Here is a 40,646-nt window from a genome sequence, read left to right as displayed (position 1 = left end):
GTGACCGCCAAGGACCTGGGCACGGGCAAGGAGCAGAAGATGACCGTCACCGGCGGCTCCTCGCTGCCGAAGGACGAGGTCAACCGGATGCGTGAGGAGGCCGAGCGGTACGCGGAGGAGGACCACAAGCGCCGCGAGGCCGCCGAGACCCGCAACCAGGGCGAGCAGCTGGTCTACCAGACCGAGAAGTTCCTCAAGGACAACGAGGACAAGGTGCCCGCCGAGGTCAAGACCGAGGTCGAGTCCGCCGTCGGCGAGCTGAAGGAGAAGCTCAAGGGCGAGGACACCGCCGAGATCAAGACCGCCTCCGAGAAGGTCGCGGCCGTCTCCCAGAAGCTGGGCCAGGCCATGTACGCCGACGCCCAGGCGGCCCAGGGCGCGGCCGGTGCCGAGGGTGCCGCCGGCGGCCAGCAGGCCAAGGCCGAGGACGACGTCGTCGACGCCGAGATCGTCGACGACGAGAAGCCGAAGAAGGACGGTGCGGCGTGACGGAGGAGACCCCGGGCTTCGACGAGAAGCCCGACGTCCCTTCCGATGCCGCTTCCGAAGACGCGGCGCAGGCCGAGTCCGCCGACAAGGCGGGCTCGGCCCCGGCCGGGGACGTCCAGGACGTTGCGCTCCAGGCCCAGTTGGACCAGGTGCGCACCGCGCTCAACGAGCGCACCGCCGACCTCCAGCGGCTCCAGGCGGAGTACCAGAACTACCGCCGCCGGGTGGAGCGCGACCGGGTGACGGTCAAGGAGATCGCCGCGGCGAACCTGCTGTCCGAGGTGCTGCCGGTGCTCGACGACATCGGTCGGGCCCGGGACCACAGCGAGCTGGTCGGCGGCTTCAAGTCGGTCGCCGAGTCGCTGGAGACCGTGGTCGCCAAGCTCGGTCTGCAGCAGTTCGGCAAGGAGGGCGAGCCCTTCGACCCGACGATCCACGAAGCCCTGATGCACTCGTACGCGCCCGACGTCACGGAGACGACATGCGTCGCCATCCTGCAGCCCGGGTATCGCATCGGTGAGCGCACGATCCGCCCCGCGCGGGTCGCGGTGGCCGAGCCGCAGCCGGGCGCGCAGAACGCCAAGTCCTCCTCGGAGGAGGAGGCCAAGGGCGCCAAGGGCGGCAAGGGAGTCAAGGGTGCCAAGGGTGCCAAGGCTGCGGACAAGGAAAACGGTGGCCCGGACGAGGGCTGACGTACGGGCTGAGCAGGGATCCGCCCGGAAGGAGGGACGTCGAGGATGAGCACCAAGGACTTCGTTGAGAAGGACTACTACAAGGTCCTCGGCGTCCCCAAGGACGCCACCGAGGCGGAGATCAAGAAGGCGTACCGCAAGCTCGCCCGCGAGAACCACCCGGACGCCAACAAGGGCGACGCCAAGGCCGAGGAGCGCTTCAAGGAGATCTCCGAGGCCAACGACGTGCTCGGCGACGCCAAGCGCCGCAAGGAGTACGACGAGGCCCGGGCGCTGTTCGGCAACGGCGGCTTCCGGGCCGGCCCCGGCGGCGGAAGCTTCAACTTCGACCTCGGCGACCTCTTCGGAGGCGCCGGGGGCGCGGGCGGAACCGCCGGGGCCGGCGGCTTCGGCGGCGGGCTCGGGGACGTCTTCGGCGGCCTGTTCAACCGCGGCGGCTCCACCACCACCCGTACGCAGCCGCGCCGCGGCCAGGACATCGAGTCCGAGGTGACGCTCAGCTTCACCGAGGCGGTCGACGGGGCCACGGTCCCGCTGCGGATGTCCAGCCAGGCGCCCTGCAAGGCGTGTTCCGGCACCGGCGACAAGAACGGCACCCCCCGGGTCTGCCCGACCTGCGTCGGAACCGGCCAGGTCAGCCGGGGCGGGGGCGGTGGGTTCTCGCTCACCGACCCGTGCGCCGACTGCAAGGGCCGCGGCCTGATCGCGCAGCAGCCCTGCGAGGTCTGCAAGGGCAGCGGGCGCGCGTCCAGCGCCCGCACGATGCAGGTCCGCATCCCCGCGGGCGTCTCGGACGGGCAGCGCATCCGGCTGCGCGGCAAGGGCGCCCCGGGCGAGCACGGCGGCCCGGCCGGTGACCTCTACGTGGTCGTCCACGTCGACGCCCACCCGGTCTTCGGCCGCAAGGACGACAACCTCACCGTCACGGTGCCGGTCACCTTCCCGGAGGCCGCGCTCGGCGGCGAGATCAAGGTGCCGACGCTGGGCGGCCCGCCGGTCACGCTGAAGCTGCCGGCCGGTACTCCCAACGGGCGCACCATGCGGGCCCGCGGCAAGGGCGCGACCCGCAAGGACGGCACCCGCGGTGACCTGCTGGTCACCATAGAGGTGGTCGTTCCCAAGGACCTCGGCGACAAGGCGAAGGAAGCGCTGGAGTCCTATCGCGAGGCGACCGCGGGCCCGGACCCGCGGGCGGAGCTGTTCCAGGCCGCGAAGGGAGCATGAGATGGACAGCCGGGGCGGGCAGCGTCGTAACCCCTATGAACTGACCGACGAATCGCCGGTGTACGTCATCTCCGTCGCGGCCCAACTCTCCGGCCTGCACCCGCAGACCCTGCGGCAGTACGACCGCCTGGGTCTGGTCTCGCCCGACCGCACCGCCGGCCGGGGCCGGCGCTACTCCGCCCGCGACATCGAACTGCTGCGCACCGTCCAGCAGTTGTCGCAGGAGGAGGGCATCAACCTCGCCGGCATCAAGCGCATCATCGAGCTGGAGAACCAGGTCGCGGCCCTGCAACAGCGGGTCGTCGAGCTGCAGGGCGCCCTGGAGGGCGCGGCCAGCGCGATGCAGCAGCGGGAGGCGGCGGTGCACGCCTCCTACCGCCGCGACCTGGTGCCGTACCAGGACGTGCAGCAGACCAGCGCGTTGGTGGTCTGGCGGCCCAAGCGGCCGTCGGAGTGACGCCGTAGCGGATGCGGCGAAGGGCCGGGGTGGTGCGTCCACCCCGGCCCTTCGTGCGTCGCGGGGCCGACGGTCGCCGGTGCGCCGGGCCGTGCGGTCCCGGCGGTCAGCAGCCGTTGTAGCCGGCCGTGGGCATCGACAGTCGGCGGTGCACCTGCGACTTCATCGCGAGGGTGTAGACCGGCTCGTCCAGGTCGGCGGTCTCCAGGCGGACGCCCGCCGCCGCGCAGCGCGCGCCGAACTCGTCGGCGCCGTCGATGGCGTACTCCAGCGCCCGGCGGTTGGGCGTGACGAACACGTCGACCAGGCCCTCTTCGACGTCGTGCCACAGCGCGCTGTGGTCGGCGCGCAGCTGGTGCAGGCTGAGCTGGCAGGTCAGACGGTAGTCACGGGCCGCCGCCCACTGCTTGCACATGGCGTGCTGGCTGCGGTCATCGACCAGGAACGGATCCTCGTCCAGCTCGGACAGCGGCATCAGGCAGGCGATCGCCGTCACTCGGACCGAGTTCATCGTGCCCTCCGGGGCGTGGCGACTGTGGGGGCGACGATACCCCCGCCGAGGGCCCGGGGTGGAGGGGCTGCGCCGGGCGGCGAGGCGTATCCGCAGGCGTGGCAGATCTTCCAGCCGTCCTGGTTCACGGCCAACTGGCCGCCGCACCGGGGGCAGTTCTCGGCGGTGGGGCGGGGGCGCACCGTCCGTTTCCCCGGCGGGCGGCGCGGAGTCGTCGTCGTGTTGTCCGATGCCGACGCCATGAGGCCTCCAGCTGCCGTTTTTCCGCCCGGGACGGGCCCGATGCCGCTCGTTGATGTGCGGAGGTGTTCGGTTCCTGCCGTTCTTGAGTACCAGGTGGGTGCGGAGGGGCGGTTCCGGAGGGCGTGGTTTCGGCCAGGTCCAGACCTGTCCGAGTGGGGGGCGCCCGGCGCTCAGGCCCGGCCGAGGGCCCTGGTCACCCCGATCTCGACCATGACGCGGTCAGGGGAACGCGGCGGTGTCGAGGTCGCAGGAGAAGGGGGCGGGGAGGGGGAGGGGTTCGCCGAAGGGGACGGTGGTGTGCCCCAGGTAGTCGTCAGGTGGTCGTCGCCCTTCGGCTCGCTGAAGATCGTGACCGTGGACTTGGCGCGGTCGACGAGAAGACGGAGCGGAACGGCGCCCCGCGCGTAGGCGTGGCGCTCGGCGACACGGTCATTGCGGGGCCTGCTCGACGTCACCCCGGAACCCCTGGGGGTGTCCGGACCGAGGAAGAAGTCCAGGAGGGTTTCCTTGTCCGTGGCCGTCGGCTCGTGTGCCGAAGCCGTCATGCTGCGCCTCCTTGTGGTCGAAGGCGCGTTGCCCGTACGGACTATGCCGAAGGCATATTCGCTGACGTTTCGCTCGCACGAGTGAGCCTTGAGTGGAGTAGACTCAACTTATTGCACGTTGACCAAGGCAGGATTGGATAGGAAGCGCGCGGAGCGCCGCAACGCACGAGGAGGACCAGGCAGACGTGGACGCCGAGCTGACCAACAAGAGCCGGGAGGCGCTGAGCGCCGCCAACGAACGGGCGATCGCCGGCGGGCACGCGGACATGACGTCCGCGCACCTGCTGCTGGCGCTGCTCGCCGGGCAGGACAACGAGAACGTCATGGACCTGCTGGCGGCCGTCGAGGCGGACGCCGCCCCGCTGCGGTCCGGCGCCGAGCGCCAGCTCGCCGGGCTGCCGAGCATCCAGGGTTCGACCGTGGCCCCGCCGCAGCCCGACCGCGAGCTGCTCGCCGTCATCGCCGACGCCGCACAGCGCGCCAAGGAACTGGGCGACGCCTACATCTCCACCGAGCACCTGCTCATCGGCATCGCCGCGAAGGGCGGCCGCACCGGTGAGCTGCTGGAGCAGCAGGGCGCCACCGCCAAGAAGCTGCTGGCCGCCTTCGAGGCCAGCCGCGGCGGGCAGCGGGTGACCACCCCGGACCCGGAGGGCACGTACAAGGCGCTGGAGAAGTTCGGCACGGACTTCACCGCCGCGGCCCGGGAGGGCAAGCTCGACCCGGTCATCGGCCGGGACCAGGAGATCCGCCGGGTGGTGCAGGTGCTCTCCCGCCGGACGAAGAACAACCCGGTGCTGATCGGCGAGCCGGGCGTCGGCAAGACCGCGGTGGTCGAGGGGTTGGCCCAGCGGATCGTCAAGGGCGACGTCCCCGAGTCGCTGCGCGACAAGCGGCTGGTCTCCCTGGACCTGGGCGCGATGGTCGCGGGCGCGAAGTACCGCGGTGAGTTCGAGGAGCGGCTCAAGACCGTCCTCGCCGAGATCAAGTCCAGTGACGGGCAGATCATCACGTTCATCGACGAGCTGCACACCGTCGTCGGCGCGGGCGCCGGCGGCGACTCGGCCATGGACGCGGGCAACATGCTCAAGCCGATGCTGGCCCGCGGCGAGCTGCGGATGGTCGGCGCGACCACCCTCGACGAGTACCGCGAGCGGATCGAGAAGGACCCGGCGCTGGAGCGGCGCTTCCAGCAGGTCCTGGTCGCCGAGCCGACCGTCGAGGACACGGTGGCGATCCTGCGCGGCCTCAAGGGGCGCTACGAGGCGCACCACAAGGTCCAGATCGCCGACTCCGCGCTGGTCGCCGCGGCCACCCTCTCCGACCGCTACATCACCTCCCGCTTCCTGCCCGACAAGGCCATCGACCTGGTCGACGAGGCCGCCTCCCGGCTCCGGATGGAGATCGACTCGTCCCCGGTCGAGATCGACGAGCTCCAGCGCGCGGTGGACCGGCTGAAGATGGAGGAGCTGGCGCTGCGCAACGAGACCGACGCCGGCTCCGTGGCGCGGCTGGAGAAGCTGCGCAAGGACCTCGCCGACAAGGAGGAGGAGCTGCGCGGCCTGACCGCCCGCTGGGAGAAGGAGAAGCAGGGCCTCAACCGCGTCGGCGAGCTGAAGGAGCGCCTCGACGACCTGCGCGGCCAGGCCGAACGCGCCCAGCGCGACGGCGACTTCGACACCGCCTCCAAGCTGCTGTACGGGGAGATCCCGTCCCTGGAGCGGGAGCTGGCCGAGGCGGCGCAGGCGGAGGCCGAGCAGTCGGCGGCCAAGGACGCCGGCGGCGCCAAGGAGCCGATGGTCAAGGAGGAGGTCGGCCCGGACGACATCGCGGACGTGGTCGGCTCCTGGACGGGCATTCCGGCCGGGCGCCTGCTGGAGGGCGAGACCCAGAAGCTGCTGCGCATGGAGGAGGAGCTGGGCAAGCGGCTGATCGGTCAGGGCGAGGCGGTCCGCGCGGTCTCCGACGCGGTGCGCCGCACCCGCGCCGGGATCGCCGACCCGGACCGGCCCACCGGCTCGTTCCTCTTCCTCGGTCCGACCGGCGTCGGCAAGACCGAGCTGGCCAAGGCGCTGGCGGACTTCCTCTTCGACGACGAGCGGGCGATGGTCCGGATCGACATGTCGGAGTACGGCGAGAAGCACAGCGTGGCCCGGCTGGTGGGCGCGCCCCCCGGCTACGTCGGCTACGAGGAGGGCGGCCAGCTCACCGAGGCGGTCCGCCGCCGCCCGTACAGCGTCGTCCTGCTCGACGAGGTGGAGAAGGCGCACCACGAGGTCTTCGACATCCTGCTCCAGGTGCTCGACGACGGGCGCCTCACCGACGGCCAGGGCCGCACCGTCGACTTCCGCAACACCATCCTCATCCTCACCTCCAACCTCGGCTCCGCCTACCTGATGGACCCGTTGCTGAAGGAGGAGCAGAAGAAGGAGAGGGTGCTGGAGGCGGTCCGGTCCGCCTTCCGCCCCGAGTTCCTCAACCGCCTGGACGACCTGGTCGTCTTCCACCCGCTCGGCACGGACCAGCTTGAGCAGATCGCCCGGATCCAGCTGGACCACCTCCAGCGCCGCCTGGCCGACCGGCGGCTCACCCTGGACGTCACCGACCGGGCGCTGGCCTGGCTGGCCTGGCTCGGTCGGGAACCGGTCGCGGACGCCCCGGCGCCGGACCTCTCCTACGGGGCCCGGCCGCTGCGCCGGCTGGTCCAGACGGCCATCGGCGACCAGCTGGCGCGCGCCATCCTGGCCGGCGACGTGCTCGACGGGGACACCGTCCGGGTGGACGTGGCCGACGACGGCGAGCGGCTGTCGGTCGAGGCGGTGCGCCCCGCCGCCTGAGCGACGGGCGCCGCCGCCCCCGGCGGGCCCGCCCGCCGCCCCCGTACGCGCCGGAACGCCCCGGGCTTGCCAGGACCGGGCGCGTATGGGGGAGGATGGCAGGGACCATACGAAGGGAATTCCACGGTGAGCATCGACCCGTCCTCGATTCCGAATTTCGGGGGCCAGCCCGAACCGCAGCCGTCGGGGCCTGATGGTCCCGTCGTCCCCGACCAGGACCTGGTCAAGCAGCTCCTCGAGCAGATGGAGCTGAAGTACGTCGTCGACGAGGAGGGTGACCTCGCCGCCCCGTGGGAGCAGTTCCGCACGTACTTCATGTTCCGTGGAGAGGCGGAGCAGGAGATCTTCTCGGTCCGTACGTTCTACGACCGCGTCCACGGCATCGACGAGAAGCTGAAGCTGCTGGAGGCGATCGACGACTGGAACCGTCGGACGCTCTGGCCCAAGGTGTACACCCACACCCACGACGACGGCAGCGTCCGTCTGATCGGTGAGGCGTCGATGCTGATCGGCACCGGCGTCGCGCTCGAACACTTCGTGTCGAGCACGGTCAGCTGGGTGCGTGCCTCGATCGAATTCGACAAGTGGATCGTCGAGCAGCTCGGTCTGGAGGCCGAGATCGAAGGCGACTCCGACGAGAAGCCGGGCGACGACGAGGCCTGAGGCCCCGTCCGCGCGCCGGCTGCCCGGGCCCCGGAACCGACCTGTCGTCGGTCCGGGGCCCGTGTCGTGTCCGCCCGCGGGGGCAACGGCCCGGCCGTCTCACAACGGCATCGCCGCGAGGGTCAGCAGGTACGGCCCGTAGCCGAGGGAGAGCGCGGCCAGCCCGCCGGTGATCACGGCGGTGGTGCGCCGGCGGGCCCGGGCCAGCGCCAGCGCCGCCGGCAGCAGCAGCGGGAAGGCCGGCAGCAGGAAGCGCGGTTTCGACGCGAAGTAGCCGGTGCCGCCCAGGGCCAGCACGAGCAGCACCGTGACGTACCCGAGCACGGCGGCCGGCGGCCGGTCCGCCGCCAGCAGCACGTACAGCAGCAGCGCCACCGCGACCACGGCGAGGGCCATGAGATACGCCGGCGGGGCCCCGAGGAGCACCAGCCGCCGGACCGCCCGCAGCGCGTCCCGCCCGAAGTCGAAGCGCGAGCCCCAGCGCGCCTGCACTGCGAAGTACCCGAGCGGGCCGCGGCCGGTGCGCCGCCCGACCCACAGCACGTACCCCAGCCATCCGACCGGTGCCAGCAGCGCGGCCGCGCACAGCCGCCGGCCCGGTACGTGCCCGTCCGGTGCGCGTCCACGGGGCGCCGACCGCCGCGCCCCGCGCCGCCACTGCCGCCACTGCCGCCACGCCCGCACCGCCACCGCCGCCTGCACCGCCGCGACGATCGCCAGCGCACTGGGCCGGGCCAGCCCCGCCAGCGCGGCCAGCGCCCCGGCCCACAGGAAACGGCCGCTCAGCGCCGCGTACAGCGCCCAGGCGGACAGCGCGGTCAGCAGCGCTTCGGTGTACGCCAGCGATTCGACGACCGCGTGCGGCAGCACCGCCCACAGGACGACGAGCAGGGTCCCGGCCCGCCGCCCGTGCAGGTGCTCCCCCACCGCGAAGATCCCCCAGGCCGCCAGCAGCGCCGCGCCCCAGGCGACGATGAGTCCCGCGGTCAGCGGGTGCACGGGGAGCACCGCGCCGACGCCCCGCACCAGCCACGGGAACAGCGGGAAGAACGCCAGGTCGGCGCCCGGCACATCGGGCCAGCGCCCGTCCGGCGCGGCCATCCCGTAGCCGTGCCGCGCGATGCTCAGGTACCACTGGGAGTCCCACGACCCGCCCAGCAGGGACCGCGGGTGCCGCCCGGTGCGCCAGGCCCACGCCGCCACGCACGCCGCTCCGGCCAGCCGGATCCCGACGAACCACAGCAGCGCCGTCCGGGCCCGCCGCGCCGCGGCCCCGACGCGTCCCCACGGGGTGCCGGACGCCGCCGCCACGCCCCCGGCCCGCTCCACGGTCTCGGCGACCACCCGCCACCTCCGCTCACCCGGCTCGCCCCGCCACCGACTCTCGGCGCCGGTGCCTGGTGCCGCGAGCGGAGTGGGCGGATCGGGTGGCGGCCCGCCGGCGCCCGATCCGCGCGGCCGGGCCCCGGTCGCGCGCGGCCCGGGGCCGGAACGGGCGTGCGCCTACAGCCGCTTCAGCCGTCCCGCCGCCTCCTGGAGGACGGCGGTGCCCTTGCAGAAGGCGAACCGGACGAAGGGCGCGCCCTGGTCCTGGTGGTCGTAGAAGACGGCGTTGGGGATGGCGACGACGCCGGCGCGCTCGGGCAGGGCGCGGCAGAAGGCGAAGCCGTCCGTCTCGCCGAGCGGGCGGATGTCGGTGGTGATGAAGTAGGTGCCGGCCGGGCGGAAGACTCCGAAGCCGGCGTCGGCGAGGCCGGTGGCGAGGATGTCGCGCTTGGCGCGCAGGTCGTCGCGGAGCCCGGTGAAGTAGGCGTCGGGCAGGGCCAGCGCCTCGGCCACGGCGTACTGGAAGGGGCCCGCCGAGACGTAGGTGAGGAACTGCTTGGCGGAGCGGACCGCACTGATCAGTTCCGGGGCGGCGGTGACCCAGCCGACCTTCCAGCCGGTGAACGAGAAGGTCTTGCCGGCCGAGCCGATGGTGACGGTGCGCTCGCGCATGCCGGGGAACGAGGCGATCGGCAGGTGCTCGCCCTCGAAGACCAGGTGTTCGTAGACCTCGTCGGCGACGACCAGGAGGTCGCGCTCGACGGCCAGCGCGGCGATGGCGGCCAGTTCGTCGCGGGACAGCACGGTGCCGGTGGGGTTGTGCGGGGTGTTGAGGAGGATCAGGCGGGTGTTGTCGGTGAGGGCGTCGCGGAACTCGTCGAGGTCGAGGTGGTAGGCGCCGGTCTCCGCGGACGGGCGCAGGGTCACCGGGACGCGGCGGCCGCCGGCCATGGCGATGCCGGCGGCGTACGAGTCGTAGTACGGCTCCAGCGCGACGACCTCGTCGCCCGGTTCGAGCAGGGCCAGCAGCGACGCGGCGATCGCCTCGGTGGCGCCGGCGGTGACCAGGACCTCGGTGTCGGGGTCGTAGGAGAGCCCGAGGTGGCCGTAGAAGCGGTCTTGGTGGGCGGCGACGGCGGTGCGCAGCTCGGGGATGCCGGGGCCGGGTGGGTACTGGTTGCCGCGGCCGTCGCGCAGGGCGCGCACCGCGGCCTCCCGGACTTCCTCCGGTCCGTCGGCGTCGGGGAAGCCCTGGCCGAGGTTGATGGAGCCGGTGCGTTGGGCGAGTGCCGACATCTCGGCGAAGATCGTGGTGCCGAATGCGGCGAGGCGTCGGTTGAGCAGCGGTCGGTCCATGCGCGCCATCCTCCGCCGAACCTCTGGAGTTCCTCAACTGTGCTTTGCGCCGCTGGGGGCCCGGGCATCAGCCCCGTACCAAGGATGATGGAGGCCGCCGGCCAGGGCGGCCGCGCGGCGCAGGACGGCGCCGCGCCGGCGCACGGGGCGCCGACGGAGCGAGGCCTCGCTTCGGGGGAACGAAAGAGGAGGGTGAGGCGATGAGGTGGGGACCCGCGGTGCTCGTGGTGGTCGTGCTCTGTGCGGTGTGGGGGGTGGCCATGGCCGTGGCCGCGGCCATGCGCCGCGGCTCCCGTAAGGCGAGCCGCCCGGCCGGCAGGTACGGCGGCTACAAGAAGACGTCCCGCCGCAGCACCAGTGGCGGCGGGGGGAGTTGGTGGGTGGCCGGCGGCGGTGCCGACCTCGGCTCCTCGTCGGGCGGCGGCCACCATTCCCACCACTCCTCGTGCGGCGGGGGCGGCCATCACGGTGGCCATTCCTGTGGCGGAGGTTCTTCGTGTGGCGGTGGTGGCGGCTGTGGCGGTGGTTCCTGAGAGATGCGCCTGGGGGTGCTGAGGCGCCCCGCGAGGGCTCGCACACATGTGCCCACGACTGCGGAACGTACCCGTCCGCGGTCGTGGGCGCACCCCTTCCCGGGCCCGCCCGCCCCGTGCGCCGGGGGCCTCGCCACCCCTGCGCCGGCACACATGCGACCAGCTCATGCGCCCTTGCATATGCGCCCGGAGCATGGCGAGAAATGGCCCAACACCCATGATGCGATGGGGTGTTGAACAGGTGAGCTGCATGGCCCTCTAGGGGATGGAAACCAGGGCGAAGATGGGTAAAAACGCTGTGGGCGCCACATCATCCGTGATTCCCTCTCCTTGAGAATCCCCCAGTTCTCGGACCCCGCGTGGGCACGAGCCGGCAGGCAGTCATTGACCCCTGATCCCCATCTCGGGCGGGCCGGCCCACCATCCACTGCGTGCTTGCGGAGCCGACCCATGCTCACCACCTTGAAAACGGCGTACACCGATACCCGCGCATCCGACCTGGCCTGGGCCCTGGGCAGGGAACCCCTGCCGGCGCTGGCCGTACTGGACCTCCAACTCGATGACGCACACGTGCAGTTGAGGCTGCTGGGAGCGTCGCACCAGGTGCTGCTCGAAGAGGAGCACGGCAATTGTTCCGAGACCGTCGCCTGTATGCCGGGCAGCAGCACGCCGCTGCCGCTCGGTGTGGCCAAGCGCCTGGGCGACTGGGAGTACGAGTTCGCCGCACACGTCGAGACGCTCTCCCGCGGCTCGTTCGCCGGTCGGGCGCAGGAGTTGTTGGCCCTGGTGGCCGAGCACCCGCACGGCCTCGCCGGCACCTTCCCCGGCTCGCCGCACGCCTTCACCGCGATGTTGGCGCAGCGGCAGCAGGGGCAGGTGTGGTGGCGCACCTGGCACGCGTACCCGCAGGAAGGGCGGCTGGTGGCCACCCGTACGCGGGTCGGGGTGCGGGCGGCCGTCGCCGTCTGACGGTGCCGGCCCCGCTGTGCGGAGGGGGTGAGCGGCGCCGCCTCCGTCCCTCCCTCAACTGGTGTGCGCAGCACGCACACTGCACTCGTGTGGGTGACATAGCGCTACGAAATCGTCACGTAGCGTTCATGTCGTGATCGACCCGCCAGAGCCCCTCGTCGCCGGCGCGCTCAGGCCGCCGGAGGCCCTGACGCCGGCGCGACTGCCGGTGCCGTCCGGGCTCGGCCGGCTGCTGGTGCTCGCCGCGGTCTTCGTCTGCGCGGCCTGCGGACTGGTCTACGAGCTCGAACTGGTCGCCCTGGCGAGCTACTTGATCGGCGACTCGGTCACCCAGGCGTCGGTCGTGCTGTCCTTCATGGTCTTCGCGATGGGCGTCGGAGCGCTGCTGGCCAAACGGCTGCGCTGCCGGGCCGCGGTCGGGTTCGGCGTGGTCGAGGCGGTGCTGGCGCTGGTCGGCGGCGGCTCCGCGATGGCGCTCTACGCCTGCTTCGCGTGGTTCGGCCAGTCCCGTATCGCGCTCGTCGCCTTCTCGCTGGGCATCGGCGTGCTGATCGGCGCCGAAATACCGCTGCTGATGACGCTGATCCAGCGGGTGCGCCGGCAGGACGCGGGCGGGGCGGTGGCCGACCTGTTCGCCGCGGACTACGTCGGCGCGCTGGTCGGCGGGCTGGCCTTCCCCTTCCTGCTGCTGCCCTGCCTGGGCCAGTTGACCGGGGCGCTGGTCACCGGCGCGGTCAACCTCCTCGCCGGGGCGGCGCTGGTGCTGTGGCTCTTCGGCCGCGACCTGACCACCCGTGCCCGCTGGGCGCTGGTCGGCCTCAACGTCCTGGTGCTGGCGCTGCTGCTGGCGGGGATGGCGCTGGCCGGACCGTTCGAGCAGGCGGCTCGCCGGGCGGTGTACGGGGCCCAGGCCCGGGTCGCCGAGCAGACCGGTGTCCAGGAGGTGGTGCTGACCGGCGGCACGGGCGGTCCGCACGGCGTCGGAGCCGGCTCGGGACGCGGGAGGAAAGGTTCCGGCAGACCCCTGGAGCTCTTCCTCGACGGGCGGCTGAAGGTCAGCTCGGAGAACGAACGGGTCTACCACCAGGCGCTGGTGGGGCCCGCGATGGCGGGCGGTCCGCACGCCCGGGTCCTGGTGCTCGGCGGCGGTGACGGCCTGGCCGTGCGCGAGCTGCTGCGCTACCGCACGGTCCGGTCGGTGACGGTCGTCGAGATCGACCCCGAGGTGGTGCGGTTGGCGCGCACCGACCCGGGACTGTCCGCCCTCAACCGGCACGCGTTCGCCGATCCCCGGGTGCGGGCGGTCACCGGGGACGCCTTCGACTGGCTGCGCCGGCAGGGCCGTTCGGGCGGGCGGCGGCCGGCGCCCTACGACGTGATCGTCTCCGACCTGCCCGACCCCGGGATCACCGCCAGCACCAAGCTGTACTCCCAGGAGTTCTACGGCCTGACCGTGCGGATGCTGGCCGACGGCGGGCGGCTGGTGGTGCACGCCGGGCCGCCGCGCGCCCGCGCGTCGACGTTCTGGACGGTGTGGGCGACGTTGCGTTCGGTGGGCCTGGGCACCCTGCCGTACCGCGTCCCCGGCCGGCGGCCGGACTTCTCCGGCGGACCGGACCGCGCGATCGCGCCGGCCCCCCGGCCGGACGGGCCGGGCGGGTCGGCCGCGCTGCCGTCGGACGGCGCGGGGTACTGGGGCTTCGTGCTGGCCGCCCGGCGCCCGCCGCGCCTCGCCGTGGCCCCGGACGCCCCGTCCACCCTCGTCCCGCTGAGCGCGCTGCGGGCCGGACGGCTGCCGGAGCCGCACCGGCCCGGGCCGCCCTCGACGCTCATGCACCCCCGGTACTTGCAGTGAACGGGCGGGCGCCGCGCCGGCGGGGCGGGGCCGGTCCGCGGCCACCGGTGAAAAGTCGCGCCGCAGCGGGCACGGGTGCCGCGGGTGCTGGGTAGGCTCCCATGCCATGGAGCATGAGGTGTACGTTCCGTTTCCCGTCCGGACCGTGCGGCAGGCGCTCACCGAACCGGAGCGCGTGGCGCGCTGCGTCCCTGGAGTCCAACTCGACGCCGATGCGGCCCCCCACCGTCCCGAGGGGCGGCTGCGCTTGCGCGTCGGGAGCTCCACCATCACCTACCGCGGTGCGCTGACGGTCAGCGGCGACCCGGCCGACGGCCCCGGGGACGCCGCCCCGGCGGCCCCGGACGCGGTCGCCCCGGTGACCGTCGAGGCGAGCGGCACCGAGACCCGGGGGGACGGGACCGTGGCGCTGACGCTGACGGTCCGGTTCGCCCCCGCGTCGGAGCCGGGCCCGGGGACGACGTTGGTGTGCGCCGGTGCGGTGCGCAGCGCGGGCCGGCTGGCCGCCGCCGACGAGCAGAGCGCGGCGACCGCCGGCCGCCGGCTGCTGGACCGCTTCGCGGAGAACCTCGCGTCGGACCTCACCGACCGGCCGGTGGACGGCGGCCCGGAAGGAGAGGGCCCCGCAGCGGTGCCGCAGAGCGTCTTCGACACCGAGGTCCCGCCGCCGTCGCTCGATCCGTCGGGTGCTGCGGAGGACGACGTCAGCGTGGTGGCGGATCCCGACGAGCCGGTCGACGCGGTGGCGGACGACGTCCCCGAGGTGGCCTCCTTCGGCACCGACGCCGACGCCGACGCCGACGCCGATGCCGACGATGACGAGGCGGAGTTCGACGTCGCGCCCGTGGAGGCCGCGCACGCCCGCCGGACGATGATCGGCCGCAGCGCGGAGGAGGTCGACCACGCCCCGCCGCGCGGCCGGTACGCGCCGGTGCCCGCGCCGGAGACCGGCGGGAGCTCGGTGCCGCTGCGCTGGGCGGCGCCCGCCGCGGCGGTGGTGCTGGCCTCGGCGGTGGTGGTCGGACGGGTGTTGCGGCGGCGCCGGTGACCGGGCGGCCCGGGGGCCCTTCCGGGGCGTCGAGGCCGCGGGCGCGGGTCCGCGCCCGCCCGGGTCCCGGCGTGCGGCCGGTCGCACCGTTAGGGTCGCTTCCGTGAGCACCGAGAACACCACGCAGAGCGCGGCGCGGGAGCGCGGCGCGGACGGCGTACGGCTGTCCGCCGGGGACACCGAACTGACCGTGCACCCGGAGAACGGCTGTCGGCTGGGCAGCCTGCGGGTCGGCGGCACGGAACTGTTGCGGCAGGGCGCCAAGTACGGCTGTTTCCCGATGGTTCCGTGGTGCGGCCGGGTCGACCAGGGACGGTTCCGCAACGGCGGCGAAGTCCACCAGATGCCGGTCAACTCGCCCCCGCACGCCATCCACGGCACCGGTCGCAACCTTCACTGGCGCACCGCGCGGACCAGTGACGCCGCGGCCGCCTTCACCTACGAGCTGACCGACCCCGCGGCCCCCTGGCCCTACCCGGGGACCGTCACCCAACTCGTCGAACTGGCCGAGGACGGCGGTTCGCTCACGCTCACCATGGGCGTCGAGGCGGCCGGCGACTCCTTCCCGGCGCAGGCCGGCTGGCACCCGTGGTTCCTGCGGAACCTCGGCGCGGGCGAGGACGTCCGGATCGACTTCGCCCCCGAGTGGCAGGAGGAGCGGGGACCGGACCACCTCCCGACCGGCCGCCGGATCACCCCGCAGCCCGGGCCGTGGGACGACTGCTTCGGGATGCCGAGCGGCGTCGACGTCACGCTGACCTGGCCGGGACGGCTGAAGCTGACGGTCTCCAGCCGCGCGGAATGGGTCGTGGTCTACGACGAGCAGGAGGAGGCGGTCTGCGTCGAGCCGCAGTCCGGCCCGCCGAACGGTCTGAACACCGCCCCCCGCCTGGTCACCCCGATCGACCCGCTGGAGGTCTCGACGACCTGGAGCTGGCGCGCCCTGTAGCCGGCGGACGCCGGGCCCGGGGCCCTGTCCTAAGCTCGTGCGCATGACTGACGACGTGCGCGGCGAGCTGCTGCAGCAGATCAAGGACAAGGCCGTGGTGCACGGCAAGGTGACGCTCTCCTCCGGCAAGGAAGCCGACTACTACATCGACCTGCGCCGGATCACCCTCGACAGCCAGGCGGCGCCGCTGGTCGGTCAGCTGATGCTCGACCTCACCGCGGACCTGGACTTCGACGCGGTCGGCGGGCTGACGCTCGGCGCCGACCCGGTGGCCACGTCGATGCTGCACGCCGCCGCCGCCCGCGGCCGCAGGCTGGACGCCTTCGTCGTCCGCAAGGCGCAGAAGGCCCACGGCATGCAGCGCCGGATCGAGGGCCCGGACGTCACGGGCCGCCGCGTCCTGATCGTCGAGGACACCTCCACCACGGGTGGCTCGCCGCTGACCGCCGTCGAGGCGGCGCGGGAGGCCGGCGCCGAGGTGGTTGCGGTTGCGACGATCGTGGACCGGGGTGCGGCTTCGGCCATCGCCGGTGCGGGCCTTCCGTACCTGACCGGCTACCAGCTCGACGACCTCGGCCTGAGCTGACGACCCGATCGGGTCGTTTGTGGCTGACCTGCGTCGTTGTCCCGGGCGCGGTGTTTCACGGGAAACCTTGGGCAGGTTCTCCCCGGAAACACCGGGCCCGGTTTCACGTGAAACGGCGTCCTGGCCGCCGATGGCCGCCATCCGGGCGATGTGGAGCAATCCAGTGAGTCTGGGAAGATGTGCCACGGCGAAGTCCTCGCCCCCTGGTCAGGGCCAAGAACGCACACCCCGCACACACAAGGAGCGGACAGATGCCCATCGCAACCCCTGAGGTCTACAACGAGATGCTGGACCGGGCGAAGGCAGGCAAGTTCGCCTACCCGGCCATCAACGTGACCTCCACGCAGACGCTGCACGCGGCGCTGCGCGGTTTCGCCGAGGCTGAGAGCGACGGCATCATCCAGATCTCCACCGGTGGTGCGGAGTTCCTGGGCGGCCAGTACAACAAGGACATGGTCACCGGTGCGGTGGCGCTCGCCGAGTTCGCGCACGTGGTCGCCGAGAAGTACGACGTCAACATCGCGCTGCACACCGACCACTGCCCCAAGGACAAGCTGGACGGCTACGTCCGCCCGCTGATCGCGATCTCCGAGGAGCGCGTCAAGGCCGGCCGCAACCCGCTCTTCCAGTCGCACATGTGGGACGGCTCCGCCGAGACCCTCGCCGACAACCTGGCCCTCGCGCAGGAGCTGCTGCCCCGCGCCGCCGCCGCCAAGATCATTCTTGAGGTCGAGATCACCCCGACCGGCGGCGAGGAGGACGGCGTCACCCACGAGATCAACGACGAGCTCTACACCACGGTCGAGGACGCGCTGCGCACCGCCGAGGCGCTGGGTCTGGGCGAGAAGGGCCGCTACCTCCTCGCCGCCTCGTTCGGCAACGTCCACGGCGTCTACAAGCCGGGCAACGTCGTGCTCCGTCCCGAGCTGCTGAAGGACCTCCAGCAGGGCGTCGGCGCCAAGTACGGCAAGACCGCCCCGTTCGACTTCGTCTTCCACGGCGGCTCCGGCTCCACCGAGGAGGAGATCGCCACCGCGCTGGAGAACGGCGTGGTCAAGATGAACCTCGACACCGACACCCAGTACGCCTTCACCCGCCCGGTCGCGGACCACATGTTCCGCAACTACGACGGCGTGCTGAAGGTCGACGGCGAGGTCGGCGACAAGAAGACCTACGACCCGCGCAGCTGGGGCAAGCTGGCCGAGGCCGGCATGGCCAAGCGGGTCACCGAGGCGTGCGCCAACCTGCGCTCCACGGGCACCAAGCTGAAGTAGGCACCAGCCGCCCAGCGGTGTGAAGGGCCCCGCAGCCGTACCGGTTGCGGGGCCCTTCGCCGTCCCGGGGCGGAAGCCGGCGCAGGGGCGGGCGGCCGCGGAACGGGGCATGCTCACGGTATGGACGTACCGGCGGGGAACGAGCCGGGCGGGGTGCGGCTGGCCTCGGCGCAGGGCCGCTGGGTGCTGACGACCACCGTCCTCGGCTCCGGCATGGCGATGCTCGACAGCACGGTCGTCAACGTGGCGCTGCCCAGGATCGGCGCGGACCTCGACGCGGACCTGGCGGTGCTCCAGTGGACCGTGACCGCCTACATGCTCACCCTCTCCGCCCTGATCCTGCTGGGCGGCTCGCTCGGCGACCGGTACGGCCGGCGCCGGATCTTCGTCATCGGCGTGGTCTGGTTCGCGGCGGCCTCACTGCTGTGCGGGCTGGCACCGGGACCCACGGTGCTGATCACCGCCCGGGCGCTCCAGGGCGTCGGCGGGGCGCTGCTCACCCCCGGCTCCCTCGCCCTGATCCAGGCGGTCTTCCATCCCGACGACCGGGCCCGGGCGGTCGGCGCCTGGTCGGGTCTGGGCGGGGTGGCGGCGGCGATCGGCCCGTTCGTCGGCGGGTGGCTGGTGGACGGCGCGGGCTGGCGCTGGGTGTTCTTCCTGAACGTGCCGGTGGCGGTGGCCTGCGTGCCGATCGCGCTGCGGCACGTCCCCGAGAGCCGGGAGCGCGGGGCGGGCGAGGCGCAGGGCTTCGACGTGGCCGGTGCCGTCCTGGGCGCGCTGGCGCTGGCCGGGGTCACCTACGCGCTGATCGAGGCGCCGGGGCGGGGTGCCGCGCCCGGCGTGATCGTGCCCGCGGTGGCCGGGGTGCTGCTCGGCGCGGTCTTCCTCCGGGTCGAACGGCGGCGGCCCGATCCGATGCTGCCGCCGAAGATCTTCGCGAACCGCCAGTTCAGCGCCGTGAACGCGGTGACGGTGTGCGTCTACGCCGCGTTCGGCGGGTTCTTCTTCCTCGCCGTGCTCCAGCTCCAGGTGGTCGCCGGCTACTCGGCGCTCCAGGCGGGCACCGCGCTGCTGCCCACGACCGTGCTGATGCTGCTGCTGTCGGCCCGTTCCGGCGAGCTGGGCCAGCGGATCGGCCCGCGCATCCCGCTCACCGTCGGCCCGGTGCTCTGCGCGCTCGGGATGCTGCTGATGACCCGGGTGGGCCCCGGCGCGTCCTACGTCGTCGACGTGCTGCCGGCGCTGGTGGTGCTGGGCGCCGGCATGGTGACCCTGGTCGCCCCGCTCACCGCCACCGTGCTGGCGTCGGTGGACGTCGACCGGGCCGGCCTGGCCAGCGGCATCAACAACGCCGCGGCGCGGGCCGCCGGCCTGGTGGCGGTGGCCGCCCTGCCGCTCCTGGCAGGGATGGGCCCGGAGGCGTACCGCTCGGCCCCCGCGTTCGCCGCGGCCTTCCGCCGCGCCATGCCCCTGTGCGCCGCGGTCCTGCTGCTCGGCGCCCTGATCGCCTGGCTGACCGTCCGCGGCGACGTCCTGCGCCCCACCGCCCCCGAGAGCGCCGAACCCTGCCACGCCGAGTGCACCTACCACTGCGGCGTGACCGCCCCACCCCTGGACCCCGGCGAGGACCACCCCGAACACCCGCCCCCGTAGAGAGCCGCACCTCTGACCCCGTACCTCACCCCCGCTTCCCTTCCTCCACCCACCAGCCCCGCGCAGCGGCAAAAATCCCCACGGCGGGAAAGCCGACAACGTGGGAAGGCGCCCCAGCGCAGCGACCAGGCAGACTGGGACCATGCCCATTCACGAGAACCTCCTCGGGGGACCGCCCCCGACCCATCTGCCCGACGACCCGGAGCCTCGCGCGCTGCTGGCCTCGGGCACCGCGCCGGCCGACGTCGCCGCGAAGTACCCGGCCTCCTCCCTGGCCTGGGCGCAGCTGGCCGACGACGCCTTCGAGGCCGGCCGGGTCGTGGAGTCCTACGCCTACGCCCGCACCGGGTACCACCGCGGCCTGGACGCGCTGCGCCGGGCCGGTTGGAAGGGCCACGGCCCGGTGCCGTTCGAGCACGAGCCCAACCGCGGCTTCCTGCGCGCGCTGCACGCCCTCGCCCGCGCCGCCCAGACCATCGGCGAGCAGGAGGAGTACGAGCGGTGCTCGACCTTCCTGCGCGACTCCTCGCCGACCGCGGCCGACACGCTCGGCTGAGTCGCCGCGGGGCCGGCCGCAAGATCGCGGCCGGCCCTTGCGCGGTGGTGGTGCAGCACCGATGATTTCAGTGGGCCGGGTCATCCCGCGCCCGAGGGGACCGGGGCTCCCGAGCCGACGAGGAAGGAGCGGACCGCTACCCGGTAGTTCGCACCTGAGGAGTCCCTCATGTCGCAACCGTCTCCCACCCATCCCGCGGATCGCGCTCCGGCGCCGGACGCCGCGGTCAGTGAGGCGGACCCGCCCTTCGGCCCCGACCTGAGCATCGGCGCCGGCGCCCCCACCCCGTACGAGGACTACGTCCGCGCGAGCGTCCTCACCCATCTCCAGCAGCTCCACTCCGACGACCCGGGCGAGATGGTCTTCCTGGTCACCACCCAGGTGATGGAGCTGTGGTTCACCGTCCTCGTCCACGAGTGGCAGACCGCCGCCGAGGCGCTGCGCCGCGACGACGTGCCGGTGGCGATGGACGCGTTGCGCCGTTCCACGTGGGAGCTGGAGGCGCTGAACGCCGCGTGGAAGCCGCTCGCCCGGCTGACGCCCGCACAGTTCAACGCCTACCGCGACGCGCTCGGTGAGGGCAGCGGCTTCCAGTCCGCGATGTACCGGCGGATGGAGTTCCTGCTCGGCGAGAAGTCGGCGTCGATGCTGGTGCCGCACCGCGGCTCCCCCCAGGACCATGCCGCGCTGGAGAAGGCGCTGCACGAACCGAGCCTGTACGACGAGGTGCTGCGGTTGTTGGCCCGCCGCGGCCACCCGGTCCCGCAGGACGTCCTGCGGCGCGATCCGACCCGGCGCCACGAGGCAGATCCGGCTGTCGAGGAGGTCTGGGCCGCGGTCTTCGCCGGCCCGCAGGACTCCGAACTCGTGCGGCTCGGCGAGCTGTTGACGGACGTCGCGGAGTTGGTCTGGCGCTGGCGCAACGACCATCTGGTCGCGACCCGGCGGGCCATGGGCGCGAAGATGGGCACCGGCGGATCCGCGGGCGTCGCCTGGTTGGAGAAGCGGGCCCGCAAGAACGTCTTCCCCGAGTTGTGGACGGCGCGTAGCCATGTCTGAGAGCCCCGAGACCCCGACGAGCCCCGGTCCCGCCGCTGCCGTGGCCCGCACGCAGGCGGCCCGCGCCGCGGAGTTGGACGCCGGCGGGCCCCTGGCCGCCACCCGCGACCGGTTCGTCCTCGACGACGACACCGTCTACCTCGACGGCAATTCGCTGGGCGCGCTGCCCCGGTCGGTGCCCGGGCGGATCGCCGAGGTGATCAACCACGAGTGGGGCGAGCTGCGCATCCGGTCCTGGACCGAAGCCGGTTGGTGGACCGCGCCCGAGCGGATCGGCGAGAAGATCGCCCCGCTCATCGGGGCGGCCCCCGGCCAGGTGGTGGTCGGCGACTCCACCAGCGTCAACGTCTTCAAGGCGGTGACCGGCGGCATCCGGATGGCCGGTAAGGGCTGTACGGAGATCCTGGTCGATGCCACGACCTTCCCCACCGACGGCTACGTCGCCCGGTCCGCGGCCCGGATGGCGGGCCTGGCGGTCCGGCCGGTCGAGCCCGCGCGGATCGCCGACGAGGTCACCGAGCGGACCGCGTTGGCGCTGGTCAACCACGTCGACTACCGCACCGGCGAGCTCAACGACATGGCCGCGATCACCTCCGCGCTGCACAGCGCGGGCGCGCTGGCGGTCTGGGACCTGTGCCACAGCGCCGGGGCGCTGCCGGTGGCGCTGGATGCCTGCGGGGTGGACCTCGCGGTGGGCTGCACCTACAAGTACCTCAACGGCGGCCCGGGTTCGCCCGCGTACCTCTACCTCCGCACGGGCCTCCAGGAGCGGTTCGAGTCGCCGCTGCCCGGCTGGAACTCGCACGCCGACCCGTTCGGCATGGATCCCGGCTACACCCCCGCCGACGGCATCCTGCGCGGCCGCGTGGGCACCCCCGACATCCTCTCGCTGCTGGCGCTGGAGGCGGCGCTGGAGGTGTGGGAGGGCGTCGCCATCGAGGACGTGCGGGCCAAGAGCCTGGCGCTGAGCGACTTCTTCCTGGAGTGCGTCGCGGCGTACGCACCGGCCGGGCGGGTCCGTTCGGTCACCCCGGCCGAGCACCGGCGGCGCGGCAGCCAGGTGTCGTTGGCGTGCTCCCCCGACCCGTCCGCGCCGGCCGAGGAGGGCGGGACGCCCGTGGCCGGCCGGGTCATGGCGGAGCTGATCCGGCGCGGTGTGGTCGGCGACTTCCGCCCCCCGGACGTGCTGCGCTTCGGCTTCACGCCGCTCTACACCACCTTCGCGGACGCGGAGCGGGCGGCGTGGGTGCTCGGCGAGGTGCTGCGCGACCCGGCCGGGGCGGGACCGGCGCCGGCGCCGGCGGTCGGCGGTGCCGCCGGGTGAGCGCGGCGGACGAGGAGGCGGCGCTGCTGGGGCTCGCCCCGGTGGCGCCGGACCGCACGCTCGCCTACGGCCCGCACCCCGACCAGGTCGTGGACCTGTACGGGGCGGGGGCCGGGCCCCTCGTCGTCCTCCTGCACGGCGGGTTCTGGCGGGCCGCCTACGACCGGCGCCACCTCTCGCCGTGCGCGGCGGAGCTGGCCCGGCGGGGACTGCCGGTCGCGCTCGTCGAGTACCGCCGGGTCGGTGCGGGCGGCGGTGTGCCGGAGACGTTCCTGGACGTCCCGGCGGCCATCGAGGCGGCGGCCGGCGCGGCGGACCCCGCGGGCCGGCCCCGCGAGGTGGTGCTCGTCGGGCACTCCGCCGGCGGCCACCTGGCGCTGCTCGCCGCGGCCCGCAGCGGTACGCCGGTGACCCGGGTCGTCGCGGTGGCCCCCGTCGCCGACCTGGCGCGCGCCCATGCGCTGGGCCTCAGTGGCGGCGCGGTCGCCGAACTCCTCGGTGCCGGGCCCGGTTTCGCCGACCGGCTGGCGGCCGCCGATCCGCTCGGCCACCCGCCCGCCGGCGTCCCGGTCACGCTGCTGCACGGCACCGACGACCAGGACGTCCCGCCGGAGCTCTCGCGCCGCTACGCCGCCGCCCACCCGGCGGCCACCGCGCTGCGCGAGCTGCCCGGCACCGGCCACTACGCCGCGCTGACGCCCGGCACCGTGGCCTTCGGCATCCTGCTGGGGCTGGTGCGCGGCGGGTGAGCCGCGCGGTAGCAGGGCGCCGCGCCCGCGCGTCGCGTAGTACTTGAGACGGACGGTGGCAGATCCGCTTCGGTGGGGACGCCCCGAGGGGGGTTCGCTGCTTACCGTGGTGTGCGTGAACGAGACGACCCAGATGCCGGGCCACCCGCGCTCGGAGGCGCGAATAGTCCACGGCTTGCTGCACACCCTGCGCCGTGACCTGTTCGTCGGTGCCTTCGCCTTCCGCCCGCTGCCCCCCTTGGACGACGCCAAGGTCGCCCGGTGGCTGCCGTGGCTGCCCGGCCGGGCCCGGCGGTTGGCCCGCTGGCTCCCGCACTGCGCCGTGGGACTCTTCGCGGCCTTCGTCTTCATGGGGTCCGCGACCTCCGGCTACGGCGCCAGCCCGGCGCGCGAGATGCTCGACATCGTGCTGGCGCTGTTGGTCGCGGTGCCGCCGGTGCTGACGCTCTCCCGGCCGGTGGGGGCCTTCTGGCTGTCGCTGCTGGCGTTCGTCGTGGGCGGGCTCGGCTCCCGCTTCCTGTCGCCGTACATCAACGTCTGGGGGGAGGCCGCCTTCGCCGTCCACCTCGCGGTGATGACGCTGGTGGTGCTGCGCACCCGGCCGCGGTTGGCGGTCGAGACGTGGGTGGTCACCATGGCCGTGGGGTCGGTGGTCTCGGTGCTCGCCGGCCGCGGCGAGCTGGGGCAGATGCCGCCGGTGGCGTTCTTCTCCGGGGTGGTGCTGGTCTCCGCCGCCGCGGTCCGGGCCTGGCGCGAGGAGCGCCGGCAGGTCGTGGTCACCCAGAGCGTCACCGCCGAGGAGCGTTCCCGCCGCACCCTGCTGGAGGAGCGCGCACTGATCGCCCGGGAACTGCACGACGTGGTGGCGCACCACATGTCGGTGATCGCCATCCAGGCGGAGGCGGCGCCGTACCGGGTCACCGACCCGCCGCCGGAGCTCGCCAAGTCCTTCGCCACCATCCGGGAGAACGCGGTCGCCGCGCTCACCGAACTCCGCCGGATCCTCGGCGTGGTCCGCTCCGAGGACCCGGACGCGTTCGCCGAACGCGACCCGGAGGCCCCGCAGCCGACCCTGGCCAGCCTCGACGGGCTGCTGGACAGCGTCCGGGGCGCGGGGCTGACCGTGGAGGCGGTGACCACCGGGTCCGTGCGGCCGCTGCCGCAGGGCGTGGGGCTGTCGGCGTACCGGATCGTGCAGGAGGCGCTGAGCAACGCGCTGCGGCACTCGCCGGGCGCGGACGCGCGGGTGGAGGTCTCCTACGTGCTCGGCGGGATCGGGCTGCGGATCGTCAACGGTCCGGCGAGCCGGCTCGCCAAGCCGTCGCCGGGCGCCGGCCACGGGCTGCTCGGCATGCGGGAGCGGGTGCAGATGCTCGGTGGTGAGATGACGGCCGACCGCACCGAGGACGGGGGCTTCGAGGTCGCGGCCTTCCTCCCGGTGCTGAACACGGCGGGGGACACCGCGCCGGGCGGGAGCGCAGCATGATCCGGGTACTGATCGTCGACGACCAGGTGATGGTCCGCGAGGGCTTCTCCGTACTGCTCAACGCCATGCCGGACATCGAGGTGATCGGCGAGGCCGTCGACGGCCGGCAGGCGGTGCAGAAGGTCGCGCTCCTGAAGCCGGACGTGGTCCTGATGGACATCCGGATGCCGGAGATGAACGGCCTGGAGGCGACCCGCGAGATCGTCGCCGCCGACGCGGACGCCAAGGTGCTGGTGCTGACCACCTTCGACCTGGACGAGTACGTCTACCAGGCGCTGCGGTCCGGGGCCAGCGGCTTCCTGCTCAAGGACGCCTCGGCCGGCCAGCTCGCCGAGGGCGTGCGGATCGTCGCCGCCGGCGAGGCGCTGCTCGCCCCCACCGTCACCAAGCGCCTGATCAACGAGTTCTCCCGGCTGGGCTCGCCGCGCGCCCCGGCCCAGGAGCGGATCGGCGACCTGACGGAACGGGAGACCGAGGTCCTGGTGCTGGTCGCCCAGGGCCTGTCCAACGGCGAGATCGCCGCCCATCTCGTCGTCGCCGAGTCGACGGTGAAGACGCACGTCAGCCGGATCCTGGTGAAGCTGGGGCTGCGCGACCGCACCCAGGCGGCGGTCTTCGCCTACGAGGCGCGCCTGGTGACGCCCGGCGGCTGACGGAGGCGGGACGCGGGACGCGGGGTGAGCCCCGCCCGCGCTGTCCACACCCTGTGGACGGCGCGGGCCGGAGTCCGCGTCCACCGGCGTCCGCGCCGACCGGAGTACCCGCCGCCGGAGCCCGCGCCGGCTCCGGTGGCGCCCGGCCGCGGGATCAGCCGATGTCGCGCCGGCGGAGTCCGACCAGCCCGACGCAGAGCAGCACCGCCGTCAGGGCCGTCAGCCAGAGGAAGGGCGCGGCCGTCACCGCCCCGCCGGGCAGCTTGGGCAGGTGCGCGTACGGCGAGAGGTCCAGCGCCCACCGGGGCAGGCGCAGCACCGGCCCGAGCCAGCCCAGGGCGAGGCAGCCGCCGGTCAGCGCCCAGACCGCGCCGGTGGCCGCGGGCAGCACGCCGAGCACGGCCGTCGCCACCGCGGCGAGCGTCCACGCCGCCGGGACCTGGGCGAGGGCCGCGGCCAGCACCCGTCCGGTGCCGCCGGCCACGTCGCCGACCGAGGCGCCGTAGGCCACGCCCAGCGTCAGCCCGCCGGCGGCCAGCACCGCGGCGGTGCCCACCAGCGCGAGGACCAGGTGGCCGGCGGCCCAGCGCAGCCGGCCCACCGCACCGGCCAGGACCGGTTCGGCCCGCCCGCCGGTCTCCTCCGCGCGCAGCCTGAGCACCGCCCCCACCGCGTGGAGCGCCGCGACCATGCCGAGCAGGCCGATGATCGTGGCCAGGAAGGCGTCCGTCAGCGACTGCTGTCCGCCGAGCCGCTCGAAGATCTCCCGGGTCCGTTGGTTGCCGCCGACCATCCCCGCGGCGCCCTTGGCGATCCCGCCGAACACCGCCCCGGCCAGGGCGAACCCGGCCGCCCAGCCGGCCAGGGAAGCCCGCTGCAACCGCCAGGCCAGGCCGCCGGGCCCGCCGAGCGAGCGCGCCGCGCGGGCCGGGCCGGGGCGGGCCGGCAGGAAGCTCATGCCCAGGTCGCGGCGGGCGGCCAGGGCGTAGGCCGCCGTGACCGCCAGCGCCGTGGCGGCGGCGAACAGCAGGAGCACCCACCAGCGCTCGCCGGCGAAGGAGCGCAGGTGCTGCGCCCAGCCGACGGGGGAGAGCCAGGTCAGCACGGCGGCGCCGCCGCTGCCCGGGGCGCCGGCGCCGTCGGACGCGTCGCCGGCGGCGCGCAGCGCGAACGCGGCGCCCAGGGCCGCACCGGTCAGTCCCCTGGCCAGCCGCGCGCTCTCGGTGAGCTGGGCGGCGATCGCGGCCAGGGCGGCGAAGAGCAGGCCGGCGCCGCCGATCGCGAGGCCGAGGGCGAGCGAGCCGCCCACCGGCCGGCCGGTGGCGGTCAGCCCGGCCGCGGTCAGCGCGGCGACCCCCGCGTCGGCGATCAGTGCCGCCAGCAGGGCCGCGGTCAGCGGCGCCCGGCGCCCCACCATGGCGGCCAACAGGAGCTCCTGGCGGCCGGTCTCCTCCTCCTCGCGGGTGTGCCGGACGACGATCAGCAGGCTCATCAGGGCCGCCAGCACCGCCCCGAGCCCGACCATCCGCCAGGCCACCAGGCCGCCCAGCGAGTCGGCGAGGACCGGTCCGTACAGGGCGCGCAGCGAGCCGTTGGCGTTCATCGACGCGGCCAGCGCGGCGCGCCGGGCGGCGGTGTCGTAGAGCGCGGCGAAGGACGGGCCGGTGGCGACCACCACGAGGCCGAGGGCCAGCACCCAGCCCGGGATCATCAGCCGGTCGCGGCGCAGCGCCAGGCGCAGGAGCGTGCCGGTGCCGGCCAGGTGGCGCGGCCCCGCCGGACGGACGGCGGCCGGTGCGGCCAGGGCGCTCATCGGGAGACCGCCCCTTCGGCGCGGGCGGCGTCCCGGCGTCGGGCGGCGGGGCGGGCGGCGGGGCGGACGTCGTCCTGGTAGTGCCGCAGGAAGAGCTCCTCCAGGGTGGGCGGGGTGCTGGTGAGGCTGCGCAGACCGGCGGCGCCGAGCGGGCCGAGCACCGCACCGAGCCGGTCGGTGTCGGCCTGGAGCCGCACCCGGCAGGCCGGGCCGCCCTGGAGCGGCTGGACGGTGAGGCCGTGGACGCCGGACAGCCCGTCGAGTCCGGCCGGCGGGCCGGCCAGCTCGGCCACCACGGTGGTCCGGGTCAGGTGGCGCAGCTCCCCCAGCGAGCCGGATTCGACGGTGCGGCCCCGGCGGACGATGCTGACGCGGTCGCAGAGCGCCTCCACCTCGGACAGCACGTGGCTGGAGAGCAGGACCGTGCGGCCGCGGTCGCGCTCCTCGGCGACGCAGCTCTGGAAGACCTCCTCCATCAGCGGGTCCAGTCCGGAGGTCGGCTCGTCGAGGACCAGCAGGTCGACGTCGGAGGCGAAGGCGGCGACCAGGGCGACCTTCTGGCGGTTGCCCTTGGAGTAGGTGCGGCCCTTCTTCGTCGGGTCGAGCTCGAAGCGCTCCAGCAGCTCGTCCCGCCGGGCGGGGTCCAGCCAGCCGCGCAGCCGTCCGTACAGGTCGATGACCTCCCCGCCGGAGAGGTTGCGCCACAGGGTGACGTCGCCGGGGACGTAGGCGACGCGGCGGTGGACCTCGACCGCGTCCTGCCAGGGGTCCCGGCCGAGGACCTGCGCGGTGCCGCGGTCGGCGCGCAGCAGGCCGAGCAGGACGCGGAGGGTGGTGGACTTCCCGGCGCCGTTGGGGCCGAGGAAGCCGTGCACCTCACCGGCCCCGACGGTCAGGTCGAGGCCGTCCAGCGCGTGGGTCCGGCCGAAGGACTTGTGGAGGTCGGCCACCCGGATCGCGGGGGCGGGGGAGATCGCCGTGGTCATGGTTTCGAAGGTACGTTCATTTCACAAATTTGTGAAGTTAAGAAACCGTATAAAGTTGAGGGACCGGCTCTGAACAGGGGAGATGATGCCGAGATGAGCGAGCAGCGACAGCGGGACACGGGCCGGCCGGCCGCCCGCGACGACACGGCGGTCCTGACGTTCGTGGAGCGGTTCGCGGCGCAGATGGTCGACGCGGGGATGCAGCGGATGCCGGCCCGCGTCTTCTCCTGCCTGCTGGCCTCCGACTCCGGCGTCCTGACCTCCGCCGACCTGGGCGAGCGGCTCCAGGTGAGTCCGGCGGCCGTCTCCGGCGCGATCCGCTACCTCTCGCAGGTCGGCATGGTCAGCCGCGAGCGCGAGCCCGGCTCCCGCCGCGACCGCTACCGCGTCCACAGCGACCAGTGGTACGAGGCCCTGACCCGCCGGGACAGCGTCCTGACCCGCTGGGAGGACGTGCTGCGCGAGGGCGTGGAGAGCCTCGGCCGGGAGAGCGCCGCCGGCCGCCGGCTCGGCGAGACGCTGGCCTTCACGGAGTTCATGCAGCAGGAGCTGATCGGCATGATGGACCGCTGGCGCGACCACCTCGCACTGCTCCGCACCGAAGAGACCACCGACGAGGGCGCGCCCGGGCCCGACCCGGCCCGTCGGCGCTGACCCGCGCCCCCGCTCACCCCCGCCCGCCGGGCCCGCGCGCCGCGCCCCGCTCACCCCTGCCGGGGCAGCTGCAACCGCCAGGCGCCCGGCTGCACCGTCCAGGTCCGGGTCCGCACCGGCCCGCCGACCAGCGCGTCCGCGCGGTAGTGGAAGTCCGCCCCGGACACCGTCACCGCCCGCGCCCGGGCCCGCAGCGGCCGCTCCCCGCCCGGCCAGTGCACGACCACCTCGGCCAGCCCGCCCGGCCGCCCGGCCGGGACGTCGTCCACGACCCCGTCGTCGCCGGCCCACGGCACCACCGACACGCCGCGCACCGGCCGGTCCAGATCCGCCAGCAGCGCGCCGTCCGCCTCGATCCGCAGCCGCAGTCGCTGCGCGGGCACCCGTCCGCGCCGCCCCGCGCCCTCCTCGGCCGTCCCCGGCCGGGGAGCGCCCCAGCGCCCCGCCGTGGGCGTGGTGAGCAGCGACAGCGCCGTACGGGCGGTGCGGGCCGCCGGCCTCCACCAGGACCGGTGCCCGACCGTCGGATCCGCGCCGGGGCCCGCGCCGCCCTCGTCCGCGACCCGCTCCGGAGCCCCGCAGACGGCCCGCCCCTCCGGCTCCGCCGCCACGCCGGAGGTCCCGTACGCCCCGTACTCCGGCAGCGCCCCGGAGGTGTCACCGCACGGGATCCGCAGCCCGCCCAGCACGATGCCGTCGCTGTCGTCCGTGAGCAGGTCCATCGGCCGCTCCCCGCCGTCGAGGACGGTCCGCGCGGCGGCCACCGCGTCCGTGGGCACGCCCAGCGTCCGGCTCAGCGCGACGGCCTCCGGCAAACCCACCGGGACCAGCGACAGCGGCACCCCGGCCAGCTCGCGCTCCTTGTGCAGCAGGCCCACCGCCCGCAGCAGCGCCCGGTCGTCGCCGATCACCACCGGGCGGCGCCGGCCGCGCCGGGCCAGTGCCTGGGCGAACTCCTCCGGCCCCTCCGGCAGGCAGATCTTCGCCCCGGCGCCGGCGCACAGGACGTCCTTCGCGATCCGCACGGACTCGCCGTCGGTCCTGCGGGCGACCGGGTCGATGACCACAAGCAGGGGGCACCCCCGAACGGACGCCGCGGGGGAGTGCCCAGAAGACTGCGCCGACACCTCGGTCCTTCCTCAGGTAGCATCTCGGTGCAAGAGCCCCTTGCGCTATTGCGCCAGGGGCTTCGTCTATTCCGGGGCACCGGTCCGACGGCTCCGGCGACGACGTACGCGTGAACACGCGGGCGTCGCGCCTTCCACGCACGTTGGACATGCCCCGCCCGGAAGGGGTGTACGCCTGTGCCCGCACTTGTGCTGCTCGGTGCTCAGTGGGGTGATGAGGGCAAGGGAAAGGCCACCGATCTGCTCGGTGGGTCAGTGGACTACGTCGTGCGTTATCAGGGCGGCAACAACGCCGGCCACACGGTCGTCGTGGGCGACCAGAAGTACGCACTGCACCTCCTCCCTTCCGGAATCCTCTCGCCGGGGTGCACCCCGGTCATCGGCAACGGCGTCGTCGTCGACCCGGCGGTCCTGCTCTCCGAGCTGAGCGGACTCAACGAGCGCGGCGTCGACACGTCCAAGCTGCTGTTGAGCGGTAACGCGCATCTGATCACGCCGTACAACATCACCACCGACAAGGTGACGGAACGGTTCCTCGGCAAGCGGAAGATCGGCACCACCGGTCGGGGCATCGGCCCGACCTACGCCGACAAGATCAACCGCACCGGCATCCGGGTCCAGGACCTCTACGACGAGTCGATCCTGACCCAGAAGGTCGAGGCGGCCCTCGACGTCAAGAACCAGCTGCTCACCAAGCTCTACAACCGCCGCGCCATCGAGGCCGGGCAGGTCGTCGAGGAGCTGCTGGGCTACGCCGACCAGATCAAGGGCTACGTCGCCGACACCACCCTGATCCTCAACAAGGCCCTGGACGACGACAAGGTCGTGCTCTTCGAGGGCGGGCAGGGCACCCTGCTCGACATCGACCACGGCACGTACCCCTTCGTGACCTCCTCGAACCCGACCGCGGGCGGTGCCTGCACGGGTGCGGGCGTCGGCCCCACGAAGATCAGCCGGGTCATCGGCATCCTCAAGGCGTACACCACCCGGGTGGGCGCCGGACCGTTCCCGACGGAGCTGTTCGACGAGGACGGCGAGGCGCTGCGCCGGATCGGCGGCGAGCGCGGCGTCACCACCGGGCGCGACCGTCGCTGCGGCTGGTTCGACGCGGTCATCGCCCGCTACGCGACCCGGGTCAACGGCCTGACGGACTTCTTCCTCACCAAGCTCGACGTCCTCACCGGCTGGGAGCAGATCCCGGTCTGCGTGGCCTACGAGATCGACGGCAAGCGCGTCGAGGAGCTGCCCTACAGCCAGACCGACTTCCACCACGCGAAGCCGATCTACGAGATGCTGCCGGGCTGGTCCGAGGACATCACCAAGGCCAAGACCTTCGCCGAGCTGCCGAAGAACGCCCAGGCGTACGTCAAGGCGCTGGAGGAGATGTCGGGCGCCCCGATCTCCGCGATCGGCGTCGGCCCCGGCCGGACCGAGACGATCGAGATCAACTCGTTCCTGTCGTAACGGGTCCGGCACGACCCCGGCGGTGCGGTCCTCGCGGGCCGCGCCGCCGATGACGGGGTGACGGTGGGGCGAGCGCCCCGCCGTCACCCCTTCTTCGTGTACAGCAGCGGCGCCAGGCCGCCCGCGTCGTCGAAGGTGCGCCGCAGCTGGCCGCCCATCAGCTCCAGAGTGCTGGGGGAGCCGGGGCGGCAGGTGTCGGGCGGTCCGGAGACCACGGTGGACGGGCCCAGGCGCACCGGCGGGCCGGCGCTCTTGAGGGTGGCCACGAACCGGCATTCGTACGTGGGCCCGGTGGCCTCCATCCGGAGCACCGCCTCGCCGGGCTTGCCCTGGACCAGGGTGAAGCGGCGCACGTCCAGCCGGGAGTCGCCGATCGTCGTCGACCAGATGCCCAGGTAGTCGGCGGGGATGCCGCCGGGCGGCGTCGTGGGCCGGTCCGTGGTCTTCTCGGTGGCGGCGGCGCTGCCGTCGCCGGGCGCGCCGAGCAGCGCGTACGCGGCGGCGGTGCCCCCGCCGGCCAGCACCAGCGCGGCCGCGACCAGCAGCGTCCGGCCGGTGCGCCGGCGACGCGCCGGGGCGGGGGCGCCCGGCGGTGCCACGGTGGCGGGCGAGGCGACGGCGGTCTCCGCGGTGGGCGTGCGGGCCGTGCCGTCCTGCGGGTCCTCGGTCTCCAGCAGTTCCACCGCGTGCCGCCCCAGACGGGCGACGAGCGCCCCGGGGAGCCATGGTTCGTCCTCGGCCGCCCCGGAGGCGTCCGGGACGTCCTCGGCCCACGCCACCAGTTCCTCGGGCGTCGGGCGGCGGGCCGGGTCCTTCGCCAGACAGGCGGTGACCAGCTCGCGCAGTCCTTCGGGGAGCCCGGTCAGGTCCGGCTCCTGTTCGGCGATGCGGTACATCATCGCGTGCGGCAGGGTCGTCTCCGAGCCGAACGGCGGCCGGCCGGTGGCCGCGTAGACCAGCACCGAGCCGAGGCAGAAGACGTCGCAGGCCGGCGTGAGCGGCTCGCCGCGGACCTGTTCGGGCGCCATGAAGCCGGGCGAGCCGACCGCGGAGCCGGTGTGCGTCACCGCGCTGGTGCTGACGCCCTCCAGGGCCCGCGCGATGCCGAAGTCGATGACCCGCGGCCCGTCGAGGGTCAGCAGGACGTTGGACGGCTTGAGGTCGCGGTGGATGATGCCGGCGGCGTGCACGGACCGCAGGGCGCGGGCCAGTCCCGCGGCCAGGATCCGCACCGTGCGTTCCGGCAGCGGGCCGGTGCCGCCGACGGTCTGCTGGAGGGAGGGGCCGGCGATGTAGCCGGTGGCCAACCACGGGGTCTCGGCCTCGGTGTCCGCGTCCAGGACGGGCGCGGTCCACTCGCCGCCCACCGTGCGGGCGGCCCGCACCTCGCGGCGGAAGCGGGCCCGGAACTCCTCCTGATGGGCCAGTTCCGCCCGCACCAATTTGACCGCGGCGGTCCGGCCGCGGTCCGACCGGGCCAGGAACACCCGGCCCATGCCGCCCTCGCCGAGCCGCCCCAGCAGGCGGTACTCGCCGATCCGCTGGGGGTCGTGCGTGTCGAGCGGTGCCAGCCCTCCGAGCCCTTTGGCCCGTCCCTGCTGCCCCGCCCGTCCTGGCTGTGCCATGATCCGCCGCCCCTTTGCCCGGCTTTCCCCGCCCCCGCTCGGTGGGAGCGGTCACTCGTCCGCGGTGAGGATATCGAGACCGGGCGCACGGCCGGTGGGGCGGTATTCGGCCAAGCCGCAAGGCCGTTGGGGCGGGCCCTGGTCCTGCGGGTCGCGAGGGCCGATCCCGTGCTGGGACGTACGGGCCGGTGGCTGAGGTGCCGTCAGTGCCACTGCGCTGTCCGGGAACTGACGCAACGGATGACTGATTCCGTGTCGCGGAACTCTTCAGGGTTATCGATCGTAAAGAAAGGAGAAAAACCGCAGAGAGCGACGACAGGACCCGCACGATCCCCCGTCCCCAATACCCCAAGGAGACCGTGTGATACCCGCCGTACGAGCCCTTGCGCGGGCGGCCATGGCCGCCCGCCCCGTCCCGCTGGCCGAGGTCCAGGCCCGCGCCGAACTCCTGGCTCGCTTCAGCACCACCTACCTCGTCCCGGTCGACGTCTTCGCCGCGTTCGCGGCCGAACTCACCGACCGCAACCGCCCCGGCGGCCCGTTCGCGGCCCTGTGCATCAACGGCCGCCGCTGGTTCCGCTACCAGTCCGTCTACTACGACACCCCCGACCTGCGGTCCTTCCACGACCACCGGCAGCGCAACGTGCTCCGCTTCAAGATCCGTGAACGGCTCTACGCCGACACCGGCGAGCGGCAGTTCGAGGTCAAGCTCAAGGGCGAGCACGGCCGCACGGTCAAGCACCGGCAGCCGCTGCTCCCCGGCGACCAGGCCCTGGGCGAGGCCCCGCGGGACTTCCTCGCCACCGTGCTCGACCGCTCCTACGGCATCGAGGCCCCCACCGAACTGGGCCGCTCCATCGGGACCGACTACCAGCGGGCCACCTTCGTCGCCGACGGCCAGCGCGTCACCTGCGACGCCGCCCTGGTCTGCCGCGACCTGGCGACCGGCCGCACCGTGCGGGCCGACGGCGGGCTGGTCGTCGTCGAGACCAAGACCGCCGGCCGGCTCACCGAGGCCGACCGGCTGCTGACCGAGTACGGCGTCCAGGCCGCCGACTTCACCAAGTACTGCGGCGGTCTGTCGGCGCTCCGGCCGAACCTGTACGCCAACCACTGGCGCGGGCCGGTCCGGACCGCCTTCCCCACCGCCGCGGCGGCCTGAGCCGGTGCGCGGGGCGACCAGCCCTGAGCGCCGCGGCTCCTGACGATGCCCGGGGGCAGGTACCCCCACCCCCGGGCATCCCTGGAGATTCCTCCAGGACCGTAGACATTCTGTCCGCGCGCGTGGTGAGCGCCATACACACTGTCGGTACCGGTCAGCGCACCGTGATCCTTAGGCTGGGAGCCGTTCGCCGTTCCTGTCCAGCGACGGACCCCCGCGACCGATCCGAGGTACTGACCGTGAGCACGTTGCCCCCAGACCCCGCCGCCGGCGCCGCCGTCAAGGCCGCCGACCGCGCGCACGTCTTCCACTCCTGGTCCGCCCAGGGCCTGATCGACCCGCTGCCGGTCGCCGGTGCCGAGGGCTCGTACTTCTGGGACTACGACGGCAACCGCTACCTCGACTTCGCCTCCCAGCTGGTCAACACCAACATCGGTCACCAGCACCCCAAGGTCGTCGCGGCCATCCAGGAGCAGGCCGGCAAGCTCTGCACCCTCGCCCCGGGCTTCGCCGTGGACGTCCGCTCCGAGGCCGCCCGGCTGATCGCCGAGCGCACCCCCGGCGACCTGGACAAGATCTTCTTCACCAACGGCGGCGCCGAGGCGGTCGAGAACGCCGTCCGCATGGCCCGGCTGCACACCGGCCGCGCCAAGGTGCTGTCCACCTACCGCTCGTACCACGGCGCCACCGCCGCCGCGATCAACCTGACCGGCGACCCGCGCCGCTGGGCCTCGGACACCGGCGCGGCCGGCGTCGTCCACTTCTGGGGACCGTTCCTGTACCGCTCGCCGTTCCACGCGGAGAACGAGGCCCAGGAGTGCGAGCGCGCCCTGGCCCACCTGGAACAGACCATCGCCTTCGAGGGCCCCCAGTCGATCGCCGCGATCATCCTGGAGACCGTGCCCGGCACCGCCGGCATCATGGTCCCGCCGCCCGGCTACCTCGCCGGCGTCCGCGAGATCTGCGATCGCTACGGCATCGTCTTCATCCTCGACGAGGTGATGGCGGGCTTCGGCCGCACCGGCCACTGGTTCGCCGCCGACCACTTCGACGTCACCCCCGACCTGCTGACCTTCGCCAAGGGCGTCAACTCCGGCTACGTCCCGCTCGGCGGCGTGGCCATCAACGCCGAGATCGCCGCCACCTTCGACCAGCGGCCCTACCCCGGCGGCCTGACCTACTCCGGTCACCCGCTGGCCTGCGCCTCCGCCGTCGCCACGCTCAACGCGATGGCCGAGGAGCGGATCGTGGAGAACGCCGCGGAGATCGGCGAGAAGGTCATCGGCCCCGCGCTGCGCGAGATCGCCGAGCGGCACCCGTCGGTCGGCGAGGTCCGCGGCCTGGGCGTCTTCTGGGCCCTCGACCTGGTCCGCAACAAGGAGACCCGCGAGCCGCTGGTGCCCTACAACGCGGCCGGCGCCGACAACGCCCCGATGGCCGAGTTCGCCGCGGCCTGCAAGCGCGGCGGCCTGTGGCCGTTCGTGAACATGAACCGCACCCACGTCGTCCCGGCCTGCACCGTCACCGAGGCCGAGGTCAAGGAGGGCCTCACCGCCCTCGACGCGGCCCTGACCGTCGCTGACGCGCACACCGTCTGACGCGTCCACCGGACAGCACCTGCGCGCGGCCCCGCCCCTCGTGGGCGGCGGCCGCGCGCGTGGTTTCACGTGAAACCGTGGCCATCCCCTCGCCTATGGTGGGGGCGGGCCGCTCCCACCTGCGGTCATGGACGTCGAAGGAGACGCACCGAATGGCCCCGGGCTCGGACAGCTCCAGCTCAGTGATACGGCGCAGCACCCTGCGCGAGCAGATCGCCGACGCGCTGCGCGACGAGATCCTGGCCGGCCGGCTGCCGTCCGGTCACCCGTTCACCGTCAAGGAGATCGCCGACCAGTACGGCGTCTCCGCGACCCCGGTGCGCGAGGCGCTGCTCGACCTGTGCGCCCAGGGCCTGCTCGACGTCGAGCAGCACCGCGGTTTCAAGGTGCACGCCTTCACCACCGACGACTTCCGCGCCATGGTCGAGGCCCGCACCCTGATCATCGAGGGCATCTTCCGCAGCGACGCCGAACGGGCGCTGCTGGCCACCCCCGCGGAGGTGCTGATCTCCATCCGCCGCCGTGCCGAAGAGGCCGAACGCGCCGCCCGGGCCGGCGACCTGGATGTCCTCATCGGCTACGACCTGCGGTTCTGGCGCGAACTCAGCGGCATCGTCCAGAACCCCTACATCAGCGACTTCCTGGACCGGATCCGCGTCCAGACCTGGATGTTCGCGGTGCCCCTGCTGCGCCGCGACCCCCGCCTCAAGGACCGCCTGTGGCACGGTCACAGCGAGTTGGCCGACGCCCTGCTGCGGCACGACCTGCCGGACGCCCAGCGGCTGATCGCCGAGTACAACGAGCACTCCCTCGCTCTCGTGGGAACGGCCGGCTAGCACTACGCTGTCCCGACCATCGGCCGTAATGGGCCGTACCCGTGGCTGTACGTGCGCCGGTGCCCTCTGTCCCCTACCGGAAGCGAGCCCCCACCCGTGGCATGTGACCTGTGGCTGGTACCCCTCGTCGATGTGCTGTGCCACAGCCCCGACAACCCGTTCTCCGAAGAGATCGCCGCCTACAACGAGGCCCTGGTGGACGCGGGCCTGCCGGAGATCCCGGTCTTCTCCTACATGCCGGGCCTCTCCGGTGACGTGGCACCGGTCGCCGGCTTCGACTACGACGCGCTGCACTTCCTGCGCCGCGCCTACCTGCTGCAACTGTGCGGCCTGGAGGTGACCCCGGTCGACGAACTGGGCGGCGACTACGAGCAGTTGCTGGAGATGTTCGAGACCACCGCGCAGCAGTCCCACCTGGTCTGGCACTACGACCACGCGGGCGCCTACGTCCCGGTCGACTTCCCGCACCCGCTCGCCACCGAGGAACTGCTGGCCGGCGGCGGCCCGCTGGGCTCCTCCCACGGGCTGTTGCGGGACCTCGAACTGGTCGCCCCGGCACTGGGCATCGATCCGGCGAACCCGCCGGCCGCCCCCGCGCCGCCGGCCGGTCCCACCTCCCTGGAAGAACGGGCCACCGCGGTCCCCACGGACGACGGCCCGTTCGCCCGGGAACGGCACGTCTGGCTCGGGCTGCACGCGGCCGCCACCCGGAGCCTGGGCCAGGGCTCCATGATCGTTTTCAGCTGAGCGGACCGGCCGGGGCGGCGGGTCCGCCCCGGCCCCACCGGGCTCCCGCCCGCTCGCCGCTCAGCGCGGGGCCTCCGGCGGCCGTTGCCGCGGCATGTTCGGCCGCGTGCCGGGCGATCGCAGGAACCGCCCCGGGTGCCCCGGACCCTCCGACCGCGCCGCCGTCCACGGCAGCACGGCGTGGCTGGCCTGCGGCACCGGGGCGGACCGGAACTCCACCATCCAGTCCGTCGTCTCCGTGCGGACCAGCTCGCCGATGTCCTCGTTGAACCGCCGCAGCACGGCCAGGCAGCGCTCCGCCGCCTCGCTCGCGGTGCCCTCCGCCGGCCCGAGCACCTCCCGCACGCTCTCCGCCGCCCAGTCGAACTGGAGCGCCTCCAGCCGCCGGTGGATCGCCTGGGCGGTGGCCAGGTCCCGCATCCACCCCGCGGTCATCCCGAAGTACCGGTCGCAGCCCACGCACACCGCGGCCAGCAGCAGCGTCAGCGCGCCCCAGGGCGCCCCGTGCTCCCAGACCCCGGCGAGGTCCAGCAGCGGCAGCGCCCCGCCCGCGGTCACCCCGGCCGCGGCCCCCGTCCGCAGCGCGCGGGCCCCGCGCCGCTTGGCCAGCCGGTCGCGCAGGTACCAGTCGGCGGTGCGCAGCGCGCCCTCCTCGCTCCACAGGTACAGCGCGTCCAGCCGGTCGCCCGGCTCCCCCCAGTCGCCGTGCGGGAACGCCCGCCCCACGAGGTCGCCGCGGCCCCGGAGCGGGCCCGCGGGGCGGCGCTGCGGTCGCCCCTGGTCCCGGTGGCGGTCCGGGGACCGTCCGCGGCCCCGGTCGGACCCGCCCTCGCCCCGAGGGGGCCCCTCGGGCTGCATCTCCGGCTGACTCACCCGTGCGCTCCCTCGTACGCGGATCGTGAGGTGCGCGGAGGACCTACGGGAGGGCCGAGCACCGCCCCCTTTCCTACCGCCGAACGGCTGGCCTCTGTCCCAAGATCGCCCGTTTTCCGCCCGGAAGTGGTGCGGGATCCGGTATAGGGCGCTCACGGGTCTCACCCGAAAGAGTTGCCGTCGTGCGGGCCGACGGCGAGGGTGCCGGCGTTTCCGGGCGGGATCCCTCCTTGTGCGATCGGGGCATACCCGGCGGTCGGCCGGTTGGTGCGTTCGTCTAGGCTGCACTGCGTGAAGGTCCTCGTCATCGGCGGCGGCGCCCGCGAACACGCCCTGTGCCGCTCCCTGTCCCTCGACCCCGACGTCACCGCGCTGCACTGCGCCCCCGGCAACGCCGGGATCGCCGAGGTGGCCGAACTCCACGAGGTCGACGCCCTCGACGGGCGGGCGGTGGCCGACCTCGCCGTGGGCCTGGCCGCCGACCTCGTCGTCGTCGGCCCCGAGGCCCCGCTGGTCGCCGGCGTCGCGGACGCGGTCCGCGAGCGCGGCATCCCGGCCTTCGGCCCGTCGGCCCGGGCCGCCGAGCTGGAGGGCTCCAAGGCGTTCGCCAAGGACGTGATGGCCGCCGCCGGCGTGCCCACCGCCCGCAGCTACGTCTGCACCACCCCGGAGGAGGTCGACACGGCCCTGGACGCCTTCGGCGCGCCGTACGTCGTCAAGGACGACGGGCTGGCCGCCGGCAAGGGCGTGGTGGTCACCGAGGACGTCGCGGTGGCCCGCGCGCACGCCAACGCCTGCGACCGGGTGGTCATCGAGGAGTTCCTCGACGGCCCGGAGGTCTCCCTCTTCGCCGTCACCGACGGCGAGACCGTCGTGCCGCTCCAGCCCGCCCAGGACTTCAAGCGCGCCCACGACGGCGACCAGGGCCCCAACACCGGCGGCATGGGCGCCTACAGCCCGCTGCCGTGGGCCGACCCCAAGCTGGTCGACGAGGTGCTCCAGACCGTCCTGCAGCCCACCGTCGACGAGCTGCGCCGCCGCGGCACCCCGTTCTCCGGGCTGCTCTACGCGGGTCTGGCGATCACCTCCCGCGGCGTGCGCGTGATCGAGTTCAACGCCCGCTTCGGCGACCCCGAGACCCAGGTCGTGCTGGCCCGCCTGAAGACCCCGCTGGCCGGCCTGCTGCGCGCCGCGGCGACCGGCGCCCTGGCGGCCTTCCCGCCGCTGCGCTGGAGCGACGGCGCCGCGGTCACCGTCGTCATCGCCTCCCACAACTACCCGGGCACCCCGCGCACCGGCGACCCGATCGACGGCCTGGCCGAGGTCGCCGAGCAGGACGCCCCCGACGCCTACGTGCTGCACGCCGGCACCCGGCGCGGCGCGGACGGCGCGGTGCTCAGCGCGGGCGGCCGGGTGCTGTCCGTCACCGCCACCGGCGCCGACCTGGCCACCGCCCGCGAGCGCGCCTACCGCTCCGTGGACCGGATCGCGCTGGACGGCGCGCACCACCGCACCGACATCGCCGCGAAGGCGGCCGCCGGGGAGTAGGGCACGGCGGCTCCCGGCCGCCTCGGCGGCCCGCGCGGAGCGGAGTCGCCACCGGGCGTCACGGACTGGGGCATGTGTCATTTCCTTGACATATGCCCCAGTTGCGTTGCGGGCGGGCCACCCGGCAGGAAGGCGCCCAGAACGGTACGCATCCGGCTCCCGGCTTTACCCAAAGCCATTCCATCGAGTGACCACGCGGGCATCCTGCTGACGAACCCCGCACCCCCAACTAAGGTGCGGCGCAAGCGTCCTGCGGTCGCGGCGCCGGATTCCGGCGTCGGCGTCCCGGCGGCGTCCGGCAACTGGCCCACCGACATTGCGATGTCAGTGGCCGGTGCCACAGTGGTGGGGAGTGGGCTCGCTCGCTCGCCCGCACACCGCACGACCTTCGTCCGTCCGTCCCGCGTTCTCTCCGTCCCGCGACAAGCAGGACCGCAGGGGGTGTACAGGCTCGTGGCAAGTCCGGAAACAGGCGTCCTGGCGGCGCGTGGCCGCGCCCTCGCGGTGCTCCGCGTCCGCGGTGCGGCGCTGGCGCTCGCCCTGCTGCCGGCCGCGGTCGCCGTGGTCCTCCTGGTGGGGGGCGCCACCGGCCGGCTCGGCACCGAAGGCGGCTGGGCCGTCGCCCGGTGGGCCGTCGGCTCCCTCACCGTGCTGAGCCTGCTGCTGGCGACGCTGGTCTCGGTGGTCGTGGCCCGCGCCCGGCCCGCGCTCAGCCCCTCCGTGCCGGTCGCCGAGGAGGCGGCCCCGGACCTCTACCGCCTGGTCCGCGACCTCGCCGACCGCCTCGACGTCCCGGCCCCCTCCGCGATAGCCCTCACCCCGGACTGCGACAGCTGGTTGGAGGACCGCACGCACCGCGCCCACGGCCCGCCGCGCCCCGCCCGACGGGCCGGCCGCCGGGCACCGGAGGCCCCGGTCCTGGTCATCGGTTCGCCGTTCCTGTGGTGGATGCGGGTCGCCGAGCTGCGCGCCCTGTTGGCCCCCGTCGTCGCCGGCACCGGCCCGTCCGCGCATCCCGACATAGCCGCCGCCCGCCGCTTCATCCGGGGACTGGACGCGGCCGCCGGGGTCGCCGCCCGCGCCCGGGGCCCGCTGCGCGCCCTCCCGCTGCGCTTCGTCGGCCGGGTCGCCCGGCTGCTGCTGCGCGCCGTCGGCGACCACGTCGTGCTGATGGAG

At 73.9% G+C, this 40,646-nt stretch carries 36 protein-coding genes (1 of these 36 only partly in view); 27 read left to right on the top strand and 9 right to left on the bottom strand.

What is annotated here, in order from left to right; genetic code table 11:
* The 4 genes from ACJ6WD_RS33385 to ACJ6WD_RS33370 all read left to right on the top strand — a co-directional run.
* Positions 1-489 (top strand): Hsp70 family protein (locus ACJ6WD_RS33385; protein WP_407617127.1); only part of this gene is annotated, 489 nt, incomplete at its 5' end.
* On the top strand, positions 486-1,181 hold the full coding sequence (gene grpE, locus ACJ6WD_RS33380) for a nucleotide exchange factor GrpE (RefSeq protein ID WP_016571990.1): 696 nt from the start codon (positions 486-488) through the stop codon (positions 1,179-1,181). The genes ACJ6WD_RS33385 and grpE, both read left to right, overlap by 4 nt.
* 45 nt (positions 1,182-1,226) lie before the next feature.
* Complete coding sequence (gene dnaJ / locus ACJ6WD_RS33375; protein WP_233660329.1) at positions 1,227-2,405, top strand: molecular chaperone DnaJ; 1,179 nt, start codon at positions 1,227-1,229, stop codon at positions 2,403-2,405.
* Between the two features lies 1 nt (position 2,406).
* A complete protein-coding gene (locus tag ACJ6WD_RS33370; protein ID WP_016571992.1) occupies positions 2,407-2,862 on the top strand; it encodes a heat shock protein transcriptional repressor HspR in 456 nt (151 codons plus the stop codon).
* Positions 2,863-2,968: 106 nt separating this feature from the next.
* On the opposite strand, the gene ACJ6WD_RS33365 is transcribed toward ACJ6WD_RS33370, so the two are convergent.
* Positions 2,969-3,373 carry a hypothetical protein gene (locus ACJ6WD_RS33365; protein WP_016571993.1) on the bottom strand — a complete coding sequence of 135 codons (405 nt, stop codon included), beginning with the start codon at positions 3,371-3,373 and terminating at the stop codon, positions 2,969-2,971.
* A gap of 413 nt (positions 3,374-3,786) precedes the next feature.
* Positions 3,787-4,161, bottom strand: a complete 375-nt coding sequence (locus ACJ6WD_RS33360; RefSeq protein ID WP_407617126.1) for a hypothetical protein — start codon at positions 4,159-4,161, stop codon at positions 3,787-3,789.
* A gap of 185 nt (positions 4,162-4,346) precedes the next feature.
* Here ACJ6WD_RS33360 and clpB point away from each other — a divergent pair, with 185 nt between their 5' ends.
* Complete coding sequence (gene clpB / locus ACJ6WD_RS33355; RefSeq protein ID WP_331248400.1) at positions 4,347-6,998, top strand: ATP-dependent chaperone ClpB; 2,652 nt, start codon at positions 4,347-4,349, stop codon at positions 6,996-6,998.
* Between the two features lie 126 nt (positions 6,999-7,124).
* Positions 7,125-7,661 (top strand): YbjN domain-containing protein, encoded by a 537-nt coding sequence (locus tag ACJ6WD_RS33350; RefSeq protein ID WP_016579202.1) that lies wholly within the window; start codon positions 7,125-7,127, stop codon positions 7,659-7,661.
* Between the two features lie 99 nt (positions 7,662-7,760).
* On the opposite strand, the gene ACJ6WD_RS33345 is transcribed toward ACJ6WD_RS33350, so the two are convergent.
* Together ACJ6WD_RS33345 and ACJ6WD_RS33340 are read right to left on the bottom strand one after the other, a co-directional pair.
* Positions 7,761-9,005: a hypothetical protein gene (locus ACJ6WD_RS33345; protein ID WP_407617125.1), complete on the bottom strand. Its 1,245-nt coding sequence runs from the start codon at positions 9,003-9,005 to the stop codon at positions 7,761-7,763.
* 159 nt (positions 9,006-9,164) lie between these two features.
* Positions 9,165-10,343, bottom strand: a complete 1,179-nt coding sequence (locus ACJ6WD_RS33340) for a pyridoxal phosphate-dependent aminotransferase (RefSeq protein WP_233660332.1) — start codon at positions 10,341-10,343, stop codon at positions 9,165-9,167.
* A gap of 983 nt (positions 10,344-11,326) precedes the next feature.
* On the opposite strand from ACJ6WD_RS33340, the gene ACJ6WD_RS33335 reads away from it, so the two are divergent.
* The 13 genes from ACJ6WD_RS33335 to ACJ6WD_RS33275 all read left to right on the top strand — a co-directional run bounded on the left by ACJ6WD_RS33335 (position 11,327) and on the right by ACJ6WD_RS33275 (position 25,037).
* Positions 11,327-11,845 (top strand): DUF2617 family protein, encoded by a 519-nt coding sequence (locus ACJ6WD_RS33335; RefSeq protein WP_016578355.1) that lies wholly within the window; start codon positions 11,327-11,329, stop codon positions 11,843-11,845.
* Between the two features lie 133 nt (positions 11,846-11,978).
* A complete protein-coding gene (locus tag ACJ6WD_RS33330; protein ID WP_233660333.1) occupies positions 11,979-13,700 on the top strand; it encodes a polyamine aminopropyltransferase in 1,722 nt (573 codons plus the stop codon).
* A 106-nt stretch (positions 13,701-13,806) separates the two neighbouring features.
* On the top strand, positions 13,807-14,748 hold the full coding sequence (locus ACJ6WD_RS33325; protein WP_407617124.1) for a carbon monoxide dehydrogenase subunit G: 942 nt from the start codon (positions 13,807-13,809) through the stop codon (positions 14,746-14,748).
* Positions 14,749-14,851: 103 nt separating this feature from the next.
* Positions 14,852-15,697 (top strand): aldose 1-epimerase, encoded by an 846-nt coding sequence (locus ACJ6WD_RS33320; RefSeq protein ID WP_331248395.1) that lies wholly within the window; start codon positions 14,852-14,854, stop codon positions 15,695-15,697.
* Positions 15,698-15,740: 43 nt separating this feature from the next.
* Positions 15,741-16,283, top strand: a complete 543-nt coding sequence (pyrE, locus tag ACJ6WD_RS33315; protein WP_233660336.1) for an orotate phosphoribosyltransferase — start codon at positions 15,741-15,743, stop codon at positions 16,281-16,283.
* A gap of 251 nt (positions 16,284-16,534) precedes the next feature.
* The gene (fbaA, locus tag ACJ6WD_RS33310) at positions 16,535-17,557 is read left to right on the top strand and encodes a class II fructose-bisphosphate aldolase (RefSeq protein WP_016575386.1); all 1,023 of its coding nucleotides are present in this window, start codon (positions 16,535-16,537) and stop codon (positions 17,555-17,557) included.
* 120 nt (positions 17,558-17,677) lie between these two features.
* Entirely contained in the window at positions 17,678-19,210 is a 1,533-nt protein-coding gene (locus tag ACJ6WD_RS33305; protein ID WP_376556240.1) for an MFS transporter, read from the top strand.
* A gap of 142 nt (positions 19,211-19,352) precedes the next feature.
* The gene (locus ACJ6WD_RS33300) at positions 19,353-19,766 is read left to right on the top strand and encodes a DUF3151 domain-containing protein (protein ID WP_016578474.1); all 414 of its coding nucleotides are present in this window, start codon (positions 19,353-19,355) and stop codon (positions 19,764-19,766) included.
* Between the two features lie 168 nt (positions 19,767-19,934).
* The gene (locus ACJ6WD_RS33295; protein WP_233660338.1) at positions 19,935-20,825 is read left to right on the top strand and encodes a tryptophan 2,3-dioxygenase family protein; all 891 of its coding nucleotides are present in this window, start codon (positions 19,935-19,937) and stop codon (positions 20,823-20,825) included.
* On the top strand, positions 20,818-22,149 hold the full coding sequence (gene kynU / locus ACJ6WD_RS33290) for a kynureninase (RefSeq protein WP_331248393.1): 1,332 nt from the start codon (positions 20,818-20,820) through the stop codon (positions 22,147-22,149). Before ACJ6WD_RS33295 ends, kynU begins: the two co-directional genes overlap by 8 nt.
* Entirely contained in the window at positions 22,146-22,898 is a 753-nt protein-coding gene (locus ACJ6WD_RS33285) for a S9 family peptidase (RefSeq protein ID WP_233660340.1), read from the top strand. Before kynU ends, ACJ6WD_RS33285 begins: the two co-directional genes overlap by 4 nt.
* Before the next feature lie 133 nt (positions 22,899-23,031).
* Positions 23,032-24,384, top strand: coding sequence for a sensor histidine kinase (locus ACJ6WD_RS33280; RefSeq protein WP_233660413.1), 1,353 nt, complete (start codon positions 23,032-23,034; stop codon positions 24,382-24,384).
* Positions 24,381-25,037, top strand: a complete 657-nt coding sequence (locus tag ACJ6WD_RS33275) for a response regulator transcription factor (protein ID WP_020929250.1) — start codon at positions 24,381-24,383, stop codon at positions 25,035-25,037. Before ACJ6WD_RS33280 ends, ACJ6WD_RS33275 begins: the two co-directional genes overlap by 4 nt.
* A 154-nt stretch (positions 25,038-25,191) precedes the next feature.
* Here the strand turns inward: ACJ6WD_RS33275 and ACJ6WD_RS33270 are convergent, their stop codons facing one another.
* A complete protein-coding gene (locus ACJ6WD_RS33270) occupies positions 25,192-26,850 on the bottom strand; it encodes an ABC transporter permease (protein ID WP_407617123.1) in 1,659 nt (552 codons plus the stop codon).
* Complete coding sequence (locus ACJ6WD_RS33265) at positions 26,847-27,836, bottom strand: ABC transporter ATP-binding protein (protein WP_407617122.1); 990 nt, start codon at positions 27,834-27,836, stop codon at positions 26,847-26,849. Before ACJ6WD_RS33265 ends, ACJ6WD_RS33270 begins: the two co-directional genes overlap by 4 nt.
* A gap of 93 nt (positions 27,837-27,929) precedes the next feature.
* On the opposite strand from ACJ6WD_RS33265, the gene ACJ6WD_RS33260 reads away from it, so the two are divergent.
* A complete protein-coding gene (locus tag ACJ6WD_RS33260; RefSeq protein ID WP_233660343.1) occupies positions 27,930-28,490 on the top strand; it encodes a GbsR/MarR family transcriptional regulator in 561 nt (186 codons plus the stop codon).
* Positions 28,491-28,540: 50 nt separating this feature from the next.
* Here the strand turns inward: ACJ6WD_RS33260 and ACJ6WD_RS33255 are convergent, their stop codons facing one another.
* Entirely contained in the window at positions 28,541-29,557 is a 1,017-nt protein-coding gene (locus ACJ6WD_RS33255; RefSeq protein ID WP_233660344.1) for a hypothetical protein, read from the bottom strand.
* A 237-nt stretch (positions 29,558-29,794) separates the two neighbouring features.
* On the opposite strand from ACJ6WD_RS33255, the gene ACJ6WD_RS33250 reads away from it, so the two are divergent.
* Positions 29,795-31,081, top strand: coding sequence for an adenylosuccinate synthase (locus tag ACJ6WD_RS33250; protein ID WP_016571031.1), 1,287 nt, complete (start codon positions 29,795-29,797; stop codon positions 31,079-31,081).
* Between the two features lie 83 nt (positions 31,082-31,164).
* Here ACJ6WD_RS33250 and ACJ6WD_RS33245 read toward each other — a convergent pair whose 3' ends face one another.
* Positions 31,165-32,706: a serine/threonine-protein kinase gene (locus tag ACJ6WD_RS33245; RefSeq protein WP_407617121.1), complete on the bottom strand. Its 1,542-nt coding sequence runs from the start codon at positions 32,704-32,706 to the stop codon at positions 31,165-31,167.
* Positions 32,707-33,067: 361 nt separating this feature from the next.
* Here ACJ6WD_RS33245 and ACJ6WD_RS33240 point away from each other — a divergent pair, with 361 nt between their 5' ends.
* The 4 genes from ACJ6WD_RS33240 (at position 33,068) to ACJ6WD_RS33225 (ending at position 37,049) form a co-directional block, all read left to right on the top strand.
* Positions 33,068-33,868, top strand: coding sequence for a VTC domain-containing protein (locus tag ACJ6WD_RS33240; RefSeq protein WP_233660346.1), 801 nt, complete (start codon positions 33,068-33,070; stop codon positions 33,866-33,868).
* A gap of 239 nt (positions 33,869-34,107) precedes the next feature.
* Positions 34,108-35,466, top strand: coding sequence for an aspartate aminotransferase family protein (locus ACJ6WD_RS33235; RefSeq protein ID WP_331248389.1), 1,359 nt, complete (start codon positions 34,108-34,110; stop codon positions 35,464-35,466).
* 152 nt (positions 35,467-35,618) lie between these two features.
* Positions 35,619-36,302 carry a GntR family transcriptional regulator gene (locus tag ACJ6WD_RS33230; protein WP_233660348.1) on the top strand — a complete coding sequence of 228 codons (684 nt, stop codon included), beginning with the start codon at positions 35,619-35,621 and terminating at the stop codon, positions 36,300-36,302.
* Between the two features lie 96 nt (positions 36,303-36,398).
* On the top strand, positions 36,399-37,049 hold the full coding sequence (locus ACJ6WD_RS33225; protein WP_016571036.1) for a hypothetical protein: 651 nt from the start codon (positions 36,399-36,401) through the stop codon (positions 37,047-37,049).
* Between the two features lie 60 nt (positions 37,050-37,109).
* Here the strand turns inward: ACJ6WD_RS33225 and ACJ6WD_RS33220 are convergent, their stop codons facing one another.
* Positions 37,110-37,922: an SLATT domain-containing protein gene (locus ACJ6WD_RS33220; RefSeq protein WP_233660349.1), complete on the bottom strand. Its 813-nt coding sequence runs from the start codon at positions 37,920-37,922 to the stop codon at positions 37,110-37,112.
* A gap of 291 nt (positions 37,923-38,213) precedes the next feature.
* Here ACJ6WD_RS33220 and purD point away from each other — a divergent pair, with 291 nt between their 5' ends.
* Together purD and ACJ6WD_RS33210 are read left to right on the top strand one after the other, a co-directional pair.
* On the top strand, positions 38,214-39,470 hold the full coding sequence (gene purD, locus ACJ6WD_RS33215) for a phosphoribosylamine--glycine ligase (protein WP_233660350.1): 1,257 nt from the start codon (positions 38,214-38,216) through the stop codon (positions 39,468-39,470).
* Positions 39,471-39,923: 453 nt separating this feature from the next.
* A protein-coding gene (locus tag ACJ6WD_RS33210) for a hypothetical protein (RefSeq protein WP_376440917.1) crosses the window boundary here: on the top strand, positions 39,924-40,646 show its 5' end (the start). The gene runs 1,182 nt beyond the window's last position; only the first 723 of its 1,905 coding nucleotides appear in the window; its start codon is at positions 39,924-39,926; its stop codon lies off the right edge, out of view.

Origin of the sequence: Streptomyces sp. VTCC 41912, assembly GCF_045799175.1 — a bacterium.
In the GTDB taxonomy this organism is placed as follows: domain Bacteria; phylum Actinomycetota; class Actinomycetes; order Streptomycetales; family Streptomycetaceae; genus Streptomyces; species Streptomyces albulus_C.
Note: the sequence above shows the minus strand (reverse complement) of the source record. Positions and strands in the feature narration are given on the sequence as shown.

What these genes read in the sequence shown, in the direction of transcription:
- ACJ6WD_RS33230 (WP_233660348.1), top strand. Translation starts at nt 35,619, where the DNA reads ATGGCCCCGGGCTCGGACAGCTCCAGCTCAGTGATACGGCGCAGCACC.
- ACJ6WD_RS33260 (WP_233660343.1), top strand. Translation starts at nt 27,930, where the DNA reads ATGAGCGAGCAGCGACAGCGGGACACGGGCCGGCCGGCCGCCCGCGAC.
- ACJ6WD_RS33360 (WP_407617126.1), bottom strand. Translation starts at nt 4,161, where the DNA reads ATGACGGCTTCGGCACACGAGCCGACGGCCACGGACAAGGAAACCCTC.
- pyrE (WP_233660336.1), top strand. Translation starts at nt 15,741, where the DNA reads ATGACTGACGACGTGCGCGGCGAGCTGCTGCAGCAGATCAAGGACAAG.
- ACJ6WD_RS33270 (WP_407617123.1), bottom strand. Translation starts at nt 26,850, where the DNA reads ATGAGCGCCCTGGCCGCACCGGCCGCCGTCCGTCCGGCGGGGCCGCGC.
- ACJ6WD_RS33370 (WP_016571992.1), top strand. Translation starts at nt 2,407, where the DNA reads ATGGACAGCCGGGGCGGGCAGCGTCGTAACCCCTATGAACTGACCGAC.
- ACJ6WD_RS33335 (WP_016578355.1), top strand. Translation starts at nt 11,327, where the DNA reads ATGCTCACCACCTTGAAAACGGCGTACACCGATACCCGCGCATCCGAC.
- ACJ6WD_RS33305 (WP_376556240.1), top strand. Translation starts at nt 17,678, where the DNA reads ATGGACGTACCGGCGGGGAACGAGCCGGGCGGGGTGCGGCTGGCCTCG.
- kynU (WP_331248393.1), top strand. Translation starts at nt 20,818, where the DNA reads ATGTCTGAGAGCCCCGAGACCCCGACGAGCCCCGGTCCCGCCGCTGCC.
- ACJ6WD_RS33340 (WP_233660332.1), bottom strand. Translation starts at nt 10,343, where the DNA reads ATGGACCGACCGCTGCTCAACCGACGCCTCGCCGCATTCGGCACCACG.
- ACJ6WD_RS33265 (WP_407617122.1), bottom strand. Translation starts at nt 27,836, where the DNA reads ATGACCACGGCGATCTCCCCCGCCCCCGCGATCCGGGTGGCCGACCTC.
- ACJ6WD_RS33300 (WP_016578474.1), top strand. Translation starts at nt 19,353, where the DNA reads ATGCCCATTCACGAGAACCTCCTCGGGGGACCGCCCCCGACCCATCTG.
- ACJ6WD_RS33325 (WP_407617124.1), top strand. Translation starts at nt 13,807, where the DNA reads ATGGAGCATGAGGTGTACGTTCCGTTTCCCGTCCGGACCGTGCGGCAG.
- ACJ6WD_RS33365 (WP_016571993.1), bottom strand. Translation starts at nt 3,373, where the DNA reads ATGAACTCGGTCCGAGTGACGGCGATCGCCTGCCTGATGCCGCTGTCC.
- ACJ6WD_RS33245 (WP_407617121.1), bottom strand. Translation starts at nt 32,706, where the DNA reads ATGGCACAGCCAGGACGGGCGGGGCAGCAGGGACGGGCCAAAGGGCTC.
- fbaA (WP_016575386.1), top strand. Translation starts at nt 16,535, where the DNA reads ATGCCCATCGCAACCCCTGAGGTCTACAACGAGATGCTGGACCGGGCG.
- ACJ6WD_RS33280 (WP_233660413.1), top strand. Translation starts at nt 23,032, where the DNA reads ATGCCGGGCCACCCGCGCTCGGAGGCGCGAATAGTCCACGGCTTGCTG.
- ACJ6WD_RS33275 (WP_020929250.1), top strand. Translation starts at nt 24,381, where the DNA reads ATGATCCGGGTACTGATCGTCGACGACCAGGTGATGGTCCGCGAGGGC.
- ACJ6WD_RS33295 (WP_233660338.1), top strand. Translation starts at nt 19,935, where the DNA reads ATGTCGCAACCGTCTCCCACCCATCCCGCGGATCGCGCTCCGGCGCCG.
- dnaJ (WP_233660329.1), top strand. Translation starts at nt 1,227, where the DNA reads ATGAGCACCAAGGACTTCGTTGAGAAGGACTACTACAAGGTCCTCGGC.